50 protein-coding genes and 3 pseudogenes (2 of these 53 cut by a window edge) are annotated in these 57,383 nt (G+C 60.3%); 17 read left to right on the top strand and 36 right to left on the bottom strand.

Features of this window, described 5'->3' with window-relative positions:
* The 8 genes from BT125_RS02570 to BT125_RS29390 all read right to left on the bottom strand — a co-directional run.
* A protein-coding gene (locus tag BT125_RS02570; RefSeq protein ID WP_072405040.1) for an ABC transporter ATP-binding protein crosses the window boundary here: on the bottom strand, nt 1–481 show its 5' portion. The gene continues 296 nt to the left of window position 1, outside the view; the window shows 481 of its 777 coding nt (coding positions 1–481); it begins with the start codon at nt 479–481; its stop codon lies off the left edge, out of view.
* Nucleotides 482–543: 62 nt separating this feature from the next.
* Nucleotides 544–1,878: an ABC transporter substrate-binding protein gene (locus BT125_RS02575; protein ID WP_072405041.1), complete on the bottom strand. Its 1,335-nt coding sequence runs from the start codon at nt 1,876–1,878 to the stop codon at nt 544–546.
* A gap of 105 nt (nt 1,879–1,983) precedes the next feature.
* Nucleotides 1,984–3,048: a branched-chain amino acid ABC transporter permease gene (locus tag BT125_RS02580; RefSeq protein WP_072405042.1), complete on the bottom strand. Its 1,065-nt coding sequence runs from the start codon at nt 3,046–3,048 to the stop codon at nt 1,984–1,986.
* A gap of 4 nt (nt 3,049–3,052) precedes the next feature.
* Nucleotides 3,053–3,934 (bottom strand): branched-chain amino acid ABC transporter permease, encoded by an 882-nt coding sequence (locus BT125_RS02585; protein ID WP_060742781.1) that lies wholly within the window; start codon nt 3,932–3,934, stop codon nt 3,053–3,055.
* Nucleotides 3,931–4,701, bottom strand: a complete 771-nt coding sequence (locus BT125_RS02590; RefSeq protein ID WP_072405043.1) for an ABC transporter ATP-binding protein — start codon at nt 4,699–4,701, stop codon at nt 3,931–3,933. The genes BT125_RS02585 and BT125_RS02590 overlap by 4 nt, the downstream gene beginning before the upstream one ends.
* Nucleotides 4,698–5,669, bottom strand: coding sequence for an AMP-binding protein (locus BT125_RS02595; protein ID WP_072405044.1), 972 nt, complete (start codon nt 5,667–5,669; stop codon nt 4,698–4,700). The genes BT125_RS02590 and BT125_RS02595 overlap by 4 nt, the downstream gene beginning before the upstream one ends.
* Before the next feature lie 4 nt (nt 5,670–5,673).
* Complete coding sequence (locus tag BT125_RS02600; protein WP_072405045.1) at nt 5,674–7,092, bottom strand: LLM class flavin-dependent oxidoreductase; 1,419 nt, start codon at nt 7,090–7,092, stop codon at nt 5,674–5,676.
* Between the two features lie 90 nt (nt 7,093–7,182).
* A complete protein-coding gene (locus BT125_RS29390; protein WP_158264750.1) occupies nt 7,183–7,338 on the bottom strand; it encodes a hypothetical protein in 156 nt (51 codons plus the stop codon).
* A 91-nt stretch (nt 7,339–7,429) separates the two neighbouring features.
* Between BT125_RS29390 and BT125_RS02610 the strand changes: the two genes are divergently transcribed.
* Nucleotides 7,430–8,650 carry a multidrug effflux MFS transporter gene (locus BT125_RS02610; RefSeq protein WP_072405047.1) on the top strand — a complete coding sequence of 407 codons (1,221 nt, stop codon included), beginning with the start codon at nt 7,430–7,432 and terminating at the stop codon, nt 8,648–8,650.
* 53 nt (nt 8,651–8,703) lie between these two features.
* On the opposite strand, the gene BT125_RS02615 is transcribed toward BT125_RS02610, so the two are convergent.
* Nucleotides 8,704–9,909 carry a DSD1 family PLP-dependent enzyme gene (locus BT125_RS02615; protein ID WP_170866803.1) on the bottom strand — a complete coding sequence of 402 codons (1,206 nt, stop codon included), beginning with the start codon at nt 9,907–9,909 and terminating at the stop codon, nt 8,704–8,706.
* Between the two features lie 403 nt (nt 9,910–10,312).
* On the opposite strand from BT125_RS02615, the gene BT125_RS02620 reads away from it, so the two are divergent.
* On the top strand, nt 10,313–10,801 hold the full coding sequence (locus BT125_RS02620; RefSeq protein ID WP_072405049.1) for a hypothetical protein: 489 nt from the start codon (nt 10,313–10,315) through the stop codon (nt 10,799–10,801).
* A 111-nt stretch (nt 10,802–10,912) separates the two neighbouring features.
* Here BT125_RS02620 and BT125_RS02625 read toward each other — a convergent pair whose 3' ends face one another.
* The 6 genes from BT125_RS02625 to BT125_RS02645 form a co-directional block, all read right to left on the bottom strand.
* Nucleotides 10,913–12,181 (bottom strand): lipase family protein, encoded by a 1,269-nt coding sequence (locus BT125_RS02625; protein WP_072405050.1) that lies wholly within the window; start codon nt 12,179–12,181, stop codon nt 10,913–10,915.
* The gene (locus BT125_RS02630) at nt 12,178–13,161 is read right to left on the bottom strand and encodes an alpha/beta hydrolase fold domain-containing protein (protein ID WP_072405051.1); all 984 of its coding nucleotides are present in this window, start codon (nt 13,159–13,161) and stop codon (nt 12,178–12,180) included. The genes BT125_RS02625 and BT125_RS02630 overlap by 4 nt, the downstream gene beginning before the upstream one ends.
* On the bottom strand, nt 13,158–13,289 hold the full coding sequence (locus BT125_RS29605) for a DUF4387 domain-containing protein (RefSeq protein WP_139271665.1): 132 nt from the start codon (nt 13,287–13,289) through the stop codon (nt 13,158–13,160). The genes BT125_RS02630 and BT125_RS29605 overlap by 4 nt, the downstream gene beginning before the upstream one ends.
* Nucleotides 13,286–14,314: a phosphoglycerate dehydrogenase gene (locus BT125_RS02635; protein ID WP_072405052.1), complete on the bottom strand. Its 1,029-nt coding sequence runs from the start codon at nt 14,312–14,314 to the stop codon at nt 13,286–13,288. The genes BT125_RS29605 and BT125_RS02635 overlap by 4 nt, the downstream gene beginning before the upstream one ends.
* Before the next feature lie 30 nt (nt 14,315–14,344).
* Nucleotides 14,345–15,742: an OprD family outer membrane porin gene (locus tag BT125_RS02640; RefSeq protein WP_072405053.1), complete on the bottom strand. Its 1,398-nt coding sequence runs from the start codon at nt 15,740–15,742 to the stop codon at nt 14,345–14,347.
* 84 nt (nt 15,743–15,826) lie between these two features.
* Nucleotides 15,827–17,116 (bottom strand): CitMHS family transporter, encoded by a 1,290-nt coding sequence (locus BT125_RS02645; RefSeq protein WP_072405054.1) that lies wholly within the window; start codon nt 17,114–17,116, stop codon nt 15,827–15,829.
* A 259-nt stretch (nt 17,117–17,375) separates the two neighbouring features.
* Between BT125_RS02645 and BT125_RS02650 the strand changes: the two genes are divergently transcribed.
* Nucleotides 17,376–18,581 (top strand): citrate synthase, encoded by a 1,206-nt coding sequence (locus BT125_RS02650; protein ID WP_072405055.1) that lies wholly within the window; start codon nt 17,376–17,378, stop codon nt 18,579–18,581.
* 50 nt (nt 18,582–18,631) lie between these two features.
* Here BT125_RS02650 and BT125_RS02655 read toward each other — a convergent pair whose 3' ends face one another.
* The 3 genes from BT125_RS02655 to BT125_RS02665 form a co-directional block, all read right to left on the bottom strand.
* Nucleotides 18,632–20,005 carry an MmgE/PrpD family protein gene (locus BT125_RS02655; RefSeq protein WP_170866798.1) on the bottom strand — a complete coding sequence of 458 codons (1,374 nt, stop codon included), beginning with the start codon at nt 20,003–20,005 and terminating at the stop codon, nt 18,632–18,634.
* 79 nt (nt 20,006–20,084) lie between these two features.
* The gene (locus BT125_RS02660) at nt 20,085–20,393 is read right to left on the bottom strand and encodes a DUF4387 domain-containing protein (RefSeq protein WP_072405056.1); all 309 of its coding nucleotides are present in this window, start codon (nt 20,391–20,393) and stop codon (nt 20,085–20,087) included.
* Nucleotides 20,390–21,883: an acyclic terpene utilization AtuA family protein gene (locus tag BT125_RS02665; RefSeq protein WP_256573697.1), complete on the bottom strand. Its 1,494-nt coding sequence runs from the start codon at nt 21,881–21,883 to the stop codon at nt 20,390–20,392. The genes BT125_RS02660 and BT125_RS02665 overlap by 4 nt, the downstream gene beginning before the upstream one ends.
* A 214-nt stretch (nt 21,884–22,097) precedes the next feature.
* On the opposite strand from BT125_RS02665, the gene BT125_RS02670 reads away from it, so the two are divergent.
* Entirely contained in the window at nt 22,098–23,024 is a 927-nt protein-coding gene (locus BT125_RS02670; protein WP_072405058.1) for a LysR substrate-binding domain-containing protein, read from the top strand.
* Nucleotides 23,025–23,062: 38 nt separating this feature from the next.
* Here BT125_RS02670 and leuD read toward each other — a convergent pair whose 3' ends face one another.
* From leuD to BT125_RS02685, 3 genes are all read right to left on the bottom strand, one after another.
* Complete coding sequence (gene leuD / locus BT125_RS02675; RefSeq protein ID WP_072405059.1) at nt 23,063–23,671, bottom strand: 3-isopropylmalate dehydratase small subunit; 609 nt, start codon at nt 23,669–23,671, stop codon at nt 23,063–23,065.
* Between the two features lie 3 nt (nt 23,672–23,674).
* Nucleotides 23,675–25,096, bottom strand: a complete 1,422-nt coding sequence (gene leuC, locus BT125_RS02680) for a 3-isopropylmalate dehydratase large subunit (protein WP_072405060.1) — start codon at nt 25,094–25,096, stop codon at nt 23,675–23,677.
* 273 nt (nt 25,097–25,369) lie between these two features.
* A complete protein-coding gene (locus tag BT125_RS02685) occupies nt 25,370–28,432 on the bottom strand; it encodes a D-2-hydroxyglutarate dehydrogenase YdiJ (RefSeq protein ID WP_072405061.1) in 3,063 nt (1,020 codons plus the stop codon).
* Between the two features lie 157 nt (nt 28,433–28,589).
* Here BT125_RS02685 and BT125_RS02690 point away from each other — a divergent pair, with 157 nt between their 5' ends.
* Nucleotides 28,590–29,492: a LysR substrate-binding domain-containing protein gene (locus BT125_RS02690; RefSeq protein WP_072405062.1), complete on the top strand. Its 903-nt coding sequence runs from the start codon at nt 28,590–28,592 to the stop codon at nt 29,490–29,492.
* An 8-nt stretch (nt 29,493–29,500) separates the two neighbouring features.
* Here BT125_RS02690 and BT125_RS02695 read toward each other — a convergent pair whose 3' ends face one another.
* The 4 genes from BT125_RS02695 to BT125_RS02710 form a co-directional block, all read right to left on the bottom strand.
* Entirely contained in the window at nt 29,501–31,243 is a 1,743-nt protein-coding gene (locus tag BT125_RS02695) for an OPT family oligopeptide transporter (RefSeq protein ID WP_072405063.1), read from the bottom strand.
* A 314-nt stretch (nt 31,244–31,557) separates the two neighbouring features.
* The gene (locus BT125_RS02700; RefSeq protein WP_072405064.1) at nt 31,558–31,965 is read right to left on the bottom strand and encodes a VOC family protein; all 408 of its coding nucleotides are present in this window, start codon (nt 31,963–31,965) and stop codon (nt 31,558–31,560) included.
* Between the two features lie 23 nt (nt 31,966–31,988).
* Nucleotides 31,989–32,414 carry a YciI family protein gene (locus BT125_RS02705; protein ID WP_072405065.1) on the bottom strand — a complete coding sequence of 142 codons (426 nt, stop codon included), beginning with the start codon at nt 32,412–32,414 and terminating at the stop codon, nt 31,989–31,991.
* A gap of 154 nt (nt 32,415–32,568) precedes the next feature.
* Nucleotides 32,569–33,588 (bottom strand): substrate-binding domain-containing protein, encoded by a 1,020-nt coding sequence (locus tag BT125_RS02710; protein ID WP_072405375.1) that lies wholly within the window; start codon nt 33,586–33,588, stop codon nt 32,569–32,571.
* 311 nt (nt 33,589–33,899) lie between these two features.
* Between BT125_RS02710 and BT125_RS02715 the strand changes: the two genes are divergently transcribed.
* Entirely contained in the window at nt 33,900–34,796 is an 897-nt protein-coding gene (locus BT125_RS02715) for a LysR substrate-binding domain-containing protein (protein ID WP_072405066.1), read from the top strand.
* Here the strand turns inward: BT125_RS02715 and BT125_RS02720 are convergent.
* Nucleotides 34,790–35,698, bottom strand: a complete 909-nt coding sequence (locus BT125_RS02720) for an MBL fold metallo-hydrolase (RefSeq protein WP_072405067.1) — start codon at nt 35,696–35,698, stop codon at nt 34,790–34,792. The genes BT125_RS02715 and BT125_RS02720 overlap by 7 nt on opposite strands.
* Before the next feature lie 148 nt (nt 35,699–35,846).
* On the opposite strand from BT125_RS02720, the gene BT125_RS28305 reads away from it, so the two are divergent.
* Together BT125_RS28305 and BT125_RS02730 are read left to right on the top strand one after the other, a co-directional pair.
* Nucleotides 35,847–36,044 (top strand): ester cyclase, encoded by a 198-nt coding sequence (locus BT125_RS28305; protein ID WP_371857785.1) that lies wholly within the window; start codon nt 35,847–35,849, stop codon nt 36,042–36,044.
* 48 nt (nt 36,045–36,092) lie between these two features.
* Nucleotides 36,093–37,343 (top strand): MFS transporter, encoded by a 1,251-nt coding sequence (locus tag BT125_RS02730; protein ID WP_072405068.1) that lies wholly within the window; start codon nt 36,093–36,095, stop codon nt 37,341–37,343.
* A 114-nt stretch (nt 37,344–37,457) separates the two neighbouring features.
* Here BT125_RS02730 and BT125_RS02735 read toward each other — a convergent pair whose 3' ends face one another.
* The 4 genes and pseudogenes from BT125_RS02735 to BT125_RS02755 all read right to left on the bottom strand — a co-directional run bounded on the left by BT125_RS02735 (nt 37,458) and on the right by BT125_RS02755 (nt 41,738).
* Entirely contained in the window at nt 37,458–38,219 is a 762-nt protein-coding gene (locus tag BT125_RS02735) for an SDR family oxidoreductase (RefSeq protein ID WP_072405069.1), read from the bottom strand.
* Between the two features lie 34 nt (nt 38,220–38,253).
* Nucleotides 38,254–39,082: pseudogene (locus BT125_RS02740) on the bottom strand (EamA family transporter).
* A gap of 68 nt (nt 39,083–39,150) precedes the next feature.
* The gene (gene gcvA, locus BT125_RS02745; protein ID WP_072405070.1) at nt 39,151–40,056 is read right to left on the bottom strand and encodes a transcriptional regulator GcvA; all 906 of its coding nucleotides are present in this window, start codon (nt 40,054–40,056) and stop codon (nt 39,151–39,153) included.
* Nucleotides 40,057–40,823: 767 nt separating this feature from the next.
* On the bottom strand, nt 40,824–41,738 hold the full coding sequence (locus BT125_RS02755) for a LysR substrate-binding domain-containing protein (RefSeq protein WP_072405072.1): 915 nt from the start codon (nt 41,736–41,738) through the stop codon (nt 40,824–40,826).
* A gap of 185 nt (nt 41,739–41,923) precedes the next feature.
* On the opposite strand from BT125_RS02755, the gene BT125_RS02760 reads away from it, so the two are divergent.
* The 7 genes from BT125_RS02760 (at nt 41,924) to BT125_RS02790 (ending at nt 49,970) form a co-directional block, all read left to right on the top strand.
* Nucleotides 41,924–43,444, top strand: coding sequence for an ABC transporter substrate-binding protein (locus BT125_RS02760; RefSeq protein ID WP_072405073.1), 1,521 nt, complete (start codon nt 41,924–41,926; stop codon nt 43,442–43,444).
* 105 nt (nt 43,445–43,549) lie between these two features.
* The gene (locus BT125_RS02765; protein ID WP_064053624.1) at nt 43,550–44,467 is read left to right on the top strand and encodes an ABC transporter permease; all 918 of its coding nucleotides are present in this window, start codon (nt 43,550–43,552) and stop codon (nt 44,465–44,467) included.
* 9 nt (nt 44,468–44,476) lie between these two features.
* The gene (locus BT125_RS02770; RefSeq protein WP_072405074.1) at nt 44,477–45,379 is read left to right on the top strand and encodes an ABC transporter permease; all 903 of its coding nucleotides are present in this window, start codon (nt 44,477–44,479) and stop codon (nt 45,377–45,379) included.
* A 16-nt stretch (nt 45,380–45,395) separates the two neighbouring features.
* Nucleotides 45,396–46,412 carry an ABC transporter ATP-binding protein gene (locus BT125_RS02775; protein WP_072405075.1) on the top strand — a complete coding sequence of 339 codons (1,017 nt, stop codon included), beginning with the start codon at nt 45,396–45,398 and terminating at the stop codon, nt 46,410–46,412.
* The gene (locus BT125_RS02780; RefSeq protein ID WP_072405076.1) at nt 46,409–47,398 is read left to right on the top strand and encodes an ABC transporter ATP-binding protein; all 990 of its coding nucleotides are present in this window, start codon (nt 46,409–46,411) and stop codon (nt 47,396–47,398) included. The genes BT125_RS02775 and BT125_RS02780 overlap by 4 nt, the downstream gene beginning before the upstream one ends.
* On the top strand, nt 47,395–48,819 hold the full coding sequence (locus BT125_RS02785; protein ID WP_072405077.1) for a M20 family metallopeptidase: 1,425 nt from the start codon (nt 47,395–47,397) through the stop codon (nt 48,817–48,819). The genes BT125_RS02780 and BT125_RS02785 overlap by 4 nt, the downstream gene beginning before the upstream one ends.
* A complete protein-coding gene (locus tag BT125_RS02790; RefSeq protein ID WP_072405078.1) occupies nt 48,816–49,970 on the top strand; it encodes a M20 family metallopeptidase in 1,155 nt (384 codons plus the stop codon). The genes BT125_RS02785 and BT125_RS02790 overlap by 4 nt, the downstream gene beginning before the upstream one ends.
* 120 nt (nt 49,971–50,090) lie before the next feature.
* Here BT125_RS02790 and mdeB read toward each other — a convergent pair whose 3' ends face one another.
* Nucleotides 50,091–52,787 carry an alpha-ketoglutarate dehydrogenase gene (gene mdeB, locus BT125_RS02795; RefSeq protein ID WP_072405079.1) on the bottom strand — a complete coding sequence of 899 codons (2,697 nt, stop codon included), beginning with the start codon at nt 52,785–52,787 and terminating at the stop codon, nt 50,091–50,093.
* 44 nt (nt 52,788–52,831) lie between these two features.
* On the opposite strand from mdeB, the gene BT125_RS29395 reads away from it, so the two are divergent.
* Nucleotides 52,832–53,260, top strand: coding sequence for a hypothetical protein (locus tag BT125_RS29395; RefSeq protein WP_170866799.1), 429 nt, complete (start codon nt 52,832–52,834; stop codon nt 53,258–53,260).
* Here the strand turns inward: BT125_RS29395 and BT125_RS02805 are convergent.
* Together BT125_RS02805 and BT125_RS02810 are read right to left on the bottom strand one after the other, a co-directional pair.
* Nucleotides 53,253–53,711: a transketolase gene (locus BT125_RS02805; RefSeq protein WP_072405081.1), complete on the bottom strand. Its 459-nt coding sequence runs from the start codon at nt 53,709–53,711 to the stop codon at nt 53,253–53,255. The genes BT125_RS29395 and BT125_RS02805 overlap by 8 nt on opposite strands.
* 137 nt (nt 53,712–53,848) lie before the next feature.
* A complete protein-coding gene (locus BT125_RS02810) occupies nt 53,849–54,865 on the bottom strand; it encodes a 1-aminocyclopropane-1-carboxylate deaminase (RefSeq protein WP_072405082.1) in 1,017 nt (338 codons plus the stop codon).
* A 199-nt stretch (nt 54,866–55,064) separates the two neighbouring features.
* Between BT125_RS02810 and BT125_RS02815 the strand changes: the two genes are divergently transcribed.
* A complete protein-coding gene (locus BT125_RS02815; protein WP_072405083.1) occupies nt 55,065–55,574 on the top strand; it encodes an Lrp/AsnC family transcriptional regulator in 510 nt (169 codons plus the stop codon).
* A 36-nt stretch (nt 55,575–55,610) separates the two neighbouring features.
* Here the strand turns inward: BT125_RS02815 and BT125_RS29910 are convergent, their stop codons facing one another.
* The 3 genes and pseudogenes from BT125_RS29910 to BT125_RS29920 form a co-directional block, all read right to left on the bottom strand.
* Nucleotides 55,611–56,471, bottom strand: coding sequence for a sensor histidine kinase (locus tag BT125_RS29910; RefSeq protein ID WP_371857786.1), 861 nt, complete (start codon nt 56,469–56,471; stop codon nt 55,611–55,613).
* Nucleotides 56,471–56,969, bottom strand: a pseudogene (locus BT125_RS29915) (response regulator transcription factor); the annotation flags it as partial. The gene BT125_RS29910 and the pseudogene BT125_RS29915, both read right to left, overlap by 1 nt.
* A gap of 48 nt (nt 56,970–57,017) precedes the next feature.
* A pseudogene (locus BT125_RS29920) lies at nt 57,018–57,383 on the bottom strand (ATP-binding protein); its annotated part runs 1,974 nt beyond the window's last position; the annotation flags it as partial.

Below are 57,383 nucleotides of genomic sequence, written 5' to 3' on the forward strand. Positions count from 1 at the left end.
GCTGCTCGCCGCCCGAGGTCAGCCCGGCCTGGGTCTTGCGCTTGGTCTTCAACCGTGGAAACCAGGCGTAGATCCGCTCCAGATCCTGCTCCAGCTCCCGGCGCGTCGGCTTGCGCAGGAAGCCGCCGCTGCGCAAGTTGTCCTCGACGCTCAGGTGGGCGAACACATGCCGGCCCTCCAGCACATGGACGATGCCCTGGCGGGCCAGCAGATTGGCCGCGACCCCGGCGGTGTCCTGTCCCTGGAAAACAATCCGCCCACGGCTAACCTGCGCCCGATCGGCCTGGACCAGCCCGGAAATGGCCTTGAGCGTAGTGCTCTTGCCAGCCCCGTTGGCACCGAGCAGGGCGACGATATCGCCCTGTCCGACCCGCAGGGAAACCCCGGCCACGGCGAGGATCGCGCCGTCGTAGATCACCTCGATATCTTGCACCGCCAGCAACTCACTGCTTTCGGCGCCCGCAAGGGCCGCAATGGTCATGGTTTACTCCTTGGGCGCAGTCGCGCCCGGTTGCGTTTCGATTTGCCGAGCCGTGTGCCGGGTCACTGCGCCGCGCAATCGCGAGGGGTCACGCCCTTCTCTTTCGCGTACTCGGCGGCCTTGGCATCGATCAACGGGCGCAACGTGGCGCGGTCGGCCTGGACCCAATCGGTGATCAGGTTCCATTGCTGGCCGTCCCATTGCTGCACCTTGGCCGCCCCACCGCCCTCATGGTCGCTGCAGGACAACCGCAGCGGCTGCATCAGCCCAAGAAAACCGATTTCCTTGAGGCGTGCATCGTTGAGGTCGAGATGCTCCAGGCCCCAGCGACCTTCCTCACCGTTGAGCGGACGGTTGCCGAAATGCCTCTGCCCGGTGCGGATCGCTTCGACGGCAATGGCGGCATTCACCAGGCCGGAGTTGTAGTAGACGCTGCCAAAACTCTTCGGATCCTTGAGGTCGCTCTTGCCGGTATCGAGGATGTGCTGGCGGATGCGCTGGTGGATATCGAAGTCGGCACCGCCCGGGTAGGGTGTCAGTGCCAGATACCCCTTGCCCGCCTCACCGGCCGGAAGCACGTCTTCGTTGGAGCTGGCCCAGATGTCGCCGACGATGCGTTCCACCGGGTAGCCGAAACGTGCCGCGGTCTTGATCGCCACTGGTGTGGACACGCCCCAGGTCCGCAGGAACACCCAGTCCGGCTTGAGCTGCCGCACCTGGCGCCACTGCCCGGCCTGCTCGTTACCCGGGTCGGCCACCGCGATCTGGATGTTCTCGAAGCCGTACTTCTGCGCCAGCAACGCCAACGGCCCCTGGGTCTCCCGGCCATAGGCGGAGTCGTGGTAGACGGTGGCGATTTTCTTGCCCTTGAGCTTGTCCAGCCCGCCCTCGCGCTCGGCCACGTAGTTGATGAACGCCGAGGCCTCGCTGTAGAACGTCAGCATGGCCGGGAAGTTATAGGGGAACACCCTGCCGTCGGTGGCTTCGGTACGGCCATAGCCAAGGGTGATCAAGGGAATCTTGTCGGCCTCGGCCTTGTCCGCCAGGGCGTAGGCAGCCGGTGCGCCGTTGGGCTGATAGACCGCCACCGGCGCGCCATTGAGACCGTTCTTGAAGCGCTCGTAGCATTCGATGCCCTTCTCCGCCGTCCATTCGGTCTCGCACTCCTGCCAGACCAGCTTGACGCCGTTGATTCCGCCTTCCACCTCGTTGATGTAGCGCAAGTAGTCGATCATTCCGGCCCAGACCGGAATGCCGCTGGAGGCATAGGCGCCAACCCGGTAGGTGGCCAGCGGGAAGAACTGTTCGTTGGCGGCCTGGGCAGCCGGTACCAGCATCGAGCAGGCGCCGAGTGCCAGGCCGATGGCGGCGAGACGACGTTTGAAGGTTGCATGCATGATTGTTTTTCTCGGTTTGAGTGCCTGGCCACGTAATGACGGCCGGCGGTTGGAAACCTCCTTTCCCTGGGTCGGGTCAAGGTCTGTTGGATCGTGGGTCGGCGCTCAGAACCGCAGCGGCCAGACCCTGATGCGTTCGCGCAAGTCGCCAAGCAGGCGGGCCAGCCCTTCCGGTTCCTTGATCAGGAACCAGATGATCAGGCCGCCGAAGAGCACCTTCTGCAGGTTCTGCAACTGCCCGGCGTCGACGTTGCCGTTGAACAGCCATAGCCCGGCATGGCTGAGCAGGATCGGCACAAGGCTGATGAAGGCCGCGCCGATGAAGCTACCGGCAACGCTGCCCATGCCGCCGATAATGATGATGAACAGAATCTGGAACGAGCGGTTGATGTCGAAGCTGCCGGCACTGGCCGTGCCCAGGTAGGCGAACGCCCAGAGCGCCCCGGCGATGCCCAGGTAGAACGAACTGACCGCGAAGGCCAGGCGCTTGTAGCGTTCCACAGGAATGCCAATCACGGCGGCAGCGGTGTCCATGTCACGGATCGCCATCCAGTTGCGGCCGACCTGGCTGCGCACCAGGTTGGCCGCTATCCAGGTCAGCAGCACCACGCAACTGAGGGTCAACAGGTAGCGACCAACTGGGGTGCTCAGGTTATGGCCCAACAGCTCCAGACGTGGCGCGCTGATGGTGCCGGACGAGGCGTAGTTGTAGAACCAGGGGAACTTGGCGAACACCCACTCCAGGAAGAACTGCGCGGCCAGCGTCGTGACCATCAGGTAGAAGCCCTTGATCCGCGAGCTGGGGATACCGAACAGCAACCCCACCAGCCCGGCGATCAAACCACCGCCGATCAGCGCCAGTGGCAACGGCAATCCGGGTACGCGCAGCAGCAGGCCGTAGGTGGCGAACGCGCCCACGGCCATGAAGCCGGCGGCGCCGACCGACGTCTGGCCGGTGTAGCCGGTCAGCAGGTTCAACCCCAGGCCGGCCAGCGACAGCACCAGGAACGGAATCAGGATCGCGTTGAGCCAATAGTCGTTGCCCAGCCACGGCAGGCCGACAAAAGCCACCAGCAACAACAGCAGCAGGCCCGGCCGCCAGCGCCGGCGCACCAGGGTCAGGGGCGCCTCGTCGAAGCTGGCAGTCAGGCGCGGAACAGTAGCGGTCATGGCGTCATACCCGTTCAATGATCCGGTCGCCGAACAGGCCGGCCGGTCGGATGTAGAGGAAGATCAAGGCGAGGAAGTAGGCGAACCAAGGCGTGATGCCTCCGCCGATCAGCGGGCCGATATAGGCCTCGGCGAGGTTCTCGGCGGCACCGACGATCAGCCCGCCGACGATGGCCCCGCCAATCGAGGTGAAGCCCCCGATGATCAGTACCGGCAGCGCCTTGAGCACCACCAGCGAAAGCGAGAACTGCACGCCCTGGCGCGCGCCCCAGAGCAGCCCGGCGACCAGCCCGACCACCCCGGCCACGGCCCAGACGATCTGCCAGATGCGATTGAGATTGATGCCCAGCGACAGCGCTGCACGGGTGTCGTCGGCCACGGCGCGCAGGGCAACACCGATGCGGGTCTTGTTGAACAGCAGGGCCAGCACCGCCACGGTCAGCGCGGACACCCCGGCGGCGATCAGGTCGAACTGGCTGATCATGATCTCGCCGACGAACAGCGGGACGTCCTCGATGCCCAGGTCCAGCGCGCGCACCTGGGCGCCCATCAACCCTTGGGCCAGGCCTTCGATAATGAACGACAGGCCGAGGGTCGCCATGAACAGGGTAATCTGCGAACGGTTGACCAACGGCCGCAATACCAGGCGTTCGATCAGCAGCGCGCCGACGACCATCACCAACACCGTCAGGAGCAACGCCAGGGCAAAGGACAGGCCCTGTTCGCGCAAGCTGACGAAGGTCAGCGCGGCGAACAACAGCATGGCGCCCTGGGCGAAATTGAACACGCCACTGGCCTTGTAGATCAGCACAAAACCGATGGCTACCAGCGAATACAAGGTGCCGGCCAGCAGCCCGCCGATCAGGGTTTCCAGAAAGAAATTCATGGGCGAGGCGTCCCCAGGTAGGCAGCGATCACATCGGGATTGGCCTGGACTTCGGCCGGCGAGCCGTCGCCGACCTTGCGTCCGTAGTCCAGCACCACCACATGGCTGGACAAGCCCATGACCACCTGGATGTCGTGCTCGATGAGAATCACCGTGGTGCCAAGATCACGATTGATATCGGCGATGAAGCGGCTCATGTCCTGTTTTTCCTCGGCGTTCATGCCGGCCATCGGCTCGTCGAGCAGCAGCAGCGTCGGCTGCGCGATCAATGCCCGGCCCAGCTCCACGCGTTTCTGCAGACCATAGGCCAGGCTGCCCACGGCGACGTCGCGCCAAGCCTGCAACTCGAGAAACTCCAGCACCCGCTCGGCACGCTCGGCGAACGCCCGCGCCTCGCGCCGGGCACGCGGCAAACCCAAGGCCTGTTCGAGAAAAAACGTCCGCTGGAAGCGCGACAGGCCGGTGAGCAGGTTGTCCACCACGCTCATTTTCTTGAACAGCGCATTGTTCTGGAACGTCCGACCGATACCGAGTCGCGCCGCCTTCAGTGGATGCGGGCGGCGCAACGGTTCGGCGGCGAAGAACAACTGGCCGGCGTCGGCTCGGTAGACGCCGTTGAGGATGTTCAGCAGCGAACTCTTGCCCGCGCCGTTCGGCCCGATCAGCGCGCAGATCTCGCCAAGCTTGACGCTGAACGAAAGGTCGGAAATCGCTTTCACGCCCTGGAACGACAGCGACACGTTGCGCACCTCCAGCAGCGCACTCATGCCGCTCGCTCCAGGTACTCCTGCAACCACGATTGGCGTGCAGGACTTTGCAGCACGGCGTCTGCGGGCGCGCTCGGCACCTCGATCCGGCGCAGCCGCTGGAAGCCGAGCAGGTGCCGTACCCGCGCCTTGAGCCAGCGTCGCAGGCCACGCCGCGGATCATCCAGGGTCCATTCGCACAGACGTCGTCGCCAACTGCCCGGAAGTGGCAGGCGAGCTTCGATTTCCGCCGCCAGCGATTCGACTCGCACGGCGGACAGCAGCAAGGCTGTGGGGGCGATCTCGCGACGATCGCGACTGGCTGACTCGCGAGTTTCCGGAAACGCCAAGCCTTCGCCGCCCTCCAGCCAGCGACTGAACAAATGAACCAGGCCATCGCGCCACTCGGTGCCTTCATCGACCCACACCACCGCGTCCTCGGCAACCTGGGCCCAGCCCTGGCGTTGAGCGGCCGGCGCCTCGGTGACGAACAGCACCGACAGCGACTGCACCTGCCACAGACCACGATTCGCTACGTTGACCTGGGCCGAATACAGCCGCAGCGGCCACTCCTCATCCAGGCCGCACTGCAGCCAGTGCGACACGCTTTCCCGGCGCTGGACAAAGGCGAACGCCGGACGGGCCAGGCGCAACTGACGTTGTAGATCCTCACCCCGGCTGTCGCGGTCGATCACCACGCTGTACCCACCCAGTTGGCGCGCGGCCAGTGCCAGGATCAGCAGGCTCGGCTCAAAGGCACCACTGAGGGCCAGGCGCGAGCCTGGGGCAAAACCCTGCTGGCGCAAGCCATCGCACACACGCTGGACCTCGCGCTGCACATCGATCCAACGCCAGGCCTTCCAGAGACCGAGGCGCCGATGGCGCAGGGCGATCTGCGTCGGTCGTTCCCTGGCCCAGCGTTGCAAGGCCGCCAGGGCGCTGTCCGTCACTCCGTCGGGCAGTGGCGTATTGAGTTCGTAGACACTCATGCGCTTACTCCTCACCGGCCAAGGCCGGCTCAGCGATGCGAGTACGCGGGGCGAGGCGCTTCAAGTCCCGATAGCCGGCGCCAGGGTGGTTAGCGGGCAAACGCGGACCGTCGCCGAACAGCTTGTCGCGCAAGGTGCCGGGGCGGTATTCGGTCTTGTACGCACCGCGCTGTTGCAATTCGGGCACCAGCAGTTCAACCACATCGCGGAAGGTTTCATGGGCCAAGGCATAGGCCAGGTTGAAACCGTCCACATCGGTGTCCTCGACCCAAGCCTGCAGCTCGTCGGCCACGGTTTGCGCACTTCCGACAATCAACGGGCCGAAGCCGCCAATACCGACCCAGTCGGCCAGTTCCTCGACGGTCCACTGTTTGTCCGGGTCAGCGGTAGAGAAGGTTTCCACGGCCGACTGGATGGCATTGGTATGGATGTGCTTGAGCACCTGGTCGGGCCGGTATTGACCGAAATCGATACCAGTCCAACCGGAGATCAGCGCCAGCGCGCCCTCGTAGCTGCTATAGGATTTCAGTTCCCGCCACTTGGCCTGCGCCTTGGCGTCGGTCTCGTCGACGATCACCGTCTGCAGGTTGAAGATCAGCACCTTGCGCGGATCGCGTCCGGCTTCGGCAGCACGCCGGCGTATATCGGCCACGGTCTTCTTCAGGATCACCTTGGACGGCGCGGCAACGAACACGCATTCCGCGTGGCCGGCGGCGAAGTCCTTGCCACGACTCGACGCTCCCGCTTGATAGAGCACCGGCGTACGCTGCGGCGACGGCTCGCAGAGGTGGATGCCCGGCACCTGGAAGTGCTTGCCCTGGTGACGGATCTCGTGGACCTTGCTCGGGTCGCTGAAGATGCCGCGCTCACGGTCGCGCACCACCGCGCCCTCCTCCCAACTGCCTTCGAACAACTTGTAGAGCACCTCCAGGTATTCGTCGGCGTAGTCGTAGCGCGCATCGTGATCGCTCAGGGCTTTCTGCCCGAGGTTGCGCGCCCCGCTGTCGAGGTAAGAGGTAACGATGTTCCAACCGATGCGTCCCTTGGTCAGGTGGTCCAGTGTGGACAGGCGACGGGCGAAGGGATAAGGGTGTTCGAAGGTCAGCGAGGCGGTGAGGCCAAAGCCCAGGTGTTCGGTCACCAGGGCCATCGGCGTGATCAACGCCAAGGGATCGTTGACCGGCACCTGCGTCGCCTGGCGGATGGCCGCATCGCCATTGCCACCGAGCACATCGTAGATACCAATCACGTCGGCGATGAAGAGGCCGTCGAACTTGCCGCGCTCCAACAGCTTGGCCAGGTCGGTCCAGTAGTCCAGGTCCTTGTACTGCCAGGCGCGATCCTTGGGATGCCTCCAGAGACCGGGCGACTGGTGACCCACACAGTTCATCTCAAAGGCATTCAATCGAATTTCACGTGGCATGGGAACTCCTGCTCGATAGATTCAGCACCCCTTCCGAGTGCTTCTTATTGCTCTATCAACACGATTCGTGCCAAGTAATAAGTCTTTTATTTACAGCAAGTTAGACATGCATTCGTTCACGGGAAATGCCTGCATGGTGACAACCTTGTTGATCAACTGTCCGGTGGCAGACAGTGCGCGGGTGATTCCTGTCACGAAACTCGAACCACCAATATTTAGCTTGACGCCTGAGATGATGATCATCATATTTAGTCGAAATATTATGACCATCATGTGAACCGCCAAGGGCCGCAGACTCAGGTTGAGGCACGCCCTCCACCCGCGCAGGAGATGACGTATGGAAGCCAGAACTTCATTGGCGATCACCGGTAGGCAACCGCACGCCTCCACACAACCACTGACCGGCAAAGTCGTGGCGCTGCTCGCCGGCCTGGCGGCGATCAGCATGCTCTCCACCAATATCATCCTCCCGGCGTTTGCGGCGATCGGTGAAGACCTGGGTGTGACCGCTCGCGAACTCGGCCTGACGCTGTCCAGCTTCTTCATCACATTCGCCTTGGGCCAACTGGTGGTCGGGCCACTGGCCGACCGCTACGGGCGCCAGAAACTGGTGCTGGGCGGCTTGTCGGTGTTCGTGGTCGGCACCGTCATCGCCGGCCTGGCCAGCACCCTCGATGTGCTGATCGCCGGACGCGTCGTCCAGGCGCTGGGCGTGTGCGCGGCCTCGGTGCTGTCGCGCGCCATCGCACGGGATCTGTTCGAAGGCGAGACGCTCGCCCGCGCCCTGTCGCTGACGATGATCGCCACCGCCGCGGCACCGGGATTTTCGCCGTTGGCCGGCAGCGTATTGGCCGTCACGCTCGGCTGGCGTGCCATCTTCATCCTGGTGGGACTGGCCGCCGTGGTACTGGCGTTTTTCTACGTGCGCGACCTCGGAGAAACCCATCCCGCCGATCGCCGGGCGCCACACTCGGCCAGGAGCGTGGTGCTCGCCTATCGCCGATTGGTACTGGATAAGCGCTTCATCCTCCCAGCCCTCTCAATGAGCTTGCTAATGAGCGGCCTGTTCGCCTCGTTCGCGGCGGCGCCCGCCATCCTGATGCAAGGCATCGGCTTGACGTCGGTGCAGACCGGCCTGTATTTCGCCTCGACGGTATTCGTCGTGTTCGCAGCCGGCATGGCGGCCCCGCGCCTGGCCCATCGTCATGGCGCTCGAGTCATCACACTCCTGGGCATCGCCTGCGCCATGATCGGCGGGGGCCTGCTTCTGGTAGGTCCGGCCGTGCCTGGCCTGGGGTGGTACGCCCTGTCGATGGTCACCTTCCTTTGGGGCATGGGCCTGGCCAATCCGCTGGGCACGGCAATCACCATGGGCCCTTTCGGCAAAGAAGCCGGAATGGCCTCCGCATTGCTGGGTTTTCTCTCCATGGGCGCGGCTGCGCTGACCACCTGGCTGGCCTCGGTCTTGAGCTTCGCACCGGTCACGACACTGGGTGGGATCCAGGCGACAGCCTGCTTGGTGGCGCTGGTGCTGTTCCTGTTGCGGGGCAGGCTTTGAGCAATCGCTTTGCCGGCCAAGCACGATGGAGGGTTGCGCCGGTGAAACGCCCATCAATACACCGGCCAGGTTTCGACAATCTTCCCCCCGCGCACGGCCAGCAAATCGCCAAACTGCAACAGTACAGACTCAGTCTGGGTCGGCCGTAAAAACACCTGGTCTTCCACGTTCAGCCCCACGGCCGGTGAGCCGTTGACCATTTCCTGGTTGGAACTGCGGCCATAGAGTTCGTTACTTTGCAGCCCCAAGGGGGACTCGAACTCAGCCATCCAGTTGCCGCCATAGATGAAGAATGTTCCGCGCTGATTCGGGTCCCACCAAGAGAACAAACGGGACTTGTCATCCAAAGCGGGAAAATTGACCGCCCCGGTGCTCTTCAACACCGGCGTTGCTATAAAGGCCGCCGGCACATGCTCGGCCAGCGATGGCAAGTCGTAATGCGTCGGCTTGAGAAACGCCGTCCCCACCGAGACCTCGCTGCTCAAGCGCTCCTGTTCGTGTATGCGGTAGCTGGGGCTGCCGGCGGTATTGAGCGTGAGCCCGTGGTGCCAAAGCGCCGGAAAATGCTCACGTACGTAGTTCACATGGCCGTTGTAAATGACCATCACCTGGTCGAACAACGCCTGGGACGAACCGAGGATCCGGGGCACGCCCATGCCGACAAACGGGTCATAGCCCATGAAGCCTGAAAATTCGAGATGCTGCGGATGGGCACTGATCAGCCTCAGCATCTCGCCGAGCACCGCGTGGTCAGCGACTCCGCCGCGATGCAAGCCGACATCCAGCTCGATATTGATCCGCATCCGGATGCCCAGGCCCTGGGCCAACATCAGGTAATCCATCAGCCGCTGCGGGGTGTCGAGCAGCCACTGCAATTGCCTGGAAGGGTCAAAGGTCCCCTTGTGGGTTTGGTAGAACAACTCGGCCGAGCGCACCGGCAAAGGCTTGCCGAGCAAGAGGTCGGCCTCGGGAAAGGTCACCGCATCCTGATTGAGGAACGGCTGGTGAAATGACATCAGCCGCTGGCTATCGGTCCGTTTGGCGATGTACGCCAACAACCCCGGTGACGGCAGCGACTTCTCCACCAGGCGCAAGTGTTTGCCGGCACGCTTGACCGATTGCATGACCACATCGATGTTGTGATCGAGCCCATCGAGGTCGATCAGCATCACCGGCCGCATCGGCCCATGGACCTTCAACTCCTGGTTCAGCGCGTGGAAGTACTCGCTGTAGGGACTGCCCCGGTCGCTCGGACGCAACAACGCCCCCGCCCCTGCCATCAACGCACCCACTCCCGCGGTGCCGAGCATAAAGGTTCTACGGTTCATCAGGACGCTCCTTCGCGCGCAGTCAGGTGCACGTTACGGCAGCGTTACTCCAGCGTTGAGGTTATGGGAGGCCAGAAAGGGGGCTTTAGCGGCCATGCTTTGCCGATGTCCAGAAGACCTGCCCTCCTGGGTGAGTGGCTGCAACTGGCTCGATCTGTTCATGCCTCCTCTTGGCGCCAGTTTTTCCAAAATATCCTGATGACATATTCGCGTCCGCGATGGCAAGCTTCCGACCGCAGCCCAGCTTCGTATGCAGCCGGGCAAGTCGTCCCTATCCGATGCCCGTCGCCATTCACCTCGGGCCCATCACCTGTTATCCAACAAGGATGTCCTCATGAAAATCTCTCTTGGTGTCGTCGCCCTGGCTGGCTGCCTGTCCACCGCCTCTGTCTTGGCTGCCGGCCCGAACCACAGCGATCTGTTCAAGGCCCTGGTGCAGTGCCAGGCCAGTGCGCAACAGGTGAGCGAGTTCAACGGCCTGGTTGACGCGGAGCAAGTGTCGCTAACCAAGGATGAAGCGCACACTCCGTGGGGCGGTGGCGCCTGGCAAGCTTCCCCGGCGCTGACGGTGCACGGCGTGTCGTCGACCACCCTGGTGATGACCGACCGCTTCAGTTTCTTTCTCCAAGCCAAAAGCAGCAACCCGAAGGCCGACGCAGAAAAACTCGCCAGCGCCCTGAAACTGGAAAAGACGCTGGATACCGACGGCTACGTGGATTACCAGCGCAACCTCGACAACGGCGCGACCCTGCGCGTGGTCTCCACCGAAAACAAGGACAGCGATCTCTACGTGGGTTGCACCTATCAGCAAGACGCATCCTGAGACCAGGTGGTCTCGACAAAGCCTTCACCCGGTCGCAAGGTTGGGTCACATCCCCAGACCCAATGTGGGAGCGAGCTTGCTCGCGATGAGGCTCGATCCCACAGGGTGTACTCAGTCATCATTGAATGGCGCTATTGCATCCCTTTCACCCGGCGGACCGGGCCGCTGCAAAGCGGAGCAATTCGAGCCTGGGCCCGGTCCATCGAGCTGGGCCGCGACGAAGGCAAATGCATCATCCAGTGAACCCAGCAGCACCCCGTCATGCCCCAGGCCTTCATACGTTCGCCAGGTGACTTGATTGCCAGCGGCACACAACGCCACCGCGACGGCATACTGGCGCACGGGCGTGATCGTTTGATCAGCCAGGCCGGTGGCAATCAATAATGGGAACGCAATCGATGCCTGCGGCATGTCGGTCGTTGGGATGCGAGCAGCATCCAATTCCTCGGGAGTAATGCTCATAAGCTCGGCAAACGAACCGACCTGTAACGCTTTGGATTTGCGAGCAATGTCACGGGTACAGCCCTCCCGGGCGACACGCAGCAGCTCAAGACCTTTGGCCGTCAGGATGTCCTCTACCCGGGGCTGGCCCTCACGCAAGCCACCGGAGGCCAATGCCAGGAACACCGTGTTGGACTGGCGCGGCGGCAACGCAATGGGACCATGGGGAAATGTGCTGTTCGGAGCCGTGAGTACCGCGCCCCGGATAGGAAGCTCCGGTGCGTAGCGGCCGGCAAGAATCGCCGCACCCAACGCCGCCCCTCCCCCTTGGGATTGCCCGGCCAGGATCGTGTAATTGGCGATCAGGCCAGGCCTGATCGAGCGGGCAGCGCGAATCGAGTCCAGGACAGAGCGTCCCTCAGCCTGCCAGAACGTATAGGGATGCGGTCCTGGCCCTCCCAAGCCTTGATAATCGGTGGCGACTACCGCGAAGCCGCGCATCAGCCAGCGATTGATGTAAGCCGCATCACGTTCGCGCCAGCCGGTCCAGGACGGTGCGCAGGCATCGGCAATCCCCAGTGTACCGTGGGCCCAGGCCAACAGCGGCCAGCCTTGCGCCGGCGGACCTCCAGCCGGCAGGTACAACGTCCCGCTGACCGGAACGAGTCCGGATTGCCAGCGCTCGTCGGTGGAGCTGTAGAGCAGGCGCAAAGCCTGTGCGGCGGCGGGCATCTGCGGCTGCGCCGGCAACGTCTCGCTTCGCAGCAGCGCACCGGGCAAAGGGGGCATTGCTTCAGACCAGCGGTAAAACGCCGACGGCGCCCTGTCTCCCGCGTCAGGCCCAACGGGAAGCGTGCCAGCCGCCAGGACGTTGGCCGCCATGAGGATGAACGGGGCGACACAGATTCGCGCAAAACCCGTGATACGGAACAGGCTCATGGGCGGTTCGCCTGAGCGCAAAGTGCCTTGCGCAAAGCAGCGCCCTGCGCAGCAATGACATTGCGCACGACGGGGGCGACCTCATTGAATCGGACAAATCCGTGGGGCATGTTCGCGAGCACTTGCAGGTGTGTTGCCACGCCCGCGCTTTCCAACCGGTCCGCCAGCTCTCGGTTCTCGTCCAGCAACGGATCCAGTTCGCCCACCACCAATCGCACCGGTGGCAGGCCGGTCAAGTCAGCATGAATTGGCTGCACCCGCCAGTCATCCTCGTCATTGACCAGATAGCTCGCCCAGTAGGTACTCATGGTCTCGACTGACAGATTCTGCCCCCCGTACCCACCCAGCCTTTGCCACGAATCGGAGCTCATGTCGCGCGAATAACTGCCGTAGAACAGCAGCAACTGCCGCAGCACATCAAACCCCGCATCGCGTAGCGCAATCGCAGCCCCCAAGGCCAGGTTGGCGCCTGCCGAATCTCCACCTAAGGCATAACCGCGCACCGGGCAATCGGTGATTGTCCCGAGCTTGATGACCCGGTTGACGATCGACACCACTTCGTTGAACGCCGCCGGAAAGCGATATTCCGGCGACAACGCATAGTCGATGGACAGCACCGCCAGGCCACTGTCACGCACCAGCTGGCGCAGCGGCGCATCCCAGCCGGCAAGCGAACCGTGGCGAAACCCACCACCATGGCAGTAGAACATCAAACAAGGCGTCTCATCGCCCTCCGGCCAATAGAGCTTGCAGGGCACTGTTCGCCCATCGACGACGAAGCCCAAGGTGCGCTCATAGGACAGCGGCACACTGCGGTGTGCCGCCCAGGCATTGATCCGCTCCAGTTGCACCCGGACATGTTGCACGTCCCCCTGCACAACCGGCAGCAGTCCTTGTCCGCGCAGCGTCGTGGCCACGGCCACCAGATCAGGATGAACCGGCGGAGGTGAATCCGCCGACGAGCTTTCAAGGCAACTCATGGCCAGTCCTCCTCAACGGCTCCAAGCGCGTCCAGCAGAATGAATGTCCATTGGGCCCCGTGCCTGTCCCGGTCCTGCAAGGTGCCCTGGACGACAGGACGCGTCAGGACTTTGATCGGGGTATTCATGGATTCTCCTTCAAGCCTGTAGAGCGACGTCCGTCAGCGATGACGCAATGGGCAGGCGGGCTACGCCCCTCCAGAACGGCCACCGCACATTGAGCGGCAATCAGATTGGTACGATTAAGCCCTTCGACCGTGGAGGCGCCGACATGGGGCGTCACGATCACGCTGGGGAGCTGGATGAGTTGTTCGGTCACGACCGAAAGCACTGGATCCGACTCGCTTTCGAATACGTCGAGCCCCGCCCCGGCCAATTGTTTTTCCCGCAGGGCCCACAGCAGATCCGCATCACGCACCAGCCCACCCCTCGCGGTATTGATCAGCACCGCGGAAGGTTTCATCCGCTTCAACGCACGGCTATCGATCAGCCCGTGAGTGTGGGTGTTGAGCGGTGCATGAAGGGTGATGAAATCGCTTTCCTCAAGCAGCGTTTCCAGGTCGACAAAGCAACTTCTTGGAATGCCGTCGACGTGGGCGCTGCCCGGGTCAGGGGTGTAGATCAGCGGCTTGATTTCGAACCCGGACAAGCGCTGCAGCACGCCCCGACCAATCCGGCCCAAGCCGATGACGCCAACGGTCTTGCGGTAGAGGTCGCCTCCCAGGGGGATCGTCCAGTCATTGGCGGACAAACCCAACTGGCAACGTTTGAGCTGGCGACACACAGCGAGCATCAACGCAACGGCGTGGTCAGCGACGCTGGCGTCGTTGCCACCGATAGCGATGGTCGCCACCTTCCCCGTCGCCTCCACCGCTGCCGTATCGACCCGCTCGTAGCCCACGCCACGACGGGCGATGACTTGCAGGCGGGGGAGCGCACTCAACAGGCTCGACGTCACGTGCGCGTGTCCGACGATCCAACCGTCGGCATCGTCCAGGAGCTCGATCAACTGGCGTTCGCTCAAGTCACCATCCGCTTGCCCCTGAGCCAATGGCGCGACGACAACTTCACAGCCCTGGCTCTGCAGGAAATGCACGCTTTCTGAATCGAAGAATCGCTGTGTAACCACTATTGTGTGGCGAGGTTTAAACATCACGGGCCTCTCGATAGATATGTCCGACAATCAAAATGCGTAATCCAGGTACACCCGAGCCTCTGAGCCGGTCACCACGTTGTCGGGTTGAGCGGACACAAGCGCGACAAAATCCTGGTCGATTCGGTAATCGATATAAATCAAACCCACTGAAAGCCCGGCGTATTCCTTTTCATCGAAGCGATAATAGAGACGGTATTCGTTCTGCCGTTCGCGCACATCAGTGCGTCGGCCACTCAAAGGATCAGTAGCGTCAAACTCGCCTTGCTTGTAAATGATCATGGCCTTGAAACCGTCCAGCGAAGCGCCTAATAACGAATGCCCGCTCAAGTCGTACTCGGCACCTATTTGCCAGGTTCGCTCGCCATCGTTATTGAAGTCGTTGCCGGAACGTGTCCAGGCGTCCATCTTGCCATCCACGTTATCGGCGTGATCGAAATAGGCATATCCAAGTTGCCCATTGGTCAACTCGGCTTTTGTCTCGGAAAATGAAACGCCCAGGCGAAGTTTATCGAGCAATAAACCCAAGTTGATATTCAACCACGTCGCCTCATCATCATACGCGGCCTGACCAGCCTGCCAATCGCGTGCCCAGATCCGTCCAGCTTTTTGAAACTCGTAATATTGGGTGTCCAATACAATGCCGGCTTTTTCACCGAGGGGTGCTTTAAGCGTCAATCCGTAACGGGTGTTTTCATTGAAGTCCCGCGACACGCCATGGTCGTAACCCAGTTCGATGGCCTTCAAATCGTATTTGATGCCGTAGGTGTACAGATCTTTTATTTCCTCGCCCGACTGGCTCAGCAGATGTTCGAATTCTTCTCGGTCCCGAGGAGAAGTGCGATTAATGTAGGCGGTTTCAAATCCCAACGTACCGGGAAGCGGGCCGATGCCCATCTCGGTAAAATTCAGGTGTGCCCGGCCTCCTTGATAGGAACCCGGGACGATCCGAGTGTCGAGCGTGACCAACGTCCCCGCATCGAACCGGCCCCGGCCTATTTGGGAATCGGCGTTCCAGCCGTTCCCCTCATAACGCAACTTGAAGTAACTCTGCCCGACTTTGGCGAAGCCGCCGTTGGTGCCGTCGGTGTCGTCAAACAAATTCCGGCCATTGTCTTTGGAGTCGATCATGGCCACGCCATACAACGAGGCATCAAATCCTGCAACACCGGCCCAATAGCTAGAGTTATAGTCCAGGATCGCGCCAACCCCTGTCCCGCCCAGTTCGGCACCGTCCGGAAAACCACCAAAACGGTCTTCGATCAAATTGTTGGTTATCCGCGTATTGATATACATCGCCCGCAGATAAGCATTCAACTTGCCCTCATGCTGAAACCTGTCCGGATTACTGATGGTTGCGGAAAGACAAATATCAGCTACAAACAATGTCGACAGCAACGTCATAGCGACGGCGTTAATCGAGTTCATCGACCACCTCATCTATTATTTTTATTTTGACGTGAGCAGACGCGACCGAGCGTCCTTGAAACGTTGGTGCAACAAACTAGTTATTCAGATAATTGCACGTGTAATAACGGCCGTGACAATCAGGACAAGGCTGCTGCCGATGGCCCAAAGCAGGCAATAGCGTTGCATGTCCCCCATGTCGCGCTTGATGATCCCGCTGATGAGATAAACCGCGGCGACCAACGGGCTAAGTGCATGGACGGGTTGTCCCAGTACCGATGCGCGGGCGATATGCATCGGGTCGATGCCATACTCGGCACCCGCCGCGCCCAGCACCGGCAAGATACCGAAGAAAAACGCGTCGTTGGACAAAAGGAAATTAAGCGGCAAGGCGACCAGTGCGGTAATGATGCTGAAGTACTGCCCGCCACCGTCGGGAATCAGTTGGACGATTTTCTCCGACATGCCATCGATCATACCGGTGCCTGACAAAATCCCGGTGAACGCACCTGAAGCAAAGATCAGGGCGATGACCATCAGGACACTTTCAGAATGAGCTGCGACCCGAGCCTTCTGTTCCGACAAGCGCGGATAGTTGATCAGCAAGGCCACGGAAAAACCCACCATCATTAACATGGGCAAAGGTGCCAGCCCAGTCGCCATGGCGTACATGAGCCCCGCGGTGAGCGCCAGGTTCACCCAGAAAAGCTTCGGCCGTTGTGTGTCCGATTGCACGGTCGGCAAGGCGACCTCCTGGGGGGCAACGTCCTGGGTACCGGGTGTCCAACCCAAGCGACGTCGCTCCTTGTGGCCTATCCAGAACGCCACAACAAATGCATAGACAAGCCCTGCGCACAGGGCGGGCACCAATCCCAGGAACATCTGCGCCACATCAAGATGAAGGGCACTGGCGGCGCGGGCGACAGGCCCTCCCCAGGGAATCAGGTTCACCACCGTGTTGGTCTGCAAAAGCATCAACGCCAGAATGAGTGGGTTCATCCCCAGTCGCAGGTAGAGCGGCAGGAACGCTGTCGTAACGATCAAGACCGTTGTCGCACCGTCCCCATCGAACGAAATAACCGCAGCCAACAGCGCCGTGCCCAGCACGACCCTAAGCGGGTCATTGCCTACATACCGCAGAATTCGCCGTACGGCGGGCTCAAAGAGCCCAGCGTCAAACATGATCGCGAAATACAGGATGGCAAACATCAACATCAGTGCAGTGGGGGCTACTTGCTTGACGCCGTCCATCACCATTGCGCCCAGTTCCGGCCCTGCCCCACTGGCCAGCCCGAAAGCAACCGGAATGAGGATGAGCGCCGTCACTGCAGAAAGTCGTTTGCTTATGATCAATGCCATAAACGTGACGACCATTGCGAAACCTAACCAAGCCATGCGTTTCACCTTTTCGTTTTTATTTTTATCGATGCCATCGAAAATCAATGTGAACAACTTTTGCGCACTCGAAATCTACATAGGGGGTCAAAGGCTGTAAATCTTGATTTTTTTCGTCAATATCCCTATCAATCGCATCAGCTTGGACGAACGACTTGGGTCATCCCTGGATAGAAAATTGCATTGTTGTAGACATTGACGAATTGTCGGTATATCTAATAAACATGTACGGCTTTTAATCAATCTGATCGGACTCGTCATGCCAGAACAAGAAGACCTCTACCTTTCGGCAGAAGAGGCGGCAGCCCTGCTCGGAATCAGCCTGCCGACGCTGTACGCCTATGTCAGCCGCAAAAATATCCGCTCCCTCAAGATCCCAGGTACGCCCAAGCGCCGCTATTGGGCCGAAGACATCCAGCGCCTGGTCAAGCGCCCGGTGGGAGAGAAACACGCGTCCAAGCGCTCGTCACCGTCGGACAGCGCGATCACGCTGATCACCGATGACGGCCTGTTTTATCGGGGCCATGACGTCATCGAACTGGCTGATCGCGCAACGGTTGAAGACGTCGCCGAATTGATCTGGCAAGTGCCTGGCGCGTTCGGCGCGTCGCTGCCTCGCGTACCGAAGGACAGCGTCAAGCTGTTAAAAATCTACGAACACATGTCCGCCCAGGAAAAAGCCATCGCGCTTTTCCCCTTGGTGCAACGAGAAAATCCCAAGGCCTTTGACCTTTCCCCTGACAGTTACGCCCGTACCGGCGCCGATGTCGTGAGGTGGTTTGCCGCATTGGTGGTAGGCGCCACCGAACCGAGTGCGCACCCCTTGCATGAATTCATCACCCGATCTTGCGGCGCCCCGCCTGAACACGCCGATCTGATCCGCCGCCTGCTGATCCTCAGTATCGATCACGAACTGGATCACACCACCCACAGCGTGCGCGTCGCCGCCACGACGGGTGCTACCCCCTACTACGCGGTCATCGCCGGACTCGCCGCTGCCCGCGGTCACAAGATTGCGTATGGCCGAAATGAAGCGGCCAGCAGGATGATCGAGGAAATCTGTACGGCTGCAGACCCTGCGCATCCTATCTTGCAGCGCTACAGCCAGGACGGGCACATTGTCGGGTTTGGCCCCAATGTCCATTCCATCAACGATCCACGAGCCAGTAATCTCATGGCGGCATTGACCACGGCGTTCGCTGGCGACCGCGAGTTCGAAAAGCTGCAGAAAGCCTTTGCGGTGGCCTCGGAGCTCGTTGCGTACCCACCAGAATTCATCCTTCCGGTGAGTTTCATCGGTCGTAAGTTCGGGCTGCATGGGCAGGAAATTTCATTGGCGGGCGTCGGACGCCTGATCGGCTGGATAGCCCATGCCAGCGAGCAGTACAACCAGCACCATGACACCCGCCCTCGCGCCCGTTACGTAGGGACTTTGCCAACGGCCACCACGACCGGCCGCTGCTAAGCCCCGCTTGGTCGCTCCTTTTGCGAGAACGCGTTGAAGCGACCGACCGGCTATGAAACAGCCATTGCCTTAAACAGTGGCTGGAACCGGGTTTGTTTCTCAAGGCCAGCGACGAACCCAAGCACTTCGGCCTGCGCCGACGCGTCGATATGCGGCATGGCCATGCGCCGGAATTTACGTTCGAAATCACCATCGGTCATCGGCGTTTCGACTGACCCGGGCCCGGTGATCATCTCGCTCACGATGTGCTCGCCGCAAACCAGGGTCACGCTGACACGGTTGGCCAGATGCCGTGGGAACAGTGCGGTCAACGCCGGATCCTCAACGACGCTGACCTTGTCCATCAAGGCAATCGCCACCGGATCGGTAATTTTTTCAGGGCAATACGAGCCCACCGTGATGTCACCATCAAGCAAGGCCCGGACCACGTTATAAGGCAGGCTGTGGTCTGCCGTTTCCCGGGTTTTCGGCAACCATTTCTCCGGCGTATCCGCCAGTACCCGACGGTTGAATTCTGACGTTTCGATCGTAATGGCAGCGATGTCCTTCACCCCGTCGATGCGCTTGCGTATATCAAGCGCGGCCCAGACGGCAGTGTGCAATTCACCATTGGTAGGGAATGTCTTGGTCAGGGAGCGCCGTATGATGTAATCACCGTTGTCGGGCGTCGCAAAAAGATTCGTATCCAGTTCGAATGGTCCCGAAACCTGCTTGAAGAACCCCATCTCACCTTCAAACACCGGCGACGGCCCCGTCATACCATGGCGCGCCAACTGTGCGGCGAAAATGGCATTGCGCGCGGCGTTGGCGGCAGAACAGCCCTTCCAGTCGGACAACGCGCCACTGCGCACCTGACGCATGGCCAGGTGGCCGCTCAAGGCGATGTTGATCGCTTGTTCCGTCTGCGCCACGTCCAGCTTCATTAAATGAGAAGCGGCAGCCGCCATTGCGACGTTGATGTAATTGACGTGGTCCCAGCCCCGCCTGTTCAAGCTTGCCGCATCCTGCAAGCGCATCTGGATTTCATAAGCCAGGACGATGGCCGAAATCAGTTCTGCCCCGGTGGCGTTCTCGGCTTGTGCCACGGCGAGACAGGCTGGAATGTTGTCACTGGGATGGCCCGGTTCCAGGCCCATATAGCCGTCGTTATAGTCCAGGAAACGGACCATCAGGCCATTGACGAACGCCGCAATTTCCGGCGTCGTTTGCAGATGCGTACCGAATACGCTGGATGATTTCGCGGTATTGGCGGCGGCGTAACACACGGCGGCCTTGACCGGATCAGCCCTATAGGCACCCAGCATGCACGCCAGGCTGTCGATAAACCGCTGGCGTACGAGGTGGATGATGGCTTCGGGCAGGTGCTGTTTTCTGAATTCGTGGGCATAGCGGGCAAGCCGCATCGCAACGGTCGAGTCCGTCATAACTACCTCGGGTTGAATAGGTGGGTCAGTCCTCGTCCATGAGGCGAACAGATCAAGGCGCGCCGTCGCGCCCACCGGCTCAGTCGATGACCACGTCAAGCAAGCGGACGTATTGCTGGCCGGCGTGCATGTCACGCTCGACCATTCCGCCTTGTGGCGTTGTACGGGGATATGAAATCTTGACCATTTCCAGATTCGGCACCGCAATGCGCTTGACCCGTTCGGGATCGGTGCCATAGAGACTGGCGAATTGCGCGGGGGACAGCGCTGCACAATCGGAATAACGCTCGAAATTCTCGGGCCCATTGAAAAAAATATCGAACGTAATCCAGAACGGCCCGGCTTGTTTGGATCGAACATGCCGACAGACATCACGCAACTTAATCATTGTGCAAGCTCCTTCATTGCGGTCAACGTGTCCACCCCATCAACCCATGTCAGGCGTACCAACTCCATGGGATTCTCAAGTTGCACCACGTGATTCAACTTGAACTCATAAATTTGCCCTCGGGGTATATCCGCAGGGGTAAAGGCGAATCCGTACGAAGGCAATTCCTTGCCCATGACACTGGGATAATGAAAGAAGTAGGGATTACAGGCATGAGCAATCGTATTGGCCATTTCCTGAGAGGCGGCAGTGGCTACAAACAACATGCCTATTTCAGGCGGCGGCATTGTTCCGGAAGGTGGTTTTACACCGGTGACGCCATTCCAGCCATACATTCGCAGGGAAATATGAAACTCGCCCAACTCTTCGGCTGGAATGGATTGACGGGTTCGTGTATAAAGCGCCTCGAGCAAACGATCATGAAACCCATCTATATCATTGAGCACATCCGGGTCCTGGATGCCCACCAACATGATCGTTTGATATAAACCAGCGGCGGCCCCTTCCAACTTCATGGTGTAGGGCATTTTTTCCCAGCACGAGCCTTCCACTCGTACGGCACGCCCATTTACAGCGATATAACGCGCCTGGGCCACATTCAAGACACCGCCAGGCTCCACCAACCGGAACGGATCGCTGTTTTCATAGAGCATGTGGGCCGAGACGCTATGGGGTGTACACTGGTTGTCCCGGCTCAACGGCTCGACTTCGAAGCCGTTGGCATCGACACTCAGCAAGATGCCCGATCCGAGCGTGGGGTTGACGGCGCACTGTACGCCACATTCGCCCGTCTTGCCGGCATGCCAGGACGGTCCCCAGGGCGCGCCTTTCCAGATGGGATAACAGGCAATGACTGCAGTATCGGTCGCGCGGCCGGCCAATATGATATCGGCACCGCCGTCCAGAGCGGCGATAAAGGGTTCTACCCCCAGCGCCGCGACAATGTGTTCACAACTGTCCACCGTGGCGTCTTCCAACTCGCCATGAGGCGGGAGCGGCTTGATACGACCTGCTGCATTGAGTTTCTTGATGGTGCCTTTGTCTTGCTCGCAATAGATGAGCGCAATTTTCGGTGACACGCCCAACTCCCTGGCGATTTCCAAGGCAATATCACGCGTCCAATTCAGATTGAGATCACCGCCCGCCTGCCCCGCGGTCCCCACAATGATCGGCACGCCGGACCTCGCCTGGGCTTTCATCAATATCGTCAGGTCACGCTTGACCGCGCCTCGGTTGTTCTTGGATTTTCCAAGTGCAAGATAAGCCGCACCGCTATCCGTTGAACCTGCGTCCGTGGCGATTACTTGCGCCCCGGCGGCCAGCCCATAGGCAATTTCTTCTTCCCGCACACCCGCGCCCAAAGAACCACAGGGCACGATAACTTTTATACAACCTTCAAATAACTGCGCCATAACAACCTCTTCTAGACCACTCAGTGCGCCAATAATAATGGCTGCAATTGTGCTGACAAGTGGACAGAATTTATCCATATATCATTAACCAAGAAACTACGATTCAGGCACTTCAGGAATAACCTGATCGATATGGCAGCCAGGCTACGGAGCACATTTTTTATTTCCAGACCGGTGTGTTAAAAGCTTATCTCCGCGGAGTGTTCGATGGGCACTTGCATGGTAAGTGCATGAACTTTTAGCGTATCCATTACACGCTGACACCGATAACATCATTGGAATCATCCAGGCCATGAGACGCAAGCCTACCCAGCGAGAACAATCCTTGTTACCGGAGGACCTGCGGGTGTTCCTCACCGTTATCCGCAAAAACGGCTTTGGCAATGCTGCCGAGGCGTTGGGATTTTCGCCTGCGTATGTCAGCAAGCGGATCTCCGTCCTGGAGGCCGCGCTGGGCGCGAAGTTATTGCACCGTACGACCCGACGTGTCGCATTGACCGACGACGGCGAACGTGTCCGCGTCTTCGCCACTCGGCTCCTGGGGGATATGGATGACTTCATCAGCGAGCTGACCGACTCCCGCCAGCAATTGCAGGGGTGTTTGCATATCTGCAGTTCTTTCGGGTTTGGTCGTAACCACGTTGCGCCCGCGATTGCCGCGCTGTCGCACCTGTACCCTCGAATGGAGATACGCCTGGACGTGTTCGATCGCATGGTCGATATCGTCAATGAAGGCTTCGATCTCGAAATCAGGGTGGGCTACGACCTCCCTCAACAACTTCTGGGAAAAAAACTCGTGAGTAACCGCAGGGTGCTCTGTGCAACTCCTGGGTACCTGGAAAAGCACGGCGTACCGGCGTCCCTGGACGATCTGGTCCGGCATGATTGCCTGGTACTCAAGGAACGTAACAACGCCTTTGGCATCTGGAACCTGACGAAAGACGGCGTTGAAGAGTCCATTCGAATCAACGGCCCGCTTTCATCGAACAATGGTGAGATTGTGCTGCGCTGGGCTTTAAGTGGCGCCGGCATCCTCCTGCGCTCTTTATGGGACGTGAAGCCCCTGCTTGAAAGTGGACAGCTGGTGCACGTGCTGCCTGACTACGCCCAGAATGCCGATGTCTGGGCCATTTACCCGACACGGCTCAGCCAGTCCGCCAAGCTCAGGGTGTGTATCGAGTTTTTCGAGCAACATTTCAAGACTATCGCCCTCGTTTGAAGGTCCGGCAGCCACGGGTGGCAAGCGCACCTGGGAACTCAGTTCAGCCACGGATTTTCGGCGTAGTGACGCGTTTCGAAATCACGTATCTGCGCCGCCCGCTGCAAGGTAGCGCCGATAGCGTCCAACCCTGACAACAACGATTGCTTGCACAGGGCATCGATGGCGAACTCGATGACCGAACCATCACTTAGCCAAATCCGCTGATTCGGCAGATCGACACTGATCGTCGCGGTTGCCCCATTGTTCACGACACGAGCCAGTCGCTGTAACTGCGATTCGCAAAGCTGTATCGCGAGCACACCATTACGCTGACAGTTGTCATAGAAGATGCCGGCGAAGCGAGTGCCGATCAGTGCACGGATCCCCAATTGCTTGAGCCCCCACACCGCATGCTCGCGGCTGGAACCACAGCCGAAGTTGGGCCCGGTCACCAGGAAATTGGCCCCGCTCCACGCCGGTTGGTTGAGGATAAAGTCTGGGTTTGGTTCGCCAGACTCCAGAAAACGCAGGTCGAAAAACACGCCCTTGTCCAAACCACTTCGATCAATCCCCTTCAAGAACTGTTTGGGCATGATGACGTCGGTATCGATGTTCGATGCGAGCAAAGGCGCGGCTTTTCCGGTCACGATCTCAAAAGGTTGCATGGTTCAAGCCTCCTCGGCCAACAGGCGTACGTCCGTCAGGCGCCCTCGGATGGCCGCAGCGGCAACCATTGCCGGGCTCATGAGATGAGTCCGTGCGCCCGCCCCCTGACGACCTTCAAAGTTTCGGTTGGTGCTGGACGCGCAACGATCACCCGCAGCAAGCACGTCGTCGTTCATCGCCAGGCACATCGAGCACCCGGATTGACGCCATTCAAAACCGGCATCGAGGAAGACCCTGGCCAAACCTTCCTCTTCAGCCTGGGCACGCACCAGCGTTGATCCGGGAACGATCATCGCGCGCACTGTCGAGGCGACTTTCCTGCCTCGCACCACCCGTGCCACGTCACGCAAATCTTCGATGCGCGCGTTGGTGCACGAGCCGATGAACGCATGACTGATTTGCACGTCACGCAACGCCATGCCAGCTTCCAGGCCCATATAGGTCAAGGCGCGCTGCATGCCCTGGCGCAGGACCGGATCGGCGACGGTCGCCGGGTCTGGAACGTTGCCACTGACAGGCGACGCCTGGTCCGGGCTGGTTCCCCAGGTCACCATCGGCTCCAACGCATCCACGTCCACCAAGACTTCGCTGTCGAACACCGCGCCTTCGTCGGTGAAGAGCTCATGCCACTTTTTTTCAGCGACATGCCAGTGTTCGTCTTGAGGGGCACGTGGCTTGGACTTGACGTAGTCATAGACCTTGTCGTCGGGCGCCATGAAAGCCCCTCGGGCGCCCGCCTCCACCGCCATGTTGCAAATAGTCATCCGCGCCTCGACGCTCAACGCGCTGATGACCGGACCGGCGAACTCGATCGCGTACCCGGTCGCACCTGCTGCGCCAATCTTCTCGATCAGCGCCATGATGATGTCCTTCGAGGTGATGCCCATGCCCAGCGTGCCGGTGACTGTGACCCGCATGGTTTTCAGGCGCTTGTAGACCAACGTCTGCGTCGCCAGCAGATGCTCGATTTCAGAAGTGCCAATACCAAAACCAAACGCCCCCAGGGCACCGTAGGTCGTGGTATGGCTGTCGCCCGCGGCCACTACCATGCCGGGCAGGATAAAGCCCTGCTCCGGTGCGACCACGTGCTCAATCCCCTGGCGCTTGTCCAGCACATCGAAAAGCTCGATGCCGAACTCCCGACAGTTCTCCTCGAAATATGAGACCTGCAAGGCGCCACCGGCATCAGGCATGGCCGCGATACGGTTCGGGCTGGTCGGGTTGACGTGGTCGACGACCGCCAGCGTCGCGCGAGGACGCCAGACGCGGCGCTTGGCCTCGCGAAGCCCGCTGAAGGCTTGAGGACTGGTGTATTCGTTGGCCACCTGGCGGTCGATATAAAGCAATACATGCCCTTGATCGTCCAGGGTCGCGACAGTGTGGCTATCGATGTGTTTCTGGTAGAGGGTGCGTGGGCTGTTCATTGCGATGCGCTCTGTTGTGCCGGGTCACGGATGAACAAAGGATATTCGCAATGAAAAGCCCATCAATGGCCTTCAGGTGATGGCATGGAACACGGTTCGTGAAGAATAAGGGCATTGGAAGTACGGCCGGGTATTTCCTTTGTCGGCAATGCCGGCCATACCAGACCCGATGTGGGAGCGAGCTTGCTCGCGATGAGGCCCGCCCTGCCAATACTTCATTGCCTGACCCAGCGCCTTCGCGAGCAAGCTCGCTCCTACAGGGAGGATCTGTGACTATCCACGCTCGGCCGACACGCCTTTCACCCGCGCCAACAGCACCTGCAGGGGATGAAGCACCGCCACACCCTCTTGCCGCTTCACCTGGCTGCGGCAGGAATATCCATCGGCGACCACTCTGCCCGACCGGTTGAGTTTCTGCAGGAGCGGTTTCCAGGACTGCCCGTAGATCGTGTCGGAGGTTCCAGCATTTCGCGCTTCATGCCCGTAGGTGCCCGACATTCCGCAACAACCGCTGGCTTGCACTTGAAGCGTCAGGCCCATGCGCTGGAAAATCTTCTGCCATTGCCCGATGCTGCCCGGCTCATTGGTCTTTTCCGTGCAATGGGGCAGGAAGTGGTAAGGCTCTCCCTCCTCCACTGCTGCATCTTCCGGCAGCGCATCAATCAGCCACTCCTGCGCGAGCAACACCTGGGGAGCGTTGCCGGTATCCAGTGTCTTGGCATACTCCTGTCGATAGACCAGGGTCATCGCCGGATCGAGCCCCACCAATGGCACTCGATACTGCTGGAGGCTGAGCAAGGTCTGGCCGTTGAAGCTGGCGGCCTTCTCGAACGCTTTCAGGAAACCCTGCACCTGAAGCGGTTTGCCGTTGGGCGCGTACGGGGCCAGGAAGACTCGGTAGCCCAGCCTCGAGATCAGCTCCACCCAATCAACGAGCAATGGCGTTTCAAAAAACCGGGTGAAAGCGTCCTGAACGAGGATGACACTTTTCTCGCGCTGCTCAGCGCTAAGCGCGTCCAGGCGCTCCGGAGTTGCCACCTCCACGTTCCAGCGCCGGCACACGGCGGCAAAATCCACCAGGCTGAGCAGCGGGCTATCGACCATCCCGGCTACACGTTCGAGCCCCCAGCGGATCGGCCGGGCACTCATCACGAAGTTGTACAGCCGCGGCATCTTGGCGAGATACGGAACCGTGTATTCCAATGAGCCAATCAGGTAGTCCTTGAGGGGACGCAGGTAGCGACTGTGATAAAGCTCAAGGAAACGCGAGCGGAACTCCGGCACATTCACTTTGACAGGGCATTGGCCCGCGCAGGATTTGCAAGCCAGGCAACCGCTCATCGCCTCGTAGACTTCGTGGGAAAAATCTGGCTGCCCCATCTTCCGGGCCAGGCTATTCACGGCCCGACGCGCAACGCCCGGTGCCCCGCCAGCCTCTCGAACCCGCTCGCTGGCCGCCAATACATCGACACCCTGCTCGCCCTGCAACCTCAACCATTCCCGGATCAGCGAGGCCCGCCCCTTGGGCGAGTGAATGCGATTGCGCGTCGCCTTCCAGGACGGGCACATGGCGTCATCAGGGTCGAAGTTGTAGCACGCGCCATTGCCATTGCAATGAACCGCCGTGTCATAGCTTTGCCAGACACGTTCATCGATGGTGCGATCCAGGGCACCGCGCATGTCCACTTCATCGACGCGGGTCAATCGCGCGCCGGGCACTGTCCTCGGGGTGGCGATCTTGCCTGGGTTGAGTTGGTTGAATGGATCGAAAGCCGCCTTGAGCGCTTGCAACGCGGGGTACAAATCACCGAAGTAATCGGGCACGTATTGCGACCTCAAGCCCTTGCCATGTTCGCCCCACAACAGTCCGCCATACTGTTGCGTCAAGGCCGCGACCGCATCGGAAATCGGCCGGATCAAGGCGGCCTGGTCCGGGTCCTTCATGTCGAGGATCGGCCGCACATGCAAGACACCGGCGTCGACGTGACCGAACATGCCGTACTGCAGGTCATGGCCATCGAGCAGTGCACGGAACGCCTGAATGAAGTCCGCCAGGTGTTCGGGTGGAACAGCGGTGTCTTCGACAAAGGGCTGGGGCCTGGCCTCGCCCTTGACGTTGCCCAACAACCCCACGGCCCGCTTGCGCATCGCATAGACACGCTCGAGCGCATCGGCGCCGATGGCCAGTGTGTGGCCCAAGCGGACCACGGAAGTATCGCGCTGCAGGTGCAGGACGAACTCATGAACCTGCTGCTGAACCGCCGCTTCGTCATCCCCGCTGAACTCGATGAGATTGATCCCGAGCGTCGGCGTATCAGGGTTTTCTGGGAAATACTCGGCGACGCCGTGCCAGACAATGTCCTTCATCGCCAGCATCAGAACTTTCGAGTCCACGGTCTCGATCGACAACGGCTTCATTGCCATCAACGCCTTCGCGTCACGCAAGGCATCCATGAACCCGGCGTAACGCACGTTCACCAGGATGGAATATTTCGGAATAGACAGGACGTTCAGTTTGGCTTCGACGATGAAGCCCAGGGACCCTTCGGAGCCGCAAAGAACGCTGTTCATATTGAAGCGCCCATCGGGTTCGCGCAGATGGGCCAAGTCATAACCGGTCAGGCAACGGTTAAGTTTCGGGAAGGTGTCCCTGATCAGCTCGGCGTGGGTATCGGCAATGTCCAACGCGCACTGGTAGACCTCCCCCACCCGATCCCGGCGTTCGACCAGCGCCGATAACAGCGCGGCATCGACGGCTGAACTGGTGAGAAGATCACCGCCCAGCAACACCGTCGAAAGTTCGAGCACGTGATCGCGCGTCTTGCCGTAGGTGCAGCTGCCCTGGCCACTCGCGTCCGTATTGATCATGCCGCCAATCGTGGCGCGGTTCGACGTCGAGAGCTCGGGGGCAAAGAACAAACCGTAGGGCTTGAGCGCTGCGTTCAGCTGATCCTTGACCACACCGCTCTGTACCCTGACCCAGCGTTCTTCGACGTTGATTCCCAGGATGTTATTCAGATGGCGGGAAAGGTCGACCACCACACCATCGGTGAGCGATTGCCCGTTGGTGCCGGTGCCTCCACCGCGCGGCGTGAGCACGATTGCACGGTGCGCCGGTTCGGCGGCCAGGCGTGACAGGATCATCACGTCCTGTTCATCCAGGGGGAATACCGCCGCTTGGGGCAGGCGCTGGTAGATGGAATTGTCGGTGGCCAATACCGTCCGGTCGCCATGGTCGCGGGCAATCTCGCCTTGGAACCCCGCCACTTGGAGCGCATTCAGAAAAGCGTCATAGGTCGCTTTCTGGGGATCAGGAGGCGATAACCGGGCAATCATGATGTATTCCTACAGGCTGAAAAGCTAATCTATGCATTCACATTACGTATGCTCAGTACAGGACGTATCGAGCAGCTGCATAAGGTTTTCATGATTCTTGCCTTCCTATACGGTCGGAGCAAACGTAATTCCTGCTGTTTTTGCATGAGCTTTATGAATGAACCCTAGACGCCTGACACCCTCGATGTCGCTGCTGGTTGCCTTTGAGGCCGCCGCACGCCACGGCAGCTTCACCAAGGCAGCGGAAGAGTTGGCCCTGACGCAAAGCGCCGTCAGCCGGCAGGTGCAGACCCTGGAGGCGCAACTTGAAATCGAACTCTTCCGCCGCGAAGGCCGAAAGATTGAATTGACCGCCGCCGGCGCGCTGTATCAGCACGAACTGGCGGCCGCATTGGGGCGTATTCGAAGCGCAACGTTGCAGGCCATCGCCTACAAGAGCGACAGCGGCCCATTGAACCTGGCCGTGCTGCCAACCCTCGGTTCCAAATGGCTCCTGCCGCGGATGCATGAATTCTATGCCAGGCATCCGGACCTGCTGGTGCACATACATTCGAGGATCATCCGCGAGGACGTTCAATCCTCCACCCACGACATGAATGCAATCATCTGCGCGGGCTCGGGGGAATGGCCTGGCTACATTGCACATCAGTTGCTCACGGAAAAGCTGGTGGTGATCGCCAGTCCGACCGCACTGCCCGAGTACCGGGCAATGTCGCCGGAGAACGTTGCCGAGCATGCCTTGCTGAACGTTGTATCAAGGCCGGGTGTCTGGTCGGACTGGTTCGACAAGCACAATGTCGACCACCGCAACATGCGATCCGGCCCGAGCTTCGAACTCACGGCCCACCTGATCCAAGCCGTGTCCGCGGGTATCGGGATTGGGCTGGTTCCACAAATCCTGGTCCAGGATGAACTGAAGAGCGGCGATCTGGTTGCGCTGTTTGAACCGATGGAAAGTGGACGCCGCTATTACCTTGTCTACGCGAGCCGATACCAACACCTGCCGGCGTTGAAGGCCTTCAGTGCCTGGCTTCTGTCGTTGCCGTTTCCTGACAACTGAGGTCGCCCTCACCCATTGCCAAGCATCTGCCACAACGACGCCCCCACCCCGGTAATGCTCTCCCCGGCAATCAACCCCGCCGCCGCGGTAATGGCGAAGCGCTCCGTGAGGCTCGGCCAGCGACAGCTTACCAGCCACGTCAGCACCGCACCGAGCGCCATCATCAAGGACACCGAGGCCGGCAGGACGAAGGCCAGGCCCAGGGCCGCCGTGCTTGGCAGGTAGCGGGCCCGATGCGCCGGCATCAGGCTGTCGAGGATCCCCAACAACAAACCAACCAAACCGCCGATGAAAATCGCCCAGCGAATGCTCGCTGACAATGAATCCAGGCCCAGGGTCAGGGTTTGCGCCACGGCCTTCCAGGTGGCGACCGCCGGGGCCGGCCACTCTTCGGTGAGCAGCATGGTTTGCGGATCCGGGATCAGGGCCAGATAAGCCAGCACGCCGACGATGCTACCGATGAAAATGCCCAGGGTCTGGGCGATCAATTGCTTGCTCGGCGTGGCGCCAATCGCCCGTCCGACCTTGAAGTCGTTCATCAAGTCGGTGCACTGCCCGGCCGAACCACCGGCGGTGTTGGCGCTCATCAGATTGATCGGCACCTGGCCCGGGGCGACGATGCCGAAACTCAGTTGGGACAATTGCCCGATGGCCCCGATCGGCGGAATACCCGTGGCACCGACCACCCGAGCGGCCACTGCCGCCAGGCAGATCGCCAGGGGAATGGTCAACAAGGCCATCCACGGGTTGATACCGAACAACAGCACTTGCAGGCTGATCACCAAGATGATCGACAGTGCGAAACCGGCGGCAGGCCCAGGCTTGGGTATCGTCCAGATCGCCCCGCCGCCCGCCTTGGTGGACCGGTGCAATGCCCACAAGCGAATCGCCAGTGAGGCCAGGGTCGAACAGACCATCAGGCTCACCCCCGGCCAGAGCAACCACTCCACCAGCGCCGCGAACTGCGGGCCGCTGCTGCCGTGCGGCAACTGCACCAAGCCCTGTTCCAACAGCCACGGCGCCAACCCGCCCCACGCCAGCACAGCACCGAGCAGCAGGGTCAGGCCCACGCGAATACCGATGATCCCGCCGAACCCCACCAACAGCAGCGAAGGGTCCGCGGTAAAGGTCAGGCGCTCCAGTTGAGCGCTCGGAGACCAGCGCGGGATGGCCCACATGAAGGTGTCGACCGCCTTGACCAACCCGGACAGCAACGCGGCGCTGAGAAGTACCTTCAAACGCGTCGCGGCTTCGTGGCCATGGTTGTAGATGTGCAGCAGCGTTTCCAGGGTGGCCATGCCTTCGGGAAACTTCAGCGCCTTGTCATTGAGCAGTGAGGGTCGCAGGTACCAGGCGATCCAGATCCCCAGGAAACTCACCGAAAAGACCCAGGCCACCATGGGAATGGCATCCAACTGCTGGCCGGTCAGCAGGGTGTAGGCCGGTATGGGCGCGACCAGCCCACCGGAAATGATCGACGCCGCGGCAGATGCCACGGTCTGGTTGATGTTGCTTTCGTGCAGCGTCCAGGGCAGTCGCCCCACTGATCGACTGGTCAGGCCTTGCCAGATGCCATAGCCGATCAGCAAGGCAATGATCGACATGTTGAACGACCAACCAATCTTCAACCCGGCGTAGACATTGGAAGGTGTCAGCAGGATACCGAGGACGATTCCCGTACTGACCGCGCGCGGGCTGAGCTCCCGTTCGACGGCGGCGCTCAAGGGGGATGTGGATGGGGTTGGGTGCATGCGAAGTCCTTATCGGCACTAGGGCAGCCGCCAGATCAGACTGATCCCTGTGGGAGCGAGCTTGCTCGCGATGACGGTGGATCAGTGACGGGGATAGAGACTGATACTCCGTCATCGCGAGCAAGCTCGCTCCCACAGGGTCATGTAAAGCGGCAACTCAATAACTGAACGCAGTATTGGCGCAAGGTTCACATGCCAAAGGGAAGCCCTGGCAAGCGTGCTTGCCAGAATCGTCAACCCACGGGCAGGAAGTGAGGCATGTCGCGAGCGCTGCCAAGGGCCAGGCGGCGCATCGCGACCAGGCAGCGTTCGACTTATTGCTGGCCCTCGCAATTGACCATCCAGGCGACTCCGAAACGGTCTTCGAACATGGCAAAGCGTTCCGCCCAGAAGGTCTTGCCCAAGGGCATCTGCACGTGACCGCCCTCACTCAAACGCTCGAACAGCCGCTCGGCCTCCTTCACGCTGTCGACATTGAGGGAAATCGATACGCCTTGTGGCTTGCTATACGGCTGGCCCGGCGGGCAGTCGGACGCCATCAGGCTGAAATTGCCCACGGTCAGGCAGGTGTGCATGATCAGATTCGCGTCCTTGGGCATGCCGACGTCCTCAGGCGCCTCGGCATAGGACATGGAAAACAGATCGCCGCCAAGCACGTCCTTGTAAAACGCAAAGGCTTCCTTGCAGCGGCCGTTGAAGGTCAGGTAAGGGATGATTCTCATGCTGGGTTCTCCTGTCGTGGGCGTCACGATTGACCGGCCATCTGCGCCCGCAAGCGTTCTTCCTGCTCGCGCAATTCCGGGGTAAAGGACTCGCCGAACTCCTCGAGTTCGAAGACCTGGCGGATTTCGATTTCGCTGTCGCTGACCATCGGGTTCGGGCAACGCTTGACCCAGTCGATGGCCTCCTGCAATGACTGGACCTTGAAGATCCAGAAGCCGGCGATCAGCTCCTTGGTCTCGGCAAAGGGCCCATCGACGACAGTCCGGTTCTTGCCGGAAAACTGCACACGCACGCCTTCGGCACTGGGATGCAGGCCCTCACCGGCAAGCATCACCCCGGCCTTGACCAACTCTTCGTTGTAGGCGCCCATGGCGGCCAGCAGTTCTTCGCTGGGCATTTCTCCGGCGTCCGACTCCGGGCTGGCCTTGACGATCACCATAAATCGCATGCTCGTATCTCCTGAGAATGGCCACCCTTGTGGCGGCTCTACGGACTAATCGAATGGCAATGGTGGAAATCGACAGGTCGACGCCATTATTTTTCGATAGATCGCTGGTAGCCTGGGCGCCCAGGCTCCCCTGCCGTGAAGTCACGTCCAACGCTCAGGGATTCCACTGGAATCGATAGATGTCTCGATAACCATTGCTTGGGTCGTACAGGAGCTTCGTCCCGCCGTCCAAGGTGATATTGTCGGCGTTGACCAAGTGAACCGGTGCCACGAAGCCGCTCACCGGCTGGCCAGCCATCAGTCGGTTCAATTCATCGATCACTTGCCAGCCATGCACATTGAGCGGTTCGGCCACGGTGACGGTCTGGTAGTTTTTTTCCTGTATGCGCAAGAACGCCGAGGCGCTACCGTCACCGGCAGACAACAGACTGATGCCGTCGCGGGGTATCGCGGCGCTGGCCAAGGTGGCAACCGCATAGTCGAAATAGATATCGTTGATGGCCAGCGTATGGGTCCAACGCTTGCCATGGCGCTGAAGCAGTTCCGTGGTGATCGCCGGCATCTTCTCGCGACTTTCGGAGATCGCGACATCGCGCACCTCCAGCAACGAGCACTCCCGACAGGCTCGAATGACGCTTTCCATGGCCTTGGCTTTCGCCATCGCGATGCTGTACCTGGAGTCGGTCAGGATCACCACTCCGGCCTTTCCGTTCGACTGCGCCACTGCCGCCATTGCCGTGACGCGAGCCACTTCCAGCGGGTCGGTCGTGACGTTCATGGCCATCGACGTGCCAACAATCGGCCCGGGGCGCTCCCCGGCGTGCCAGCCCACCATCGGCACGCCCTTGTCGGCGAAGACGGCCAGCGCCGCCTTGTTTTCAAGGGCATCGGCGCCACACAGGATGAGCCCATCGGGGTTCGCCGCCAGGGCATCGGCAAAGGCCTTTGCACGGCCGGCCGAGGATCCTGCGCCATCGAATACCCTCAGCGTCCAGCCCATCGCCTTGGCAGCCTCGCGTGCGCCCTGGGCGACGCCGACAATGCCGCCGTTGCGCATATCTTCTGCGACAATGACGATGCTCTTGCCGCGCTGGGCGCGCGGGCCGGACTCAGGACCGCTCCAGGGAACGGCGCCGAGGGTGGCCTTGGCCACCATTTCCTGCGCTTGGGTCACCGTCACCGTAGTGTCCGTCGCGGCTGGCAGGTTCTGGCCATACCCGGGCATTGCCGTGAAAAGACAGAACATCGTCATTGAAACTCTCCGGAGCAACCGGAACCTGGTCAAACAGGTTCGATCGCCGCGTGAGATGCCGGGTCTGGAGCCGATGGCGCGATCATAATGTGACATGGCGTCTCTTTTTTATGGATGCAGCGTTTACGTTCGGTGTCCGCAAGGATAGTCGGCTCTGCTGTCATCGGCCCGAAAGGGAAATAGCAAGTTTGTAACATCCTTCCTGTCCCGGCCCTCACGAGAGATGAGATGAGATGACACTTCCTCCATTGCACAGTTTCAAGGTATTCGAAAGCGTGGCCCGCTTGGGCAGCCTGGCGGCGGCCGCGGTGGAGTTGCATGTCACCGTCGGCGCGGTGAGCCAGCAAGTCAAAGCCCTGCAGACCAGCCTCGGGGTGGAGTTGTTCGAAAAGCGCGGCCGTCAGCTGGTATTGACCAGCAACGGTCGCCAACTACAAAAGCGCGTTGCCAACGCCATGAGCGAGATCAGCGACGCGGTGGACGCCTTGCGCAGCGGGAACACGGATGAACCGGTACAGGTCGAAATCACCTTGTCCATTCCCCCGGCCGAAGGCGTGGAATGGCTCACCACGGCACTGCTGCGCTTCATGGAAGCCTCCCGCTCAGTGCGAATGAACGTGATCACCGCAGCGGGCATGCCGCAAGTGGACTGGCGCCGCGCCGATGTAGCAGTGGTCTATGGTACGCCGCCCTGGCCAGGCTTATGGTGGCGGCTGCTGCATGGCATTTACATGACTCCGGTGTGCAGCCCACGATACTTGCGCGGTACCCAAGCCATTCACGAAGTCGCAGACCTGGCACGGCACCGACTGCTCCACGAAGACGATGGAAGCCAGTGGAAGCAATGGCTGGTCGAGGCCGGCTTCAGCCGTGGCGGCGTCGAGGATATCCACTTCGAAGACTTCGGCATGGTCTTGCAGGCCGCGCGGGACGGTTTTGGTGTGGCGCTGAGCGATGAACTCGTTTCCGCCCGGGACCTCGATCAAGGGCGCCTGGTACGGCCACTGCCGATCTCGGTGCAAGCGGTGCACAACTACTACGTAGCCTGCTCCGAGGCGACCCGTCAACGCCCGGAAATCCGCGCATTCATCGACTGGTTGCTGACCACCAGTGGGCAGTCCGATCAGTAGCCGTAACCCCGGCCGTCGTTGAAACGGATGTTGGTGAGGATGCTGATGTCCTTCTCCACCATATAAAGCTCGGAGCTCTTGATCAGTTCCGGATCGCTGAAGGCTTCACCCTTGGCGCGCCCGGCCTGGATCTGGACCATTTTGTCGCGGATCGCCCGCACATCGGCATAGGTCATGGCCGGTACCTGGGTCGGGTCCTCGCCAGCGTGGGCACCATAGATGGCGGTCTGTTGATCAATCACCTTCAGTGTGGCGTCCAGAGAAGCGACGTAGTCCTTCAGGTTCCCCGCCAACAGCCAGGACGGATAGAGGTGGTCCCCGGCCAGCAGGATGTTGTGCGTCTCATCGTAAAGCGCCACTTCGTCCGGTGTGTGACCCGGCACGCTCATCAGGCGCACCTTGAGACCGCCCAGGTCAATCGTCTCGTCTGGCTGTATCAGCCGTGCCACCTTGAAAGGGGGCACGACCATGTGATCGATGTTGCCCAGGTAGACCGGCTCCGGTACGTGGTAGAGGCTATCTTTTCCTTTGAACCGACGCGTGAACGGCGTATCCACCAGGTAGATGCTCTGAAAGTTATGCAGCCCGCCGAGGTGGTCGAAATGCAGGTGTGAAGGCAACATCGAGAGCGGCTTGTCAGTGATCCCGCGCGCTACTTCAGTTATGTCTTCCTTCTGGTTCGCCCCCGAATCAAACATCAATGCCTGGTTCGTCCCCACCAGCAGGTAGGAAAAGTTTTTCTGGTAGTAGTGGGGTTCGCCGATGGCGTAGAGGAAGTCCGTCAGCTTGTGTACCACGAATGCCGGACTGGCCGCCTCGGGAACGCCCTGCGCCTGAGTGACGAAGGGAATGCCGAGCAGCGTGAAACCAGCAAGAGCGAAGAGTTTGACGAGCGAGCGCATGGACTGCAGACCTTTTTAATCGAATGGATGGGCGACAGCGCAATGTTGTCGTCCCTATCTCACCGTCTACGGTTCCGCCCATCAATGGACGATTTTTAAAGCGGGATACTTCAAGGCAACTAAAGCATCCAGCACGCGTATCGGAAAAATCGCGGGAGATTTCCTGGGCCTTGCGGTTCATGAGGCACGGATCTCCTTCGCCGAGAACGTCTTCTACGCGTTCGAGGACAGCAGGATCCGCGAGGTCTGGTCGAGTATCGACAAACAAGCGATCGAAGCTCTGCCGGAAAACCAATCCAAGAGGCAATTGTTCTCGACATCCATTATTCGACGCACCACGAAGTGAGGCCCCTGGCGAGCGCATAGTCTGTGAGCCACCTTGGAGGAGATGGCGATGACACACACCCGTTTTTTTGGAAAAACCGTACTGGCCTGCACGTTCATCCTGGCGATGATCGGTTGGGGAATCGGCTTCTATGGCCCACCGATTTACATGCAGGCGGTCATTGAGCGCACGGGTTGGCCAATCGCCCAGGTCTCGGCTGCCGTGACCTTGCACTTTCTCAGCGGCACGGTGGTCATCGCCAACCTGCCAAGACTTTATGCACGCTTCGGCATCCCCGCCGTCACCTTGCTTGGCAGCATCGTCCTGGGCATCGGCGTGAACCTCTGGGCGCAGGCCAACCAACCTTGGGTGCTGTATGCCGGTGCCGTCTGGTCGGGTATGGGCTGGGTGACATTGGGTGCCGCGGCCGTCAACACTCTCATCGCGCCGTGGTACGTCAAGGAAAGACCCAAGGCCTTGGGCAAAGCCTATAACGGCGCCAGCCTTGGAGGCGTGATCTTTTCGCCGCTGTGGGTGTGGCTGATCGAGCGTTTCGGATTTGCCCCGGCGGCGGCGCTGATCAGCGTCATCGCCGTGCTGCTCATAGGCGCTTTCGCCTTTCTGGTCTTCAACAAAAACCCACAAGGTCTGGGACAACATCCCGACAATGCAGCCCCGCCGGAATCCGTGCCAATCAGCGCCAATGCTACGCCATGGACCACCATGCAGACGCTCAGGTCGGCCAGTTTCCGCACCCTGGCAGCCGGCATGTCCTTGGGGCTGTTCGCCCAGATCGGCTTGATCGCGCACCTGTACTCGATCCTGGTGGGACGCATGGGGGCGTATGACGCCTCATTCGCCATGGGCCTGGCCACCGCCAGTGCGATAGGCGGGCGATATGTCGCCGCACGCTTGATGACCCAAGGTATGAATCGCCGACAGCTGGCTTGCCTTGGTTATACCGTCCAGATGCTGGGCACGCTGATGCTTCTGGGCCTGGACCTTCACCCGACAGCGGCCTGGATAGCCGTGGTGCTGATCGGTTCGGGCATTGGCAATGCCACCTCCTTGCCGCCGCTGATAGCACAGGCTGAGTTCAGCCGTGAACACACCGCCAGGGTGATCGCCCTGATGGTTGCGATCAGCCAGGCCACCTACGCCTTCGCCCCGGCCTTTTTTGGCCTGTTGCGCGCCGCCTTCACTGATCCGAATCACGCCATCGTCGCTGTCGTGACAGCAGCGGTCATCGTGCAGGTGCTGGCCATTTTGTCGTTCTCTCGGGGCATCCCCGCTCGCCCCTTCAAGAAAACCGTTTTCTGACCTTCACTTGGGCACCTCGCCTTCCTGCAGGAGACGCATCAAACTGACCTGCGCATCGTGGTACAGCGGCAATAATCGAATGCTGTCATCTGAAAGAAGCACTTGATAGCCGGTCTACTTCCCTCCGGTCACATCCAGGAAGGTCCCCGTCACAAACGAAGCCTGCGGCCCCGCCAACCAGAGAATGGCCCGCGCCACCTCCTCCGGCTGGCCGCCACGGCCCATGGGGATCGTGTCCTTCACCCGGTCGACTCTGCCCGGCTCTCCCCCACTCGCATGCATCTGGGTATAGATATGCCCGGGGCGAACGCAGTTGACACGAATACCCTCCCGGGCTACTTCCTTGGCATAACCGGTCGTGAACGTTTCAACCGCCCCCTTGGACGCTGCGTAGTCCACGTATTCATTCGGGCTACCGAGGCGGGCTGACGCCGAAGAGATATTGATGACCGCACCGCCACGCCCGCCATAACGGTAGGCCATGCGCCGAGTCGCGTGTTGCGCGCAGAGCATCGGGCCCAAGGTGTTGACTGCAAAGACTCGCTGCATGCGCTTGAAGCCAAGATCTTCCAAGCGAGATTGGCGGGCCAATATCGAAGCGTTGTTGACCAGCACATCTATTCGTCCGAAGCGCAGGTCAAGGGTGGCGAAGAGTTCGGCGACCTGGGCTGGGTCGGCGTTATCGGCACGCACCGCCAAGGCACTGCTCCCCCTGGCCTCGACTTGCGCTGCCACCGCCAACGCCGACGCCTCATCGGCGATGTAGGTCAGCACGACGTCGTAACCTTGCTCAGCGGCCAACAGGGCGGTCGCCGCCCCGATCCCGCGCCCGCCTCCGGTGATCAGGATCACGGGTTTTTGCGAACGGTCATTCATGGTCAATCCTCACAGCCAAATGAAAAAAGCAATGTCAGCCGATCACCAGCGTACCGAGGGCAATGACGGCGCAGGCCAACAGCTTGCGCAAGGTCAATGCTTCACCAAGAAATGCGTACCCGATCAAAGCGGCGAACATGACGCTGGTTTCGCGCAGGGCGGACACCGCCCCCATCGGGGCATGGGCCATGGCATAGATCACGACGCCGTAGGCCAGCAATGAAACCAGCCCGCCAGCGACGGCCACGGCGATACCTGGCCGCAAGGCAAAGAGGCTTCTGGCATCTCGCAGTCCGATATAAACCAGGGGCATCATCACGCCCCACAACAGGCACATCCAGGCGGTGTAGGCCATGGGCGCCCCGGAGAGGCGAACACCTATGCCATCGACAACGCTGTAAGCGGCAATGAAAAAACCGGTTCCCAGTGCATAGGGCAAGTCAGGTAGCGCCCGCCGGCGCCCGGTATACGCCAGCGAAAGGATTCCGGTCGACACCAACGCAATACCTAGCAGCCCACTCGGCGCCACACGCTCACCCGCGAACAGCGAAGCGGCCAGGACAATCAGGATCGGGGATACACCGCGGGCGATTGGATAGGTCTGGCCCAGGTCACCAGACTTGTAACTGCGCACCAGGAACAGGTTGTAACCCACGTGCAATACAGCAGAGAGTCCGATGCAAAACCAGCTGGCACGGGCGGGTAGCTCCAACAGCACCGCCACGACGACGCTCGCCAAGGCTATCGCCACGCACATGATGGTCATGGACCACAAACGGTCGGCCCCCCCCACGCAGCATGGCATTCCAGCTGGCGTGCAGCAGCGCGGCGAACAAGACGAGGCAGATGATGTGTAAGGACATGCATCATCCTAGAACGATCGAGTCGCGCTAAAAAAGCGAAGTCTCTTCATCCCTGCATGAGGAAAACCTCATGTATAAGCGTGCTGAGCGTCCAGGGCCTGGGTAACCAGCCAACGACGAAAGCGGGTGATATGAGGCTGAGTCTCGATCCCTTTGGGGCATACGAAGTAATACGCCAGAGGCGATGCACACGGCAGCTCGAAAAGCCTTTCAAGACGGCCGTCATTGAGTTCGGCTTCGACATGCCCGCTGCGTGCCAGCGCGATACCTTGTCCCAAGAGCGCCGCCTCGATGGTCATATTGGTATCTGCGTAGCGGATGCTTTCCTTCAAGGTCGTGACCTCGACGCCCACCTGGGCAAACCATTGCTCCCATTTCGGTACCAACGCTGCGCCATCGCGCGTAAGCAGTGGATAGCGCAGCAATTCGGCGGCCGTTTGAGGCGTACCAAAGCGTGCAAGCAATGCCGGGCTGGCGACTGGGAAAATCTGCTCGCGGAACAGGAATTCTGAAAACAGCGAAGGGAAATGCCCGTTGCCCAGGCGGATAGCCACGTCCGGGTCTGTCGTCGAGAAGTTGATGGGGCTATCGGTGCTGTCCAGGGTAAGCAGGATTTCCGGATGCGCTTGCGCCAAATCAGGAAGCCTGGGCAGCAACCACTTCAAGGCGAAAGAATAGGTCGTGCTCACGCTCAACCGCTGCCGCCCGTTTTGCTCGCGCAAATCGGCCAGGGTGGCCTCGAGCTTCATGAAGAACTCCCGCACGATGGGCGCAAGCGCTGCGCCCGCCGAGGTCAGGTGCAGCGAGTTACCGCGATGAAACAGTTGCAGTCCCCAGAGCTGTTCCAAATGCTTGAGCTGGTGGCTCACTGCGCTCTGTGTGACATGCAACTCCTCTGCCGCCGCAGTGAACGTGGCGTGCCGCGTAGCGGCTTCAAAGGCGCGCAGGCTCGAAGAAGGAGGCAGGTTTCGCATGATGTTCCCTTCTATGAGTAAACGTTCATGCTAACGCCTTTGCCACTGTCGTTGTAGGCAAGCTGAGCAGCGACGGGCTCGCTGGCGCTGGGTCAGCCTGCAGTGCGGTTTTGAATGTGCCGACAAGCTCGGCTCCCACAGGGTCTTCCACAGAGGTTTCCGGGTGTTTATGGGCCTGCGTTCACCCTTCCCTTGCGCGCGGATGGCGCCAAGTTATTGGCATAAAAATCGATTAAATAAAAATATATTAATACAGCGACAGTTTCCCGACGCGCGGTACCAACGTGCCATTGCTGGCGATTTGAATCAAAGCTCATTATCCGCAGGCAACCCCCCGCTACAGGTTAGGCCAGCCCACCTGGACTACAGGCTGTAATCACTCGCATCGCGCAAGGGAGCAATACTGAGATGATGACTGTTTACTTTGTTGTGATGACGATCTGCAGTGGCATTGAAGGCTGTATCGAGGAACGAAAACCAGGGCCTACCTTTGCGACCAGGGCAATGTGTATGGAGACGGCCAGAGTCATGGCGCCGCGCAAAGGTGTGAAGTTCAAATGTCGCAGCGAGCGTATGTGGGTGGTCGAGACACCGCCAATGGAAGGCTACGGCAAAATCGTCTCCACCAAGAGCACAGTCCAGCCTTAGCACTACGGCTGTTTCGCCGACAACAGAGGTTCATCGGCAGCTCGGCGCAGGGGCCCGGCGGCTGATGGTCTAGAAAATCGAATGACGTCATGCAAGCATTGAAAACACACTCACCCGGCTCAGAGCTTGGCTTTCGCCAAATCCGCAATCAGAAAATCCCTGAATGCACAAACCGCTGCCGGTAGATTGCGTCCAGCCATGCTTTGCAATTCGATGCGCCGCGCATGCATGCCTTCATCGAGGATTGGCAAACATTGCAATGCCTTGTCCGCCACCTGCTTGTGCAAGGTCATTTCGCTGGCCAGGCTGATGCCCCCCTCTTCGCGGACGAAGCTATAGAGCGAGGCAACGTAATTGGTGGTCAACACCGGGTCGAACAACAACCCCTGGACACCGCAACAGATGTCGAACAGTTGCCGTATCGTGGTGTCGGCCTTGGGTAACGCAATGGGCCAGGGTTGCAACTCAGCGAGGCTGACCGCTTCACGCCCGGCCAAAGGATGAGCGTTGGAGACCACGGCAAAAATCGCCCCGCTCAGGACATGTTCGACCTTGATTTCCCTTTGCGGTGTCAGGCTGAAGGTCATCGCCAGATCGGCTTCGCCGGAGCGAACCTTCTCGGTCGCTTCGGCAGGCGCACAGACCTCCAATGTGAAATGAATGCCCTGATACTCACGCCGGAACGCGCTAATGGTCCTGGGCATGTATTCCAGCGCAAAGCCTTCCGAGCAGGCAACACGCACATGACCTCGTTGCAAGCCATGCAGCTCGGTAATTTCCAGCACCACCTGCTCGGCCTCAAGCTGCGACTTGCGCGCATAAGCCGCCAGTCGTGCCCCCGCCTCGCTCAGCACCATGCCCCGAGCACGACGCTCGAACAGGCTGGCATCCAGGGCCAACTCAAGCTTGGCAATCTGCCGGCTCACCGCTGACGCCGCGACGTTCAGCCGTACCGAGGCTTCGCTGATCGATCCGCATCGCGCCACTTCAAGAAAATAGCGCAGTGCCGTGGACTGCACACCATATAGTTGCATCGGCGCCCCCAAGGATTGCCTTTTCGGCAAAGGAAGTATCGAAATATTATTCTTGTGGCATTGATAGCCTTTCCCTACATTCGTGTCCAGATCAAAAAAAATACGACCTGTTTTTTTACCCTCCTTTACGCGTTTGCGATTCGCTGCCCTTTGATTCAACCACTCTCGCCAACGGAGACGACGGCATGGGCATCAAAGGTTTCGCCTGCACTATCGCGCTGATGGGCATCATCAGCAGTTTTCCGGCTCATGCCGGTAAAGCCAACGACACCCTGGTTTACGCTTCCGACAGCGAACCTGAAAACATCAGCCCCTATCACAACGATCTGCGCGAAGGCGTGATTCTCGGCCGGCTGATCTGGGACAACCTGATCTACCGCGATCCCAACAGCGGCGAATACAAGCCCATGTTGGCCACCCGCTGGACACAGGTCGACGACACCACCATCGACTTTGAGCTGCGCAAAGGCGTCAAATTTCACAACGGCGACGCCTTCACCGCCGACGACGTGGTGTTCACCCTCAACTACGTGGTGTCGCCCGAAGCGAAAGTCGTGACCGTGCAAAACGTAGACTGGATCAAGAGCGCCGAAAAAACCGGTGACTACAGCGTCCGCCTGTACTTGAAGAAGCCTTTCCCTCCGGCACTGGAATACCTGTCCAACGCCGTTCCGATGTTCCCCAAGCAGTACTTCGAGAAGGTCGGCTTGGCCGAATTCAGCCGCAAGCCAATCGGTACCGGACCGTATAAAGCCGTGTCTGTGGTGGCCGGCGAAGGCGTGACCATGGAGATCAACAAGGACTACTTTCCAGACAGCCCACAAGGCAAGCCCCATATCGGTCACCTGAAATTCCGAGTGATCCCGGATGCAGAAACCCGCCTGGCCGAGTTGATGACCGATGGTGTCGACTGGACCTGGCGTGTGACCTCGGATCAGGCAGTCGACCTCAAAGGTATGCCGAACCTGACCGTGACGAGCGGCGAAACCATGCGCATCGGCTTCCTGATTCTTGATGCTCGGGGCACCTCCACTGAAAACTCGCCCATGAAAAACCTCAAGGTGCGCCAGGCCATCAACCATGCGATCAACCGCAATGCGCTGGCCACGCAATTGGTGGGGGGCGAAGCCAAACCCCTGCAGGTGGCCTGTTATCCAGGCCAGTTCGGCTGCGATACCAGCGCGGCGACGGTCTACGACTACAACCCGGCCAAGGCCAAGGCACTGCTCGCCGAAGCCGGTTACCCAAATGGCTTCGAGACCGAAATCTTCGCTTATCGCGACCGTGATTACGTCGAAGCCATCATCGGTAACCTGCGCGCCGTGGGCATCAACGCCAAGCTGCGCTTCTTGAAGTACGCCGCCCTGCGCGATCAACAACGTGGCGGCAAGGTGCCCATGTCGTTTCAGGCCTGGGGCTCGTTTTCGATCCTCGACACCTCGGCGTCGGCCGGCACCTGGTTCAAGGGCAACCCGGACGACAACATCAAGGATCCGCAAGTCCAGGGCTGGCTGCAGACCGCCGACAACGCCCTCGACCCGCAACTGCGCAAGGACAACTACCGCAAGGCGTTGCAGCGCATCAGCGAACAGGCGTACTGGGCGCCGCTGTTCAACTACTCGATGAACTACGCCTACACCTCCGAACTGGCGTTCACGTCGTACCCGGACGAGCTGCCGCGTTTCGTTCAGTCCAGCTGGAAGTGATCCGCAACCGAGCGGATTGATCGAGAGGTGCCGTGGCTTGCGGACCAACCCGCACCACGGACACCTCCTCACACCTGCCATCCATTGGATATGAGGAAACTTGCCATGCTTGGATTCCTTCTGCGCCGGCTGGGCATCGCTATTTGCGTGGCCATTACCGTGTCGGTGATCAGCTTTTCTCTGTTGCACCTGTCCGGCGACCTGGCCACGGCCATTGGCGGACCGGAAGCCACCAGCGAACAGATCGAACAGATCCGCGTGCAATACGGTTTGAACAAACCGCTACCGACCCAGTACTTCAACTGGCTGGGTGATTTGCTGCGGCTGGACCTTGGCAACTCCTTTTTCTTTCAGGAATCGGTCTACAACCTCGTCGCCAGCCGCTTGCCAATTACCCTCGGTTTAGGAGCCATGGCGCTGGGCATCGCCTTGCTGGTGGCGATTCCACTGGGCGTGCTGGCCGCGGTCAAACGCGACACCTGGATCGACCGACTGGCCTTGAGCATTGCGGTACTGGGTCAGGCCATGCCCAGCTTCTGGTTTGCGCTGATGTTGATCGTGGTGTTCGCGGTGACGCTCAAGTGGCTGCCGGTGTCCGGCAATTCGACCCTGCTGCACTTCGTCATGCCGGCCATTGCCTTGGGCTACTACGCGACGCCGGCGATCATGCGCCTGACCCGTGCAGGCATGCTTGATGTGCTCAGTTCCGACTACATCCGCACCGCCCGCGCCAAGGGCCTGCGCCCTGCCCGCGTGTTGTTCAAGCACGCACTGCGCAACGCCTTGATTCCGGTCGTCGCGCTGGCCGCGGTGGAGTTCGGTTTCATGCTCGGCGGTTCGGTGGTGATCGAAACCGTGTTCTCCCTGCAAGGCATCGGACAACTCGCCTGGGACGCCATCGCCCGTGATGACTTTCCGGTGGTACAGGCCGTGGTCCTGCTGATTGCGGTGATCTACATCATCCTCACCTTGCTGGCCGATGTGCTCAACGCACTGCTCGACCCGCGCATTCGTGTGCGCTAGGAGGCTTACATGAGCACCCCCACTACCCTCGCGATCAATGACTACCTGCCACCCCCCAGCAGCCTGAGCCGAATCCTTGGCAAGAGTTTTCGCCATCGTGGTTTCGCCATCGGCGCGGTGTTGTTGCTGATCATATTCACCGGCGCGCTCTTCGCCCCGTGGCTGGCGCCTCATGATCCTTATGCGCAAGACGTGATGCTGCGCATGAAACCGCCGGCATGGATGGCCAACGGCACCTGGGAATACGTCCTCGGCACCGACAAGCTGGGCCGTGATTACCTGTCGCGATTGCTCTACGGCGCACGTATCTCACTGTTCATCGGCATTGCGGCGGCATTGATTTCCGGCTTTATCGGCACTGTCATGGGGCTGTTGGCGGGTTACTACGGCGGCAAGGTCGATGCGTTCATCAGCTACCTGATCACCACTCGGCTGGCAATGCCGGTCGTAATGGTCGCGCTGGCCTCAGCCTCGTTGATGGGCGGCTCGCTGAAAGTGGTCATCGTGCTGCTCGGCTGCCTGTTATGGGATCGTTTCGCGGTGGTGGTCAGGGCTTCGGTGCAACAGATTCGCGATGCTGAATATGTGGCGTCGGCCCAGGCGCTTGGCTGCTCGACCCTGCGCATTCTGGTCAGTGAAATTCTGCCCAACCTGGTCGGCGCGCTGATCGTCGTCGCGACGCTGGAAATGGCCCACGCGATTCTGCTGGAGTCGGCCCTGTCATTCCTTGGGGTTGGCGTGCAGCCACCGACGCCGTCATGGGGTTTGATGATCGCTGAAGGCAAACCCTACATGTTCTTTTCCCCGTGGGTCATCGCCATTCCCGGCGTCGCCCTGATGATTCTGGTGCTGGGCATCAACCTGGTCGGCGATGGCCTGCGCGATCTCATCCTGCCCGCCGGCCGCAACTGATTAGAGGAGTCCGGACATGGCACTACTCCATGTTGAAAACCTGCGCGTGGACATCCCCATGGGCAACAGCCCGACGCCGGATGACATGCTGCATGCCGTGCGCGGTCTGAGCTTTGAAGTCGAACGGGGTGAAATGTTGTGCATCGTCGGCGAATCCGGCTGCGGTAAATCCCTGACCTCGCTGGCGCTGATGGACCTGTTGCCACGCAAGGCAAAACGTACGGCGTCCCGGCTGACACTGGACGGTATCAACATGCTCGGCCAGAGCGAACGGCACATGTGCGACCTGCGCGGAAACCGTCTGGCGATGATCTTCCAGGAGCCAATGACCTCGCTGAACCCGGCGTACAGCATTGGCGATCAGCTCAGCGAAGTGCTGACTCAGCATCGCAAGGTGTCACGCAAGGATGCCCTGGCTCGTGCCGCGCAGATGCTGGAGAAAGTCGGTATCAGCAATGCCACCGAACGCTTGCGCCAGTACCCGCATCAACTTTCAGGCGGTTTGCGCCAGCGGGTGATCATCGCCATGGCGTTGATGTGCGAACCGGACCTGATCATCGCCGATGAACCCACCACGGCCCTGGACGTGACCATCCAAGCGCAGATCCTGCGCTTGATCCGCGACATCCAGAAAGAGTTCGGCCTGGCGGTGATTTTCATCACCCATGACCTAGGGCTGGTGGCACGGATCGCCGATCGGGTCGCGGTGATGTATGCCGGGGAAATCGTCGAAACCGCCCCTGCCCTGCAACTGTTCGAGAACCCGCAGCATCCGTACACCCGTGGTCTGCTGGCCAGTATTCCAATCCCTGGCCGGACCAAACCGGGCGAAGCCCTGGGTTCGATTCCAGGCCTGGTGCCAAGCCTGGTAGGTGAACAGCAAGGTTGCGCGTTCCGCAATCGTTGCGCTCAGGCGATACCGGCCTGCGCGCAAGACATCCTCGAAGTCGAGCAGGACGGACACATGGCGCGCTGCCTGTTCGCCGCACCGGCCCCGGCACCGATTCGCCTTCTGGAGCGCGCAAGGTCATGAAAAAAGAGATTACGTTAGAGCTGTGTGACATCCGTCGCGAGTTTCGGATCAACAAGGGCTTTTTCAAACCCACCGCCATCCTGAAAGCCGTGGATGGTGTTTCCCTGCGCCTGATGCGTGGCGAAACCCTCGGCCTGGTAGGTGAGTCCGGTTGCGGAAAAAGCACCCTGGCAAAGCTACTGCTCGGTCTGTTGGCGCCTACCAGCGGCGATGTGCTGGTCAATGGCAAACATCTGGCGGCGACGGATCGCAAGGAAATGGCCCGGCACATTCAGCCGATATTCCAGGACCCGTATTCCTCGCTGAACCCACGCAAGACACTGCGCGAAATCATTACCTTGCCGCTGATCGTGCATGACATCGGCAGCCCCGCCGAGCGGCGCAAGAAAACCGAAGCGATGCTCGATGTGGTCGGTCTGCCCAAGCGGGTCATCGACAGTTATCCGAGCCAACTGTCCGGCGGCCAACGGCAACGGGTAGCCATTGCCCGGGCGTTGATCATGCGTCCTGACGTGCTGATCTGCGACGAACCCACCTCGGCGCTGGACGTGTCGGTGCAGGCGCAGATTCTCAACCTGCTGCAAGACCTCAAGCGCGAATTCGGTCTGACCTATCTGCTGATCAGCCACAACCTGGCGGTCATCGAACACCTCGCCGACCGGGTCGCGGTGATGTACCTGGGGCGCATCGTCGAAGAACGTACTCGCGAATCGTTGTTCGCTGAACCCGGCCACCCGTATACCCGCGCCTTGCTGGATTCGGTGCTCACCCCCGATCCGCGCCTGGGCATCCCCGAAATCGGCCTGCGCGGTTCCTTCCCCAATCCGATGTCCCCGCCCGCCGGTTGTGCCTTCCATCCGCGCTGCCCGAGCTGCTTCGCTCCCTGCAAGACGGCCTACCCGGCCAATGATCCGATTATTGGCGGCAACGTGCGTTGCCACCTTCACGACAATCCCGCCCAAACACTGGAGCTTGTCCACTCATGAGTCGTTCACTGGCCATCAGCAACACCACCGAGCAATTTGATAACGGCGCATTTTTCAGTTTGCTCGAACGCAGCGTCGCCTTGCACACCGAAAGCCAGGCAACGGACAGTCAACCCGAGTTGTATCGCTACCTCCATGACTTCATCACTCCGCATATCGAGGCGATGGGCTTCAGCGTCAAGATCTATGACAACCCGGTGGCAGAACGCGGTCCTTTCATGATCGCCACACGTATCGAGCATCCAGAACTGCCGACCGTGCTCAGCTACGGCCACGGCGATGTGGTGCGCGGCTATGAAGCCCAATGGCGTGAGGGCCTGTCGCCGTGGCAGGTCATTGCCGAAGGCGATCGCTGGTACGGCCGCGGCACGGCGGATAACAAAGGCCAGCACCTGATCAACCTGACCGCGCTGGAGCAAACCCTCAGGGCTCGCGACGGCAAGCTGGGGTTCAACGTCAAGCTGCTGTTGGAAATGGGCGAAGAAGAAGGCTCGCCGGGCTTGAACGCGTTCTGTGCCGCCCACAGCGAAGAGCTTGCCGCGGATGTTTTCATCGCCTCGGACGGCCCGCGCCTGGCAGCGTCACGACCGACGATTTTTCTCGGCTCACGCGGGGTATTCAACTTCGAGCTGGTGGTCAATTTGCGCGAAGGCGCCCATCACTCCGGCAACTGGGGCGGACTGCTGGCCAACCCTGGCATCATTCTGGCCAATGCCATCGCGAGCATGGTCGATGAGCATGGTCGGGTAAAAGTGGCGGGCCTGATGCCCGAGACACTGCCTGAGCCGGTTCGCCAGGCACTGGCCGATATTGACGTCGGTGGCGGACCGGGCGATCCGGAAATCGACGCCAACTGGGGTAATCCGGAACTCTCGCTGAGCGAAAAGGTGTTCGGCTGGAACACCCTCGACGTCATCGCCTTCAAGACCGGCAACCCGGACGCCCCCGTGCACGCGATCCCCGGCAAGGCCAATGCCCACTGCCATATCCGTTTCGTGGTGAACAGCGACTACACAACCTTTATCCCGGCTGTGCGTGCCCACCTGGATGCTCATGGTTTCAGCAATGTCGAAGTCAAACAAAGCCACATCGACGTGATGCATGCCACTCGGCTGGACCCGCAAAGTCCGTGGGTCAATTGGGCGCTCAGGTCCTTGGCACAGACCACCGGCAAAAAACCCGCGCTGCTGCCAAACCTCGGTGGCTCGTTGCCCAACGATGTGTTCGCGGACGTGCTCGGCCTGCCAACCTTGTGGGTGCCGCACTCGTACCCGGCCTGCTCACAACATGCGCCGAACGAGCACTTGCTGGCACCGGTGGTCAAGGAAAGCCTGCAAATCATGGCCGGGCTGTTCTGGGACCTGGGCAACGACGCGGCACGGCTGACTCAGGAACATCAGTTGCGGGAGCAGGCGCAATGAGCGCCACGTCACAACAGGCGCTGGACTGGCTTGCCGACCAGCGCCATGCCATGGAGGCGTTGCTGCAGCGTATCGTCGACACCGACTCCAACAGCTATGACAAAGCGGGCGTCGACGCGGTGGGGGCGCTGCTCGCGGCTGAACTGGAAGCGGACGGCATTCTGCTCAAGCACATGCCGGTCGATGGTTTTGGCGACGTGATGCTCGCCGAAGTGCCAGGCGAACCTGGCAAGCCGGTGTTGCTGCTGGGCCATCGCGACACGGTGTTCCCCAAAGGCACCACCGCGACGCGCGGCTACAGCCGCGATGGTAACCTTGCCTTTGGCCCCGGTGTCGCCGACATGAAAGGCGGCCTGGTGCTCAATTGCTTCGCCCTCAGGGCACTCAAGCGCGCCGGCCCGCTGCCCTATCCGGTGCAGGTCCTGTACACCGGTGACGAAGAAATCGGCTCCGGCAGCGCCAGACCCCATATCGAACACGCAGCCCGTGCCGCCCGCGCCGTGCTCAATACCGAACCTGGTCGGGCCAGTGGTAACGTGGTCAGCGCACGCAAAGGGGGTGCCACGCTGATCATCGAAGTCAGCGGTCGCGCGGCGCATGCCGGGGTCAACCATGCCGACGGCGCTAGCGCCATCGAGGCCCTGGCACGCAAGATCGTCAAGCTCCATGCCTTGACCGATTACTCGGCAGGTATCACGACTAATGTGGGCCTGATATCCGGTGGCACGTCCAGCAACACCGTCGCACCGAGCGCCTCGGCGCGGCTGGATGTGCGCTTCATCGAACTCAAGCACTGGGACCGGATCCTTACCGCAATCCTGGCCATCGTCGCCGAAGAAGAACTGATCGGCACCCACGCCATCCTCAAGGAAGCGACCACCTTTCTACCGATGGAAGCCCGTCACAGCGAACGATTGCTGCACATCTACCAACAAAAAGCCCTGGCACTGGGTTTCAGCGTCGAAGGCGAGTTTACCGGCGGTTGCGCCGACTCCGGGTTCACCGCCAGCCTGGGCATTCCAACCCTGTGTGGCCTCGGGCCGGTGGGTGGCAAAGTCCATACCGATCGTGAATATCTGGAACTGGACACGCTGGTGCCTCGCGCCCAGGCGTTGGTGGCGACCATCCTGGCTGTTGGCGAGAGCAGTTGAGATAACGGGACGTCGAGAACAAAGTCCAAAGTAAGAACAAGAGCAGGACACACGTCCAGCCTCTATGTAGCTGATCCACCGCCTTCGCGAGAGGCTCGCTCCCACAAGATGAAGCCGGCCTCAAGCGTCCCAAGGGGCCATGGCGTCAACGTCAATGGCGTAGCGTTCAATGGCCTCGGCACAGACACTGGCATCCAGAAGCCCCTCATGCACCAGTGAGGTCAGCGCACTCAAGACGATCTGGTGACGGTCCACTTCGAAGAACCTGCGCAGTTGACTGCGGGTATCGCTGCGGCCAAACCCGTCGGTGCCGAGCACGGTGTAATGGCCATCGAGATAACTGGCGATCAGCTGCGGCAAGGCGCGCACATAGTCGGTACAGGCAATGATGGGCGCCGAGTCGCGAAGGCATTTCTGGACATGACTGCATTTGGCAGGTTGTCCGGGATGCAGTCGATTCCAGCGCTCCACTTCCCGTGCCTCCCGGGCCAACTCGGTGAAGCTGGTGACGCTCCAGACTTGACTGTCGATCCCCCAATCCCCCGCCAGCAACTCGGCGGCGGCAATCACTTCGCGCAGGATGGCGCCGGAACCCAACAACCGGACTCGTCCGCGCGCATCCTCGACTTCATGCCGGGCAAACAGATACATGCCCTTGATAATGGCCTGTTCGACACCTTCAGGAAGGTTGGGCTGCGGGTAGTTTTCGTTCATCAAGGTGACGTAATAGAACTCGTCCACCTGACGCTCCAGCATCTGGCGCATGCCGTGATCCAGGATCACCGCGAACTCGCCGGCGAATGCCGGATCGTAAGCCCGACAATTGGGGATCATCGCCGCCATCAGATGACTGTTGCCGTCCTGGTGCTGCAGACCTTCGCCACCCAATGTCGTGCGGCCTGCGGTGGCACCGAGCAGAAAACCGCGGGCCCGTTGATCCGCCGCCGCCCAGATCAAGTCGCCGATACGCTGGAAACCGAACATCGAGTAATAGATGTAGAACGGCAGCATCGGCAGGCCATGCACCGAATAGCTGGTCGCCGCTGCAACCCAGGAACTGATCGCCCCTGCCTCGCTGATGCCCTCTTCGAGAATCTGCCCGTCCAGGGCTTCTCGATAACTGAGGATCGAACCAATGTCCTCCGGCTCATAACGCTGCCCCACGCTGGAGTAGATCCCGATCTGCTTGAACAGGCTGGCCATGCCGAACGTACGCGCCTCATCCGCCACAATCGGCACGATGCGCGGACCCAATTGCTTGTCCCGGAGCAAGCCGCTGAGCATCCGCACGAAGGCCATGGTGGTGGACATTTCCTTGCCTTGGGCGGCGATGGCGAACCCGGCGTAGCTGTTTACGTCGGGTACGGCCAATGACTCGCTGGCCGAAGGTCGCGCCGGTATGTAGCCGCCCAACGCCCGGCGGCGTGCATGCAGGTAGCGCATTTCCGCGCTGTCGTCGCTCGGCTTGAAGAAACTCAGGGAGACAGCCTGCTCATCGGTCAACGGCAGGTTGAAACGGTTGCGAAACGCGATCAACGCCTCACCGTCGAGTTTCTTCTGCTGGTGCACGGTCATCTTGCCCTGCCCGGCGTCGCCCATGCCGAAGCCCTTCTTGGTCTGGGCCAGGATGACCGTAGGTTTCTTGCCCTCGAGCATCGCGCTTTGATACGCGGCAAAGATCTTCACAAGGTCATGACCACCGCGTTTGAGACGGTCGATCTGCTCGTCGCTCAGGCTTTGGGCCAAATGCGCCAGGGCTTCGTCCTGGCCGAAGAAATGCTCACGGTTGAAGCGCCCATCCTTGGCCGCGAACGTCTGGAACTGGCCATCGACCGTGGCCGACAAGGCCCGGACCAACGCGCCGTCTTTATCCTGGGCAAACAATCTGTCCCAGTCGGAACCCCACACCAGTTTGATCACGTTCCAACCCGCGCCGCCGAACAACGCCTCAAGCTCGTCGATGATGCGACCGTTGCCACGCACCGGACCGTCCAGACGCTGGAGGTTGCAGTTGACCACCCAGACCAGGTTATCCAGCCCTTCCCGCGCCGCCAGGGTCAGCGCCGACATGCTTTCCGGCTCATCCATTTCACCGTCGCCAAACACCCCCCAAACGGTTCGCCCCGAGGTCTTTTGCAAGCCGCGATGCTCCAGGTAACGCATGAAACGCGCCTGGTAGATCGAGCTGATCGGACCGATCCCCATGGAGCCCGTCGGGAACTGCCAGAAGTCCGGCATCAACCAGGGATGCGGGTAACTCGACAATCCCCGGGCGCCCTTGGCACGCGCGCCGATCTCTTGCCGATAGTGCTGCAAATCCTTTTCTTCCAGGCGTCCCTCGAGGAACGCCCGGGCATAGACGCCTGGTGCCGAGTGCGGTTGGTAGAACACCAGATCACCGCCGCCGGTCGGGGTGCGCGCCTTGAAGAAGTGATTGAAGCCAACTTCAAACAGATCCGCCGCGCTGGCGTAACTGGCGATGTGTCCACCCAATTCGCCATAGGCGTGATTGGCCCGGGCAACCATCGCCAGGGCATTCCAGCGCATGATCGATGCCAGACGCTCCTCCATGGCCAGATCCCCGGGAAACACCGGTTGCTGCTCAACGCTGATGGTATTGATGTAAGGGGTGCCATGGCTGGGGCGCCAGCCGATGCCCGAAGTGCTGGCCACAGCCAGCAACATGTCGAGGATCTGTTTTGCCCGGCCCGTGCCGCCGTGGGCTGCGACGGAGAGCAAAGCCTCACGCCACTCGGCCATTTCTTCATCTTCGGCAGCCTGGGCCGGCCATTGGGCATGTGAATCGGACAGGTTCATACGCAACTCCTACAGGTGTCGGGTATCACTTCAAGGTGGCGCGAATGGCTGCCTCGGGCGAGGCGCTTTACCTGCTCCACCGCGGCAATGACGGAGCGTTCGGCCGCCTCGTCTGGTGCGACTGGGTAGAGGCATGGCTGACCAATGGAAAGGTCCTGCAAGAAGCGCTCATCCAGTTCACCGAGCACCACAAAACAGTAGTCACTCTTGGCCATTTGCACGCCAACGAGCTTGCCAGTCGCATCGCTCACCGTATCGATATGGATCAGCGCGACATTGTCAAAACAACTGAATCCCTGATGGATCAAATCGATATGGTCGCTATCGAGTCCGCTCACGATGACCACGATACGCGTACAGCTGGAAGGCTCGCGCATCCACCTCATTGCGTGGACACGCCCATCGGCGGTTCGACTCATAAGCGTTGCCTTTCTGGTTTCAACAGGCGAATTGACGAGGACAGGGTTAAATGACGCCGCGCGCCTGCAGCACGCTTTTGGCCAGACTCCGGGTCGCCGATAACACGTCTTCCACCTGTCGATCCATTGCCGCAGTGGATGAGGCTATTGCTCCCAATTCGACAACGCGCAACGGGTGACCGCAGACGGACCCCAGCCAGGTCAGGCCAGGCACCGTGCCGACTTCCAGCAGAAAGCTGTCGTGGGGGACGCAGCGCAGCAGTTGGCTGACATAACACGCGCCGCCCCCGGCAGACGGCTCCGGGCTGGACCCGACCCGCAACCAGTCGACCAGCAACGCCTCGGATTGTGTGACGGCCAGATAGGCCACCTGATCCCAGTCATCTATCGTCACGTGCAGCTTGTCTATCATGTACTTGGGCAGCGTGGCGCTGGTCACGATGACCACCCCGGCATCCGCCGAAGGTTCCTTGATCCAGACTGCGGATTGCGATATCCCATGCATGGCGGTACTCCCGGCGGTTGGGTTGCAGCGGCTTGCTCCAAGCGGCGATCCGACGATGAGGCCGTGACATTCAACATGCATGCCGACTGCCCCACCGCCTCGTAAGCAAGCGCTCGCCTACAGGTCACTGGCGTGAATCAGCCGTTGCGGAACAGGAAGCTGTAGGCGTTCAGCGCCGGCGCCCCGCCCAGGTGCGCATAAAGCACCTTCGAGCCTTCGGGGAACTCGCCACGGCGGACCATTTCGATCATGCCGTGCATGGACTTTCCTTCGTACACCGGATCGGTCAGCACACCTTCCAGGCTGCCGCACAGGCGAATGGCTTCTAGCGTACCGTCGTTAGGCAAACCGTATTCCGGATAGGCAAACCGCGTATCGAGCACCACGTCCTCTTCGGTGATTTCACGGCCCAATTCCACCAGTTCCGCGGTATGCCGGGCGATACGCAGGATCTGTGCCTTGGTTTTCTCTGGCTTGGCCGAGGCATCGATGCCGATCACCTTCTTCGAACGGCCGTCCGCGGCGAAACCGACGACCATGCCGGCCTGGGTACTGCCGGTCACGGAACAGACCACGATGTAGTCGAACTTGAACCCCAGTTGTTTTTCCTGCTCCCGCACTTCCTCGGCAAAGCCGACGAACCCGAGGCCGCCATAGGGATGCTCGGAACAACCCGCCGGGATCGGAAACGGTTTGCCTCCCTGCTCCACGACATCGCTCATGGCCTTCTCCCAACTCGGCCGGATACCAATATCGAAACCTGCTGCGTCAAGCCGCACGTCCGCCCCCATGATGCGCGACATCTCGATGTTGCCCACCCGGTCATACACCGCGTCGGAATAATTCACCCAGTTTTCCTGCACCAGCACGCACTTCATGCCCAAGTGGGCAGCGACCGCAGCGACCTGGCGGGTCTGGTTCGACTGAATGCCACCGATAGACACCAGCGTATCGCAGCCTTGCTCGATCGCTTCGGGAATCAGGTACTCGAGCTTGCGGGTCTTGTTCCCGCCGAAGGCCAGGCCACTGTTGCAATCCTCACGCTTGGCATACAGCTCGACCTTGCCACCCAGGTGTTCACTGAGACGCTTCAAGGGCGTGATGGGAGATGGACCGAAGGTCAACGGATAACGTTTAAAACGATTCAGGTTCATGACTCTGCTCCTCGATTATTGAATATCCAAGCGCCAGGCCGAGAAGCAAAGGGCTGCATTCCAGGCTCTTCCACGGGGGCTTCGATGAGTTCAATACTAAGAAGAAATCGAAGAATATGTATTGCAAATTATTAACAATTAAAGAAACATAATTTTCAGGAAAAACAATCAAACATACTTTTACTGCGTAGAAACTCATATGAGCGCAATAAATACTCGCAAGAAGCCAACCGAAACAGCCCCAACGCCACAGCCACTGGATCGAACCGACCGCGCCATTCTCAAGGCCCTGCAGCGAGATGCCTCCATTTCCAACGTGGCGCTGGCAGAGAAGGTCAAACTGAGCGCGCCGGCTTGCCTGCGACGCGTCGAACGGCTCAAGCAGGTCGGCCTGATCAAGCACATCGTCGCACTGCTGGACAATGAAGCGCTGGATGCGGGGATGGTGGTCTTGATCGGCGTGGTGCTGGACCGTTCCACACCGGAATCCTTCGCCGCATTCGAGGCGGCGGCACAAAAAGTGTCCGGCTGCATGGAATGCCATGTGGTGACGGGAGAATTCGACTACTTCATGTTGATACGAACCAAGGACAGCAACAGCTTCAACCGACTCCACGCGGAGCAACTGCTTTACCTGCCCGGGGTTCGCCAGATTCGCTCGTTCATGGGGTTGCGCCAGGTCTTGTCGACCACCCACATTCCCCTTTGAGGCTCCAATCAGGCCGAGCAGGCATCGGTTCGGTATTCATCGCTTACCCAGCGAAGCATCAAGCGGAATATCAAGAGTAAAGGTAGCGCCCTGCCCAACCCCGTCGCTGTGCACGGTCAAGCTGCCACCCATTTCCTGCGCGGCCAGCGCGCAGCTGTGCAGGCCAAAACCGTGACCGTCTTTGCGCGTCGTGAAGCCATGGGTAAAAATGCGCTTCAGGTGCTCAGGCGCAATCCCATTGCCATTGTCGGCCACCGTGATGCGCAATACGGCCCCGTCAACGAGGGACGCGCTGAACGTGACGCATGGGCTGCGATCGATCACGCCGTCCAACGCCTGCTTGGCATTGCCGATCAGGTTCACCAGAATCAGCAACACCCGGTGCCGGTCCAACGGCAGCAGGGGCGAGTCGGCAATGTCCTTGACCATCGTCACCTCCTGGCGCGCCAATAATCCAGCACTCATGCGCAAGGCATCGTCGATCAACTCTGCGACCGGCACGGTCTCGACAATACTGACGGAAACGGCATAGGACTGCTGGGCAGCGACAATGGTTTTGATGTGATCAATGCCCTTGGTGAGTTGCCCGAGTTCTTCGATGATGCTCCGTTGCTCTACCGCCACCACCTCCGCCAGCTTGAGCAGGTAGTCAGGCAGCATCTTTCCCTTGTGGTCCTTGGTGAGAAAGTCGCTCAGGTCATGGACGTGTTCGTTCATCAGTTGCGCCACCTTGCCCAGCCCCTGGGCCTTGGAGGTGCGCATCTGGCTGCTGACCAGTTCTGCCGATACGTTCACACTATTGAGGACGTTGCCGACGTTGTGCAGCACAGTCGTAGCGATTTCGGCCATGCCCGCCTGGCGGGATTTCGCGTGCAGTTCGGTTTGCACCTGGCTCATGCGCAGCGCCGCGCGTACGCGAGCCTTGAGTTCCAGCGGCGAAAAGGGTTTGGCGATGTAGTCATCGGCGCCACTCTCCAACCCGGAGACGCAAGCCTCGCTACCGCCGCGGGCGGTCACCAGGATCACGGGTAAATGAGCAAAACCGGCGCTGGCTTTGATTCTGGCTGTCAGGCCGAAACCGTCGAGCTCCGGCATCATCACATCCGAAACCACGACATCGATGGGTCGAAGCTGCAGCAGCGCCCAAGCCTGCTCTCCATCGGTTGCGGTGGCGACGATATAATCGTCTTGCAAAAGCTCGCTGAGGTAGCCCAGCATCTCCGGGCTGTCGTCGACCACCAGCACTCTGGATCGCGAGGCATGTTCCGGGAGCTGCTCGTCGTCTACGCCTTGGATCGAAGCTCGGTCATTGCGACTGCCAAGGCGACCGTCATCAAAACGCAGGTGACGCTGCTCGGTTTTGCTTATCGTGCTCGATGACGATCGCTCGTGCATCGCGCTGGCTTCGGTCGGTACGGTATTGGGTTCGATCCCCAGCGGAAGTCGAACAAAGAAGCACGAACCCCGTCCGGGCTCGCTGTTGACACCGACTTCACCCCCCATCAATTCGACCAGATCCTTGACCAGGGCGAGACCGATGCCTGTGCCGCTGTAGTGACGCGTGGCGGAATTGTCGATCTGGGAAAAACGCTGGAACAGCAGCGGCAGTTTGTCAGGCGCAATGCCAATCCCCGAATCCTGCACCGCGAGTTCAAATCGCTCGCCATCGAGCGGCGTGACGGCCAGGTGCACGGTGCCACCAGCCGGTGTGAACTTGATGGCATTGCTCACCAGGTTGAGCAGAATCTTCTCGAAGTGTTGTGGGTCCAGGAACACCGTGCCGAGCGCGGGATCGATGCTGCAGGTCAA

The organism is Pseudomonas sp. NFACC04-2, assembly GCF_900119265.1.
Taxonomy (GTDB): Bacteria; Pseudomonadota; Gammaproteobacteria; order Pseudomonadales; family Pseudomonadaceae; genus Aquipseudomonas; species Aquipseudomonas fluorescens_AA.

Bases quoted from the DNA above. Each gene is read 5' to 3' on its own strand.
- BT125_RS02785 (WP_072405077.1), top strand. From the start codon at position 47,395: ATGAGTCGTTCACTGGCCATCAGCAACACCACCGAGCAATTTGATAAC.
- BT125_RS02640 (WP_072405053.1), bottom strand. From the start codon at position 15,742: ATGAACTCGATTAACGCCGTCGCTATGACGTTGCTGTCGACATTGTTT.
- BT125_RS29390 (WP_158264750.1), bottom strand. From the start codon at position 7,338: ATGATGATCATCATCTCAGGCGTCAAGCTAAATATTGGTGGTTCGAGT.
- BT125_RS02670 (WP_072405058.1), top strand. From the start codon at position 22,098: ATGAGACGCAAGCCTACCCAGCGAGAACAATCCTTGTTACCGGAGGAC.
- BT125_RS02735 (WP_072405069.1), bottom strand. From the start codon at position 38,219: ATGAATGACCGTTCGCAAAAACCCGTGATCCTGATCACCGGAGGCGGG.
- BT125_RS02665 (WP_256573697.1), bottom strand. From the start codon at position 21,883: ATGGATAAATTCTGTCCACTTGTCAGCACAATTGCAGCCATTATTATT.
- BT125_RS02635 (WP_072405052.1), bottom strand. From the start codon at position 14,314: ATGTTTAAACCTCGCCACACAATAGTGGTTACACAGCGATTCTTCGAT.
- BT125_RS02790 (WP_072405078.1), top strand. From the start codon at position 48,816: ATGAGCGCCACGTCACAACAGGCGCTGGACTGGCTTGCCGACCAGCGC.
- BT125_RS02780 (WP_072405076.1), top strand. From the start codon at position 46,409: ATGAAAAAAGAGATTACGTTAGAGCTGTGTGACATCCGTCGCGAGTTT.
- BT125_RS02760 (WP_072405073.1), top strand. From the start codon at position 41,924: ATGGGCATCAAAGGTTTCGCCTGCACTATCGCGCTGATGGGCATCATC.
- BT125_RS02580 (WP_072405042.1), bottom strand. From the start codon at position 3,048: ATGACCGCTACTGTTCCGCGCCTGACTGCCAGCTTCGACGAGGCGCCC.
- BT125_RS02730 (WP_072405068.1), top strand. From the start codon at position 36,093: ATGACACACACCCGTTTTTTTGGAAAAACCGTACTGGCCTGCACGTTC.
- BT125_RS02765 (WP_064053624.1), top strand. From the start codon at position 43,550: ATGCTTGGATTCCTTCTGCGCCGGCTGGGCATCGCTATTTGCGTGGCC.
- BT125_RS02805 (WP_072405081.1), bottom strand. From the start codon at position 53,711: ATGCATGGGATATCGCAATCCGCAGTCTGGATCAAGGAACCTTCGGCG.
- BT125_RS02650 (WP_072405055.1), top strand. From the start codon at position 17,376: ATGCCAGAACAAGAAGACCTCTACCTTTCGGCAGAAGAGGCGGCAGCC.
- BT125_RS02695 (WP_072405063.1), bottom strand. From the start codon at position 31,243: ATGCACCCAACCCCATCCACATCCCCCTTGAGCGCCGCCGTCGAACGG.
- BT125_RS02590 (WP_072405043.1), bottom strand. From the start codon at position 4,701: ATGAGTGCGCTGCTGGAGGTGCGCAACGTGTCGCTGTCGTTCCAGGGC.
- leuC (WP_072405060.1), bottom strand. From the start codon at position 25,096: ATGAACAGCCCACGCACCCTCTACCAGAAACACATCGATAGCCACACT.
- leuD (WP_072405059.1), bottom strand. From the start codon at position 23,671: ATGCAACCTTTTGAGATCGTGACCGGAAAAGCCGCGCCTTTGCTCGCA.
- BT125_RS02595 (WP_072405044.1), bottom strand. From the start codon at position 5,669: ATGAGTGTCTACGAACTCAATACGCCACTGCCCGACGGAGTGACGGAC.
- BT125_RS29605 (WP_139271665.1), bottom strand. From the start codon at position 13,289: ATGAATACCCCGATCAAAGTCCTGACGCGTCCTGTCGTCCAGGGCACC.
- BT125_RS02715 (WP_072405066.1), top strand. From the start codon at position 33,900: ATGACACTTCCTCCATTGCACAGTTTCAAGGTATTCGAAAGCGTGGCC.
- BT125_RS02610 (WP_072405047.1), top strand. From the start codon at position 7,430: ATGGAAGCCAGAACTTCATTGGCGATCACCGGTAGGCAACCGCACGCC.
- BT125_RS02720 (WP_072405067.1), bottom strand. From the start codon at position 35,698: ATGCGCTCGCTCGTCAAACTCTTCGCTCTTGCTGGTTTCACGCTGCTC.
- BT125_RS02660 (WP_072405056.1), bottom strand. From the start codon at position 20,393: ATGATTAAGTTGCGTGATGTCTGTCGGCATGTTCGATCCAAACAAGCC.
- BT125_RS02770 (WP_072405074.1), top strand. From the start codon at position 44,477: ATGAGCACCCCCACTACCCTCGCGATCAATGACTACCTGCCACCCCCC.
- BT125_RS02655 (WP_170866798.1), bottom strand. From the start codon at position 20,005: ATGACGGACTCGACCGTTGCGATGCGGCTTGCCCGCTATGCCCACGAA.
- BT125_RS29910 (WP_371857786.1), bottom strand. From the start codon at position 56,471: ATGAGCCAGGTGCAAACCGAACTGCACGCGAAATCCCGCCAGGCGGGC.
- BT125_RS02620 (WP_072405049.1), top strand. From the start codon at position 10,313: ATGAAAATCTCTCTTGGTGTCGTCGCCCTGGCTGGCTGCCTGTCCACC.
- BT125_RS02700 (WP_072405064.1), bottom strand. From the start codon at position 31,965: ATGAGAATCATCCCTTACCTGACCTTCAACGGCCGCTGCAAGGAAGCC.
- BT125_RS02600 (WP_072405045.1), bottom strand. From the start codon at position 7,092: ATGCCACGTGAAATTCGATTGAATGCCTTTGAGATGAACTGTGTGGGT.
- BT125_RS29395 (WP_170866799.1), top strand. From the start codon at position 52,832: ATGGCTGCCTCGGGCGAGGCGCTTTACCTGCTCCACCGCGGCAATGAC.
- BT125_RS02690 (WP_072405062.1), top strand. From the start codon at position 28,590: ATGAACCCTAGACGCCTGACACCCTCGATGTCGCTGCTGGTTGCCTTT.
- BT125_RS02705 (WP_072405065.1), bottom strand. From the start codon at position 32,414: ATGCGATTTATGGTGATCGTCAAGGCCAGCCCGGAGTCGGACGCCGGA.
- gcvA (WP_072405070.1), bottom strand. From the start codon at position 40,056: ATGCGAAACCTGCCTCCTTCTTCGAGCCTGCGCGCCTTTGAAGCCGCT.
- BT125_RS02810 (WP_072405082.1), bottom strand. From the start codon at position 54,865: ATGAACCTGAATCGTTTTAAACGTTATCCGTTGACCTTCGGTCCATCT.
- BT125_RS02585 (WP_060742781.1), bottom strand. From the start codon at position 3,934: ATGAATTTCTTTCTGGAAACCCTGATCGGCGGGCTGCTGGCCGGCACC.
- BT125_RS02575 (WP_072405041.1), bottom strand. From the start codon at position 1,878: ATGCATGCAACCTTCAAACGTCGTCTCGCCGCCATCGGCCTGGCACTC.
- BT125_RS02815 (WP_072405083.1), top strand. From the start codon at position 55,065: ATGAGCGCAATAAATACTCGCAAGAAGCCAACCGAAACAGCCCCAACG.
- BT125_RS02625 (WP_072405050.1), bottom strand. From the start codon at position 12,181: ATGAGCCTGTTCCGTATCACGGGTTTTGCGCGAATCTGTGTCGCCCCG.
- BT125_RS02755 (WP_072405072.1), bottom strand. From the start codon at position 41,738: ATGCAACTATATGGTGTGCAGTCCACGGCACTGCGCTATTTTCTTGAA.
- BT125_RS02630 (WP_072405051.1), bottom strand. From the start codon at position 13,161: ATGAGTTGCCTTGAAAGCTCGTCGGCGGATTCACCTCCGCCGGTTCAT.
- BT125_RS02645 (WP_072405054.1), bottom strand. From the start codon at position 17,116: ATGGCTTGGTTAGGTTTCGCAATGGTCGTCACGTTTATGGCATTGATC.
- mdeB (WP_072405079.1), bottom strand. From the start codon at position 52,787: ATGAACCTGTCCGATTCACATGCCCAATGGCCGGCCCAGGCTGCCGAA.
- BT125_RS02685 (WP_072405061.1), bottom strand. From the start codon at position 28,432: ATGATTGCCCGGTTATCGCCTCCTGATCCCCAGAAAGCGACCTATGAC.
- BT125_RS02775 (WP_072405075.1), top strand. From the start codon at position 45,396: ATGGCACTACTCCATGTTGAAAACCTGCGCGTGGACATCCCCATGGGC.